Source organism: Marinobacter sp. AC-23, from assembly GCF_001858325.1.
In the GTDB taxonomy this organism is placed as follows: Bacteria; Pseudomonadota; Gammaproteobacteria; order Pseudomonadales; family Oleiphilaceae; genus Marinobacter.
In genome coordinates this window covers 1-57503 of sequence record NZ_MBPP01000023.1, presented here as the reverse complement: position 1 = coordinate 57503, position 57503 = coordinate 1, and the positions used below count along the sequence as shown (strand labels likewise).

Here is a 57503-nt window from a genome sequence, read left to right as displayed (position 1 = left end):
GGCCCAGCAATGTACCCATACCACCAACAAGCGTCATCAGAATGACCTCGCCAGACATATGCCAGTGCGCATCGTTCAGAGAGGCCAGCTGGAAAACCACTGATTTCATCGAACCAGCAAGGCCTGCAAGCGCAGCGGATATCACAAACGCCAGTATCTTGTAACGATCCACTTTATAACCAAGAGATACAGCACGGGGTTCGTTCTGTTTAATAGCCTTCAACACATGGCCGTATGGGCTGCTGACAATCCGCTGAACCAGCAGGTAGCAGCCAAGGAATACCGCCAGCACGAAGTAATACATGTTCAGGTTGTCTTCAAGGTTGATCAGCCCGAACAGTTCCCCTCTGGGTACGCCGTGCATACCATCCTCACCGCCGGTAAAGGATGCTTGAACGAAGAAGAAGAAAACCAGCTGAGCCAGGGCGAGGGTCACCATGGCAAAGTAAATACCTTGCCGGCGAATGGACAGAAGAGCAAAGCCCAGCCCAAGCACCGTAGCCACCAGTGTTCCCGCAATTATGCCCATTTCCGTTGTGAGACCGCTGAAGTTGCTGAGCAAGTATCCCGTGGTGTATCCGCCCGAGGCCAGGAAAGCCGCATGACCGAAGGACAGCAAGCCGGTGAAACCGAACAGCAGGTTAAAGGCGACCGCAAACAATGCGAAGCACAGTATTTTCATCAAAAATACCGGATACATTACGAACGGCGCCAGCAGCAGTAGTACCAGTAACACACCGTTCAGGATCCATTTCCTGCGATTCTCGGTTTTTTGCTGACTGAGAATCGACTTTTGAATGTCGGAATGAATATCGGTCTGACTCATGATTACGCCTCCTTGCCGAACAGGCCACTGGGTCGGACCATCAGCACGACGACCATAACCAGGAAAATCACAGCAGACGATGCGGGCGGGTAAAAGGTTTTGGTTAGCCCTTCAACAACGCCCATGAGGATGCCAGTGATAATGGCCCCACCGATGGAACCAAGCCCACCGATAACCACCACAGCAAACACGACAATCAGGATATGGGAGCCCATCACGGGGGTTACCGAGTAAATGGGCGCAGCTAGCACACCCGCAAACGCAGCTAGCATGACACCAAACCCGTAAGTAAGGCTGACCAGTAGAGGTACGTTGATACCAAACCCCTGCATAAGCTGGGAATCCTCAGTGCCTGCTCGCAAGTAGGCACCAAGTTTGGTTTTCTCAATCATGAACCAGGTACCGAAGCACACGATAAGAGCTGCCACAATCACCCAGGCTCGATAGAAAGGCAGGAACATAAACCCAAGGTTTACACCGCCTTTAAACACATCTGGCATTGAATAACGAAGGCCAGACACACCATAAATATTGGTGAGAATGCCCTGCATGATGAGCGCGACGCCGAAGGTCAGAAGGAGGCTGTAAATATGATCCTGCCCGGCGATACGGCGAAGCAGAAAATACTCAATAAGCACCCCGACGGTGCCAACCAGCACCGGTGCCAGGAAAAGCGCCACCCAGTAATTGACGCCCAGGGTGTCAAACAGGATAACAGTGCCCATAGCACCGAGCATGTACATAGCACCATGGGCGAAATTTATAATTTTAAGAAGACCGAAAATAACAGCCAGCCCGAGGCTCAAAAGCGCGTAAAAGGCACCATTGATGACCCCAATCAGAAGCTGACCATAGAGCACCGCCATGGGCACGCCGAATATCATGGACATGTTGCTAACTCCAAAAGCAGCACAAACGTTGAACCAGTTTTTATTTTACGTAGTGCTTCAAACTCTCCGGCAAACGCCGGAGAGTTTCTTGGCCTACGTTCTATTTGCTGCTAACGAGCTTGCAGCTGCTATCCGCGAGTGGGCGGAAGGCTTCATCGGCTGGAATGGTACGGACAATTTTGTACAGGTCCCACTCACCGCTCGACTCTTCAGGCGTTTTCACCTCTGCCAGATACATGTCGTGTACCATGCGGCCGTCTTCCCGAATGCGGCCATTAGTGGCGAACATATCGTTGATAGGTGTATCCATCATCTGCTTGCGTACAATTTGCGAATCATCAGAACCGGTTTTCTCAATCGCATTCAGATACTGAATCGTGCTTGAATAAATGCCTGCGTGAACCATGGTTGGCCTGGCACCGGTTTCTTCCATAAAGCGGTCAGACCAGGCACGGGCCTCGTCGTTCATATCCCAATACCAGCCCGTGGTCAGTTGAAGACCCTGAGCGACTTCGGTTCCAAGTGCGTGCACATCAGTCAGAAACACCACGAGACCCGCAATGGTCTGACCAGCCTGAGTTACACCAAATTCTGCGGCGGTGGTAATTGCGTTCGTAGTATCTGCGCCGGCGTTTGCCAGCGCGATAACATCGGCACCAGAAGCCTGCGCCTGCAAAATGAACGAAGAAAAATCAGGGGTTGGGAATGGGTGACGAATACTGCCTATCACCTCTCCGCCGTTTTTCTCAACCACTGCGGTTACATCCTTTTCCATCGAGTGGCCAAAGGCGTAGTCGGCTGTCAGGATATACCAGGTTTTGCCACCCTCTTTAACGATCGCCCCGGCGGTGCCGTTGGCCAGTGGGTAGGTGTCATAAGCGTAGTGAATGTGGTTCGGGGTGCAGTGCTCATTGGTAATACTGGATGCCGCAGAGCCGTTAACCAAGCCAAGCTTGTTGTTCTCTTCTAGGACTTTGGTGGTCGCAATGGTTACAGAGGATGCAACAAGACCCGCCACCATATCGACGTTGTCGTTTTCTACCCAGCGGCGCACAGTGCTGGAAGCTACATCTGGCTGTTACGGTCGTCGGCTGTGACGATTTCGATTTTGGAACCATTAACTTTGCCGCCAAAATCAGCAACGGCCATTTCAAGGGCCTTGAGACCGTTCGGGCCAGACAAGTCGCGGTATGTACCGGACATATCCGCCAAATAGCCGATTTTCACGGTATTGTTGCTAATTTCTGCTTGGGCACCGCCTACCATCATGGCTGATGCAACGGCTGTGGTCAGAAGCTTTTTCATGATTGTCATTATTATTTCTCCGCGACTGTTTTCGTTGGTTCAGGTTTTTGTTGCTATTATTTTGCTTTCATACGTACGCATTCGGGTTCAGACACCCAAATAGCCATCCAACACCGACTGCTTTGCATGCAGTTCACTGGCGCTGACTTCCTCCACAATCTGGCCGTGCTCAACCACGTAATGCCGATCGGCCAATGGCGCTGCAAAGTGGAAGTTCTGCTCGACCAGGATAATGGTAAGCCCTTTCTTTTTAAGTGCCAGGAGAACCTCCCCCAGTTTCTCTACAATAACCGGCGCTAGGCCTTCGGTTATTTCGTCTAGCAAAAGCATGTTGGCACCGGTGCGCAGTATGCGCGCCAGTGCCAACATCTGTTGTTCTCCGCCCGAGAGCTTGGTGCCCTGACTAAAACGGCGCTCATAGAGATTGGGAAACATGGAGTAAATTTCTTCCAGGCTCATACCCCCGCTACGCACCACTGGCGGCAACGTAAGGTTTTCCTGAACGCTGAGTGACGCAAAAATGCCCCGATGCTCGGGGCAATACCCAACACCCAACCTTGCAATGTTGTGGGGGGCACAAGACATGGTCTCTTCACCGTTTATCATGATGGAGCCGGTACGCCGACCCACCATGTTCATAATCGCCTTGAGCGTGGTACTTCGCCCGGCGCCGTTGCGGCCGAGCAGTGTGACGAGTTCGCCCCGGTTAACGATCAGTTCAATACCGTGCAGAACATGAGATTCGCCATAAAACGCATGCAACCCCGATATGCGCAGCTGCTCGTATTCCTTTCCCGCGTTCTGGCTCATTGGGTAGCCTCCACATCGGCTTCTGTTCCCCGCTCACCACTTGAACCGGTGCCCATGTACACCTCGCGAACACGGGGGTCGGCAGAAACTGCCTCATAATCACCCTCTGTAAGCACAGAGCCCTGCGCCAGAACCGTTATCCGGTCGCACAGCTTGGAGACTACGCTCAGGTTGTGTTCAACCATTAGAACCGTCCGCCCCTCAGCCGCCTTACGCACAAGCTCGACTACGCGATCAACATCTTCTGTACCCATACCCTGAGTCGGCTCATCAAGCAGCAGAACTTCAGGTTTCATGGCCAGCGTAGTGGCCAGCTCAAGCGCGCGTTTGCGGCCATAAGCCAGCTCAACAGTGGTGGTGTTCGCAAACTCAGTCAGGCCAACAGACTCCAGAAGCTCCATGGCGCGCTCGTTTAGCCTGTTCAAAGACATACCGGACTTCCAGAAGCTGAAAGAGTTGCCCTCAAAGCTTTGCAATGCAACACGGATGTTTTCCAGCGCCGTCATATGGGGAAATACAGCGGAGATCTGAAACGAGCGAACAATGCCTTTACGGGCAATGGCCGCTGACTTCAGAGGCGTAATGTCTTCACCCTTAAAGAGGATTTTTCCGCGTGTGGGAATGAGAAACTTGGTAAGCAGGTTAAACACTGTGGTTTTGCCCGCACCATTAGGGCCGATCAGAGCGTGAATGTGGCCTTTCTGAATCTTCAGGTTCACGTCATCGACCGCAACAAAGCCCTTGAACTCTTTAACAAGGTTTTGGGTCTCCAGTACGTATTGGTCACTCATGGGCCAATCTACCTTTTGTTATTGTTGTACGTTTTACTTGCTTACAGGTTAGATTGACGTTTACGTAGGCGTCAATCTAATTCTCATGTTTATTTTGGTGGAATCGAGTAGGTCATCGTTGAGTGGGCAACGGGCTCTTCTGCGCCTTCGGAGTAGACAAACACTTCCCCCACCCCCATGGTGCGCCCCACTTTGAGCATGGTCGCCCTCGCCCATATTGGAGTGTGAGCGGCTGGTTTGCGCAAAAAGTTTATGTTCAGGTTGGTGGTAACCGCCAGAGGCACCAGCCCAATTCTGCTGAGTAGCGCCGCATACAGCGTTACATCTGCCAACCCCATCATCACCGGGCCGGATACCGTTCCGCCTGGCCTGAGATGCCCATCATCGACATCCAGGCTCATTTCGGCCCAACCATCACCAAGCTTCCTCAGGCTACCGTATGCGGCACCCTGGGGAAACTGCTCCTGCAGAAACCTGTCCAACTCCTCAAACGTTATCTTCATGAAGCTGGCTCTTCTTGTGCCCGGTTACGCAGCACAAAGCGTTGAATTTTACCGCTAGGGGTTTTCGGCAACTCCTCCACAAATTCAATTTCGCGCGGAAATGCATGTGTGGAGAGGCGCCGGCGAACCAACTCCTGCAGCTCTTCTCGCAGGGCTTGATCGCTTGCCGGCTGCTGGTCTCCCTTGATGACCACGTAGGCCTTAATAATGGAGCCACGTTTCTCATCGGGTTTTGCTACCACGCCAGATTCCGCAACCGCCGCGTGTTCCAGCAGCGTGCTTTCCACATCCGCGGGGCCAACCCGATAACCGGCCGTGGAGATAATGTCGTCATCACGACCACTGAATGAGTAGCTACCATCGCCGTGGCAAATCGCCATATCACCGGTGAGATAGTAACCGTTCACGAAGGGATCTTTTTCGCCCCAGGTGTAGCCATCAAAGTGAAACAACGGGGACGCCTTCACATCCACAGCAATTTGCCCTACTTCGCCCTCGCCCACTTCTTCATTTTTCTCGTTCAAGGCAACCACTCTGTGGCCAGGAGATGAGTACCCCATCGAGCCCTGCCGCTCAGGATGCTCAAGCGCGTTGAAGTTGCAGCAAGTCATGCCGGTTTCGGTTTGACCATAGTGATCTGTAACCGGGCAGTAATGGCGGTTCTTGATCCAGCTAACAACTTCCGGGTTCAGTGGCTCGCCTGCGCTGCTGGCAACACGCAGGCCAAGGTTCTCTCCTGCAGGCAGAACATGGTCGTTGGCTTTCAGCAAGCGATAAGCAGTGGGCGCAGCGGCAAGGTTTGTGATTTTGTACTTACGAATCATGTCGTAGGTGGATTCCGGGGTAAACGCGCCCGGATTAAAGTGGGTGGCGTGCCCCATCAGGAGTGGGCCAACCACTGCATAATAAAGACCATACGCCCAGCCGGATCGGCAACGTTCCAAAACACATCGTCATCGCGCAGATCAATGGCGTACTTCATGTAAACATAGAAGCCCATCAGCGCACGCGCAGGCACGGCCACGCCTTTGGACTTGCCCACGGTGCCGGAGGTAAACATCTGCAGGAACGGATCGTCGCCCTTGATCATCACCGGCTCAAAGCTTGGCTCCTGCGCTTCAAGCGTACTCCGGAAATCAGGAATATCAGCGCCATTTTTTTCTGCATCAATGCTTTTTGCATCAATACAAAGTGCCGGCGCGCAATTCTTTACGTCGTTGAGTTTGGGGTAGTTTGTGGGGTCGGTGACCACCAGCTTGGTTCCCGCTCGCTCAAGGCGATATTCAATAGCGCCAGAACCGAATGCCGTAAACAACGGCTGGTAGACCGCGCCAGCGCGCAGTGTGCCTGCAATCACCATCAGCAACTCAGGCCCTCTTGGTAGCAGAGCAGCTACTCGATCGCCTTTGCCTATGCCTTGCGAAGCCAGGTAGTTGGCAAAACGAGCGGACTGCTCCTTCAGTTCAGCAAAAGTAAGTACTCCGTCGCCGCCATCTTTTTCGTAATAAAGAGCGACTCGCTTTGGGTCCGCCGCCCACTTGTCACAAATTTCATGGCAGACGTTCAGCCCGTTCTCCAGACTTCCATCCAAAATGTCCGCCTCCAGAGCGGCGGGATCGAAGTTATTATAGACAGCTGCGTGTTCCGGAAGGCTCATGATCAACTCCTGCTATTTTTATCTTTAAATGCATGGATGAAGATTTAACACAGCCTTCACTTTACGTAAAGGTAAACTTTAGGTGTATAAGCGCCACCATTAAAGTTGGCTACTGAGAATATGACGAAGCCCATTGCAGTCCACCAGCGAGTCCTCGCAATTCACCACAATATCCGAACGAGCTACGACATAGCTCTTCCCGGTTATGGTGTTTTTCACAACCTGATAACCACTCTCCTGCTCTACGGCGGAAAACTCACCAATAAAACTTGTTTCCCGAAGCGACACAGTTTCAAGCCGATCTCCTGGGCGAATAAGCCTTCATGGTTCATCAGAGCCAGCCGTGCCGAAGTGCCTGTCCCGGTAGTGCTCCGGCAGATAACTCCAGGGTGTACGTAGGTGGCGGAGCGGGAACGGTAATACCCGTCAGCCACCAGGCGTACCGGCCCCATAAAATGCAGAAATGGCAGCGGCCCCACATCGCCCAAAGTGTAGTGAGAAAAGCCCTGCTCAGCCTGAATCGCCTCGACAATGGCGTGGGCCGCAAGCGCCAGCTTACGTTCTTCATCCAAAGTGAGATCAAACCCCAGAGACTCCGCATCCACCATTGCGTAGAATCCGCCGCTGTAGGCCACGCTGTAGGTTACGGTGCCGAGCGACGGCACATCGATAGTTGCCCGATGGGTATGGATGTAGCTTGGCAGGCCTTCGCAGGTGATTGCTTCAACGACGCCATTTTCAACCATTGCTTCGATGCGGACCAACCCAGCAGGAGACTCCAACAGGAAGCTCTGCTTACCCTCCTTCTTGGGCACTATTCCAGCCTCAAGCACGGCAGTCGCCGTGCAGATGGTGTTAGAGCCGGAGTAAATCGGATACCCCATCACTTCCATGATGATGTACCCGGCCGCCGCACGAGGATCAGAAGGAGGAACCAGTAAATCAACGGACATCTCAGGGATGCCGTAAGGCTCTTCCAACAACAATTTTCTCAAGCCATCGGCGTTATCGCGCAGATACTCCATTTGCGCTCGCACACTGTCGCCCGGTAGGGGACTAATACCGCCCGTCACAATGCGGCTGACATCGCCGCCGGCGTGGGTATCCATAAGCTGAATGATCAGTTCCTGGCTCATGCGCTACTCTCCAAAGACCAAAGCTTGCCGTGCTCATCCCATTGCGAATCCGGAACAATAACAATCTTGCCAAGATAATTGCTGCCGCGATTCATGAAATAGCGCTCCGCCTGATGTAATTGCGAGAGCCGGAATGCGCCATGAAGTACCGGCTTAAGCTGCCCACCACGAATCCACTCTACAAGCTGCTCTGCCTCCTCCCGAGTGCCGTGAGAGACGCCAAAAATTTGCACCTGATACAGGTAGATGCGTGTCCAAAGGATTTCACTGACGTTTCCGCCGCTGGCACCGGCAATACTCAGTCGTGGATAGGTCTTACGGGCGTTCATGTCGAAAATCATGGCGTCGATAAAGCGGTCGGTCATATCGCCGCCCACCAAGTCCATCACCGCATCCAGGGGTTTGCCACCGGTTTGGGCCTTAACGCGTTCCACAAAGCTGTCCATATCGGAACGATCGAGCACCGATTCTGCACCCAGCTTTGTGAGGGCTGCGGCTTTATCCGATGTACTCAATGCGAAAGGTATGGCACCCATAATCCGACAAAGCTGAATCAGCGCAGTTCCAACACCGCCGCTTGCGCCGGTAACAAGAACACGCTCCCCGGCTGTTACATGGGCCGACGTAAGCATGTGCATGGCTGTTTGGTATGAACACATTCCCATTGCGGCGAGCTGTGCATCGGCCAGTTCGTCATTTTGTACACAATGGAACTGATCTGAAGGAACGACCACGTATTCAGCGTAACCGCCGTCTGCGCCATGGCCGTAGTAATCCGGGGTTAGATTGATGTCCCGGCGGTTATGCCCGTAGATATTGAAATCTAACAAGCCGCGATCGCCAATACGGCCAGGGTCCACGCCAGTGCCCACAGCCACAACACGGCCAGCAATGTCGGCACCCTGAATGCGGGGAAAAATAAGCGTGGGCTTGCCCCCCATCTGAAACGAGGTGGTTTCGCCCTTTTTAGTGGGATACAACCCTTCCCGGGCTTTGCGATCGGTATTGTTTTTGGCGGTAGCGGTTACCTTAACCAGCACCTCGCCCGGCGCCGGAGATGGCGTGGGCACGTCTTTATACTCAAGCTTTTCAACATCGCCATGGCCAATAAGAACCATGGCTTTCATAGTGTTCGGGGTCATGAATAAAGGATCCTCCCTGCCTGCGAAACAAAACCTATCCACTCAGGATAGGTGACATTCACGCAGGTGTCAGGGAGCGATGCGGGTATCCATTTTTTAAGGACGCCCCATTAACGGGCAATTACCTTGTAAATGGGTCGCAGCTTGGGAATCTGCTTCAACACCACCTGAATAACGGTCATAAGCGGCACCGCAAGCAACACGCCCACCGGCCCCCACAGCCAACCCCAGAAAAAGATCGAAACAAAAATAATCACCGGATTAATCGCCATACGAAAACCGTGTATCCATGGCTCGATGAAGAAACCCACCATGGTTGTCAGTGCCAGATAACCGACCGGCGCAATGGCCATCATCCACAAAGTATCCAAGCTCACTGCCGAGACGACCGCCAGCATCAAGATGGTGAGAATAACACCCAGATAAGGAATGAAGCGCGCCAGACCAGCCACCAGCCCCCATACTGCCGGATCAGGCAAGCCGACAGCCCAAGCCATCAGGCCGGTAGCTACCCCAACAGATGTATTGCTGATACCAAGAACCCCGAGATACTGTGCAATCTGATGCTGAGAATCCCGGGTAATACGCAACACGGTTCTTCGATGAGTTCTAGCAACTGCCGTACAAAGTTAAGCACCAGCCTGTCGCCGCTAACCAGCAGGAAGTACGTGAGAGCCATAGCAAGCGCAAGACCCGCAATACCATCACGGGCTTTGTTCATAAGCTGAGCACGCCAGGAATCGGTCTGCAGAACCACGGTTGTTGGCTCAGAGGCCTTCTTTTTATCGCTGGTGTCAGAGAACTCGCTTACAGAATCCTCCACTTTTTTAGCAGACTCTGTAACCTTGCTAATTTGGCGTTTCAGCTCACTTTCCCCGACCAGCAGGCGAGAAACCCCCTCAGGAGCCTTACCCGCCCACTCGAGCGCAGGCGTGGCAACCGCTAGAGACACACCAGCAATAGCCCCAAGAACCAGCAACACCAGAATCAGAGAACTGACCACCCTGGGCATACGCAACCCACTGCACATGCGAGAAACCAGAGGCGACAGCAACAAACTTGTCAGCAGCGCCAGCACCATTGGCAAGATGATCTGATGGGCAAGATACAAGGTGTACAGCACACCCAGAATAAAGAGGCCATAAATGGGCGTAGAAAGGTCTGCGAGAGTTTTGCCGGATCGGGGACTGATGTGTTCACTCGAATACTCTTCGTCTTCCATAGGAAATTCCTAGCCTGACAGCCGGGCCGCGACTAATAGATGCTGCACGGATAATTTGGTATGCCACCCAAGGTTTTGACTGGCGCACTGCGCCGGACAGTCTACCCCTAGTAAGGCTTTACCACATTATAGAACGACTTGGGCCGGGAGGAAGACAGCGAACCAGAACATACTCAAATATCGCATTCATTCTGGACCCGCGTACGAAACTCCTTACGGATACGATCGTTTTCTTCATCGTTAACGAAAACGCGTTCGCCTTCATTGTTCAGCCGGTAGAGGCCCGACACATTCTTCAGATGTTTCAGACGCGCCACCAACCGATTGAGTCGGCCTCTGTAACATTGCGCTTGCGAACCAAAAAAACCGAGACTGCGGAACCCCGAGACACCACCCTGGCGATGGCATTCATACTGATGGAGCCCGACTAGAAGGCGTGGAAGCGCATAAAGAGATTCCAGCTTCTGGTACTGATCGTTAACAACGTCGAGTTCCCGGATGGAGAGGCGATAGAGGATCAATCAAACAGGAACGCTGTTTCATGCTCATGCGCTCGATTTGACTATAGCTCGCTTCTGAATAAAAAACTGAGGCACTGCCAGTGGTTTGCTTGACTCAGGATCTGAGTACACGGTGGTGAAGCGTTGACCCGTCAACTTCGGAATCGCATGGATAGCTGCAGCCATTAATGGAGGGGGGAGCGCCCTGCGAGACACTTTAAGACAGCACCTCGTTTTTGTACCAGCGAGAAACCCACAAGCCGCTGGGATATTAATTAGAATCGACTGGTCCGAGCCTCGACGAGCGTAATTGATGAACGATCCCGGCCAGCCTGAGGGGATGGAACTACGGTACCTCAGTCGAGCAACTCTCGAGCGATGACCATGCGCTGTATTTCACTCGTACCCTCCACAATCTCCAGTACCTTGGCCTCGCCTAACAAACCCGAGACGGGGTACTCGTCGAAGATCCCGTAGGCTCCGTGGACCTGAATGGCCTTGAGAGCTGCCTCTACTGCCAATTCACTAGTGAACAACTTGGTCATCGAGGTTTCGTTGCGAAACGGTCGGCCGGCGTCTACAAGGCATGCGGAGTGCCGTACCATGAGCTCAGCTGCGTGAATTTTGGTCAGGATGTCTGCTAGTGGAAAAGCCAGCCCTGGTGCTTAAGGATGCTGGCGCCAAAAAGCTCGCGGTCACGGCCGTAGGATTTCGCAAGGTCGATGGCACGCCTCGCCAACCCCAATCCTGTGGCACCCACTAAAATACGGCCGATACTCAGCACACTCAGGACTTGCTTCAAACCATCGCCCCGATTACCGATCATGTTTCGGGCCGGTATCCGGACGTCGTCCAGGTAAAGCTCTACCGAGTCGGCGAAACGCCAACCGATCTTGTTAGACGGCTTACCGACGCTAAAGCCTGGAGTGCCCACCGGTACCACGAAACTGGACAGGCCTTTGGGCCCCAGCTCGGGATCGGTTATCGCGACGACTGTCGAAAAACCGTGCAGCGCAGTTCCCGCATTGGTCGAAAACATTTTGGTGCCGGAAATGATAAAGTCATCACCGTCCTGCACTGCTCGCGTCTTGATATTAGCGACGTCCGAGCCACCATGAGCTTCGGTAACGCCGAAGGACGCAATCATTTTGCCGCCCTCGCAAAGTGGGCGAAGCCACTCCTGCTTGAGTTCATCGGAGCCGTAGCTGGCCAGCAGCGAAGCCGGCGCGCTGTTACACAGAAAGATAGCAGCAAAGGATGGCTCAGTGCGGGCCAGTATTTCAGCCACCAGGCTGCACCACGTACGCCTAGGCCTGCACCTGAGAAGTCCGGGTTATAGGCGGTGCGAGATAACCCAGCTCCCCAAAAGCCTCGACCAGCTGCGCCGGAAACTCATGCCGATGCAGGTACTCCGGCATCGCCGGCGCCAATTTCTGTTCGGCGAAGCGCGATACGGCTTCTACCAACATCATCTCATCATCATTCAGATCCAAAAGCATGAAACTTCTCCAGAAAAAACTGCCTGGCCATGATGGCCAGGCAGGATTGTAACGACTTATCCCCGAGGGATGTCTCGGAAGAGCTCAGAGTCCATGATGGTCAACGGATCGCGAATCCTCACCGGCGCAAATTCCATCTGACCCAAAACGTCTTTCTCAAGATCTATCCCTGGCGCGATTTCCTCAAGCACCAAGCCTTCAGGTGTAACGGAGAACACAGCCCGCTCAGTGATCAGCAGCGCATTCTGCCCTCGACCGACTCCGTCTTGGAGCCGATAGGTGACGTGCTCGGCTAAATTCACAAACTTTTTCACCTTTCCCTCCCGCACGATGTTCAAGCCTTGCTCCTTCGAATAGCTCAGATCGAGACCTCCAGTTGTAAAAGTACCGGTAAACACCAAGCGCTTGGCATTTTGGGCTATGTCGATAAAACCACCGGCGCCCGGATTCGCCTTGCCGAAGCGGCTAACGTTCACGGTACCGCTGGAGTCGAACTGGGCGAACGCAAGCGCGGCGAACTCACACAAACCTCCATCGATCAGGTCAAACTGACTGACGCCATCTATGACGGCGCGCGGGTTGACGTTGCAGGAAAACTGCCAGCCATTCATTACCACGCCACCGAAGGAGCCATGCTCGGTGGTAAACCAGTAGTCATCGATATTATCTTCAGTCAGCATGCCGTCTTCGGCCATTACTAGCGGTACGTCCGAGGAAGCCCCGAAACCGAAGATGGTCAATTCATGCTGACGAACTTCACGGGAAGCGCGACGTGCTATGATTTTAGCGGGGGTCATAGGCAGCTTCTTCAGCTGCTCCAGCGGCTTCTGCTCTATACCTAAATAAGTTGCGTCAAGCGGCACCTCGCTAACCATCATCTGGTTGGGAGCGACCACGATTTTATCAACCAGCGCGGCCGGCACAGTAACAGTTATTGCGCGCCTCGAGCCGCGCGGAACAATGCGTTTAACTTGGGCGATAACCTTGCCTCCGCACGCCTTGACGGCCAAAGCCAAAGCCAAAGTAGACGAAGTCATCGGATCCTCCTCGAAGGAGAGGTTTCCAAGGTCATCGGAAGTAGTGGCCCGAAGGATCGCCACATCTAGCTTCCAAGTCGGGTAAAACAGCATGTCTTCACCAGCAAATTCTACTCGCTTTACCAGCTCGTCCGTTGCTAGTTCGGTCATCTTACCGCCGGTCTGTTCCGGATCGATGTATGTACCCAGGCCGATGCGGGTCAGATAACCTGGGCTCCTGCGGGCCACCTCCCGTAACCAGTGCATGCTGGCTCCGATCGGCCAGCTATACGCCTCAACCAGATTATTTTGGATCAGGCGCATTAATTCAGGCCTGGCACCGGTCTTGGGGTTGGTTGGATTGATGTAGGAACCTGACACCACTCGCTTCATCATCCCTTCCCGAGCGACATGATCCATACCACGAATTTCAACTGAATCCCCGAGCCCGCACGGAAAGTAGAACGTCAAGTTTTTGGGCGCAGCGGTCTTCTCAAAGCGTTCACCGAGCGCTTTCAGGACTTCATCGGGTGTGAACCAGCCAATCACACCAACGCTGGAGACAACATCACCGTCCTCGACGATCGAGACGGCCTCTTGAGCAGTACAGATCTTATTCATAGCTTTACTCCGAACTTGGACAGAGTCGCCTTCGCGGTGTCGTACTGGCAGTTATCAATAAAAATACGATTGGCCATTGCGTCAGTGACCTCGGCCTTACCATTGATAAGCTGGCTGAAGAACTGCTTTGTAGAGGCCACGGCTGGCGTTGGGAGAGATGCGATACGCGCCGCCAACTCTTGGGCCTGAGCCACAGCCTCACCGTTGGCGGCGAGATAGTCGGCTACACCCAGACGCTGCGCATCTTCACCGCTCAGAACTTCGTGACCCCAGGTCAGGCGGCGGGCCGTCACGGCCCCGACCCGCGAAACCAGTGCTTGTAGACCCCAAGGCGGCAGCCAGCCGTTGGGCACCTCGGCCAGATTCCAGCGCGCCTCTGCGGCGGTCACGACCAGGTCGCAAGAACAGGCGAGGATGAAGCCCCCACCAAACGCCGCACCTTCCACCGCTGCGACCACCGGCGTACTCAACAGCCCGATACGACGCGCTACGGCAGCGGTCCCGGCCTCGTGATGAGCCATTTCCTCCAAGTTCATCTTGCCAAGCTCTTTCAGGTCAGAGCCGGCACAAAAGCTCGGAGCCGCACCCGTCAGCACCACGGCACCAATGGTCTGGTCTTGATCCAGTTCAGATAAGGCGCGATCCAGCTCCTCGACCATCACAGTATTCAGGGCGTTGCGGCGCTCAGCACGATCTAGCGTGATAGTCGCAACGCGTTTGTTTTTATCTAATCTAATCATGGGAATTTTCTCTTGTTGCTATGTTGGTAGTGCGTTCAGTCGAGCTGTGCGCCGTCCCGGTTGACGGCGGCTCGTACCGCCAGCGGATCGACGAGGCGCGGTGCAATCCGCTCCAGAACTGCGATGCTCGCTGCGTGGCCAATTGCGTGGCCGTATGAGAAGCATTGCGCGGTGACCCGAGCAGACGCCATGGCGTCAGATTCAGCAGACAGGCAACGCCCGGCGGTAAGCAGAGATTCACCCTTTACAGGGACAAAGCATTCGTAAGGAATCTCATAGTAGTCGTTAAACAGCCACTCAAGCTTGGGCTTCTCGCCGCTGTGCATTTCGATCGGCCAAGCCGACCGCGCAATACCGCTCTGCGACTTGCGGCCCGTAACCACGTCCTCGTTCTTGAGTGTGGTCACGCCCTGCACCTGGCGAGTTTGACGCACTCCGACCTGAACACCGGTATCGTTGACGAACGCGTTTTCGCAGCCGGTTAGCTGGTCGCGGTAGAAGCGAACGTACTCCTCCACCTGCTTGCGCCCTGCAATCTCCGCTTCGGTGAAATCGGCGGAGTTGATGGGGTTCAATTCACGGCCGTCTCGGCCGATAACGCGGGTGCTATTGCACAACAGTTCGTTAGGGCGCGTGGTCGGGAACAGGAAAATTTTGGATCGCGGTAAAACATATTTGCCCGAGGCGTTACTTTGCCGGATAGCCTCTGATACATCAGCGCCAAGTACGCTGTCTTCGCCATAACGGTTCAGAAAACGCTTTACGTCCACGCCCAGGATCCGAAAGATCATCGTCGGGTTCTGGACCACGCCATTGACGCCCATGAACGTATCCAGCCCCGACATAGCCGCAAGGTCGCCGTCACCGCTGGCATCGATCGTGACCTCGGCAGTCACCCGCAACTTGCCTTGCTTGTTGTACGCGACGACCCCTGCAATGCGCTCTCCGCCCTCCATCAGCACATCGGTAACCGTCGTGTGATAAACGATGTGCACTCCCGCCTCCTCCAACATATCGTCAGCCACGCCCTTCCATTTCAGAGGGTCATGCACCAGCGTGAAGGTCTTGCCGTACCGCACAGGGGAAGTCAGCCCACCTTTCGCGTTCATCCGCTTGATGAACTCGTCGACAAAGCCGAATACCAGCTTTTTCGGCGGGGCGGTGTCGCTTTCGTGTGCCTCGAACAATCCGCAGATTGTACCCGAGAGCCCAGCTACGGCGCCGCCGCCGCAAAACCCGTAGCGCTCCAGTAAGGTTACCTTCAGACCGCGGCGTGCGGCGGTCACTGCAGCCGCCATTCCAGCAGCACCTCCGCCGACGACCAGCAGGTCGGCATGAATGTCGGTTATCGGACGTCTATCAAGCATTGTCTGCTCCTAAAAAAGTTAAAGGCGAGAAGCCGCTATTTCATGAGGCTCGGCAGCCACAGTGAAATTTCGGGAAAGAAGAGGACCAGCGTCAAACCTATGAGCTGCAGCCCGATGAAGGGTATGACGCCCTTGAAAATGTCACTCAGACTAATGCCTTCAGGCGCCACCGCCTTCAAGTAGAACGCTGCTGGGCCGAACGGCGGAGTGAGATAGGAAACTTGCATATTCATCGTGAACAGGATGCCGAACCAGATCGGATCCATGCCGAGACTCTCAACCACTGGCACGAAGATGGGCATGGTGAGGAGCACAATGCCAATCCAGTCGATAAAACAACCCAGAACCATGAGAATCAACATCATCAACATGATGGTCACTATGGGTGGTACCGGAAGGCCGGTAATCAGGTCCTGCAGAAACGTAGTTCCGCCTGCCATGGTGTAAACCGCCACCAGAGCCGACGCGCCGAAGAAGATCCAAGTGAGCATGGCCACGGTACTGCCAGTCTTCTTGACCGACTCATAGACGGCATCCCAAGTTAACTCCCTATTTACCAGTGCGATAAATAGCGCGCCCAAAACACCGATGGCAGCTGTTTCGGTAGGCGTAGCGATGCCCAGGTAGAGGGATCCAAGCACAGCCATTATGAGGGCGCTCGGCAAAATCAAAGCGCGCGCCAGCCCGAACTTCTCCCTAAGCGACATATCGCGTTCTTCCACTGGCGCAAGTGGACCTAGTTCAGGATTGCGGTAGCAGAGGATCAATACATAGATGGCATAAAGCGAGACCAGCAAAAGTCCGGGCATTACTGCAGCGAGAAACAAATCCCCGATGGACACCTGTGCCACCAAGCCGTAGATAATCAGCACGATGCTAGGCGGCAAAAGTGTCCCGAGCGAGCCCCCCGCACAAATCACACCTAACGCCAACTTCTTGTCGTATAGACGGCCTAGCATTGCAGGCAAGCAGATCAAGCCCAGCACCACGATCTCAGCGCCAATCACGCCGACCATGGCAGCCATAATTGTGGACGCAGCCAGTGTACCGATAGCGAGCCCGCCACGCAGGCGGCCTGACCAGATATGCAAAGCTCGAAACAGACGTTCAATAACCCCTGCCTTCTCCAGAATACAGCCCATCAGCACGAACAACGGCACTGCAATAAGCGCATAGTTGTTCATCAGGGTAAAGATTCGACTAGGAATGAAGTACAATGTGTCGGGGCCGAACAACCACAAAGTCAAGGCCACCGCTGTCATACCGGTAGCGAAAGCCAGCGGTATGCCCGTGACCAGCAACAGCAACAACAGTCCGATCGTAACGAGGCTGACTATTTCACCACTCATGACGAATTTCCTTAACCGTGTTAGTTAGACTGACCAATGTCTGCAGCGCCATTAACCCGGCACCGATAGGTATGGCGGCTTTCATGAAGGTGGGAGCGAGCGAGTTCCAGCCCGCGCCACTACGTTCGCCTATCATTACTGCCGGGTACGCCTGTTCATAGCCGTAATAGGCGACAATAAGGAGAAAGCTGAGCATGAGCAGATAGGCAAGGACATCCATGCACAGCCGTACTCGAGCCGGCAGGATGTTGTAGATCACGTCAATACGGACATGGCCGTTATTCTTTATCGCGTGAGCGCCAGCAAGAACGTAGTGAATGCCAGCTAGGGCAATTATCAATTCCAGGGCCCACAACGCTGGGGAGTTCAGGAAATAACGGCAAATTACATCGAAAATCGTAACGCCGAAGACAATGAGATAAACAAGGCTGGAATAATCGCCGAGTTTCTGGTTGAAGGCACTAATGAGGTGCATATCGTCCCTACTGGATTGAAGATGCGTTGATCGGCCGAAAGGCATCGGTGCGTAATCGACCGATGCCGCCGCTTCAGTGCGATTGGTTAAATCCGCTTAATCGATTAGCCCCTTCGAGCGTAGGAATTCGATCTGCCCCGCCACAGCACGACCGGCGAGATCGTTTTTTTCACCGTACGTGCGCCAGATATCAACAGCTGCTTTACGAAAGGTCTGACGGTCTTTATCGCTCCAGTCGACCAGTTCGACACCTTCGGCTTGCAGGCGCTTGGCTGCTTGAATATCCTCTTTTTCCAGTGCTTCGATCATATCGAGGCTGAATGCCCGCACAGCATCAACTAATACTTTCTGGTTCTCCTTACTCAAGCTGTTCCACGTTTTCAACGGGATTGACACATCACCTGCAGGCATAGAGTGAATTCCCGGGTAGATGGCATACTTGGCCTTATCATGAAAGCCGAGCTCGGCGTTCATCGCCAGAGTGCCCCAGTCGGTAGCTTCTATTGTTCCCCCGTCCATCGCGCTGAAGACCTCGGAGCCAGGCAAGTTGACTGGCACCGCGCCGAAATGGGCAAACAACTCCGAGGCCATGCCTTGGGGCAAACGTATTTTCAGACCTTCGAGATCTTTTACGCCCGCGACGCGGCGGTTTGTCGGAATAGACTCGACGCCCCACCATGCAACGCCAATGGGATGTAGTCCGAAGGGCTCGTAGGCCTCTGCTAATAATTCAAGGCCGCCGTAATCGTAAAAATACTCCATGGCTTGGCGTGGATCCTCGTAGCCCGCATTCAAATCGCCAAGAACCGCAAAAGCTGGGTTACGGCCGGTCCAATAGACGGTCGCTGGGTGCTGACCCTGCAATATCCCCCGACTTACAGCATCAAGCGTCTCGGTAACGCCAACCACTGCGCCAGCTGGTAATGGGATGATATTAATCTGGCCGTCGGTTTTCTTCTTGACGTTCTTTGCAAAGCGTTCAAATGCTTCCTGGTTAGCCGTGCCCGGCTGCCAAAGAGTCTGGATACGCCAGGTTTGGCTGTCTTGGGCAGTCGCGGTCGATACTGAAAGGATGCCAGCAACTATTATCGCGGACGTCGTCGAAAGAAACTTCTTTAGAGCACGCATGCGTAATCTCCATTATTGTTTTAGCCGAACGGGTAATCCGCTCGACACAGTCTCGCCGCCTTCCGCGTGTTCTCTGCCCGCGCTTTATTTTAGTGGGCAGCCGAATGACTCCGAGATCTTGTAATGCCATCTGATATATCAGACATCATCACGTTTGCACACCTAGGTACGCGCTGTCAATGATTATCGTAACGCACGTACTTAATAGACTCCCGCGCCGCTGCAAAGAGATTATCAGTGATTTCTCCGGACCTTGTTGCGCATAAATCAACTACTGATATATCATACACGCCGGCCCAGCAGCACATTCTTGAGCCGATAAAAGGAATGGGGATATGAAAAAAAAGGGTAGCAAAAGGACTAGCGCAAACTCGAGCAAGGCGATACGTCCGATGAAGGAAATCGCTTATGACCAATTAGAACACCTAATCGTGCATGACCGCCTTCCTGCCGGCAGCATGGTGTTCGAGGTCGACCTTGCTGAGCAGCTAGGGATGGGGCGCACACCTGTGAGAGAGGCCCTTCAACGGCTGGCACGCGACGGACTTGTGGTTATTCACCCGCGTCGAGGCGTCATGGTGACGGAGATGAGCATAGCCCGACAGCTTGAATTGTTGGAAGTTCGTCGGCCACTCGAGCAACTGATCGCTACCTCTGCAGCGCGCCGTGCTAATGCTGAAGAGCGAAACCAGATGCTGGCGAATGCCAAATTTTCGGAAGGGACCGCTGCAGCTGGGGATGGCGACGCATTCTTTGAGGCAACGCGCAGCAATCACCTACTACTGGAGCAAGCTGCGCACAACGAGGTAGTGCAGAACGTGATGGGACTTCTGCACGGTAGTTCCAGGCGTTATTGGTATGCCCACTACCGCCAGTTCGGCGATCTTGAGCGTGCCGCTTCCGCACACGCCAATCTTCTGCGCAGCATTGCTCTCGGTACAGAGGCCGAAGCTAGTGAGAATGCCAACGTACTGGTCACGTACCTGGAAGAGTTCACTCGGGCTACTGTCGGTGCACATGAGTTACGGGACCGCTGTTTAGTGGCCAGTTAAAACGGTTCATCACACCTCACCGGGGTGACACTACCTTTATCTTCAGGAGAGAGTAGTCGTTATTCCGATCATAGGCTATCGAATTGATGACCTTGATCTTATTATTCACCCCCTTGAGTACGCTAGCATTCATCCGATAAGCAGCGCAGTCACCTTATTCTAACCCTGTCAGTTCGCGCCTAAAAACTGCAATAAACGGGGAAAGCATGGGGCTCGAGTTTTCGGGAGGCTGCCAGTTCCGCCGCAGCTCCCATGGCAATCTGGCGCTCCTCGCGGATATTGAATATCTCACCCTGTCCGTCACACGACGGCTGAATATTGTGAAAATACTCCCAATGGACCCGTACGGCGATCGTGAATGGCAAACACGCTGCGAGGCCCCATAAGCCGCCTCAGATCCTCGCCCGTCGGATCCTGTGGCACTCTGCCGATAGCAATGCCACCTCTTCTTCGGTTAACTGCTGCATGATGGCCCATGAAACATCGATTGAGGACCAGTAATCTCACTGGTGACAAACAAAACTACCGCTTTGAATTTATTGATCTTCTGCTCGTCGACGGATGCTCCCTTTAGCCTCAAGAGGGTAAACACTGGAAACCCTGATTCCTCACCCGGATCAAGATAAAATGTACTCGTCACTGCCAGCGGCTCTTCAACCATGGAGTGGCTTGCGAGAGCATTCAGCGCATCACCAATAAAAGCCTCAAAATTGTGCTGATTATGATTTGTTGAACCTTCTCTTCTGATTTGTAAAAAATTCCCCACTACAGCAATTCTGGGACGTGTTGATGATGTCAGGATGCCTGACCGCTCCATTAAACTCGGTACGTTTTTTCCCTACTACCTGTGGAGTGTTGATATCGAGCTCCATATAGACTCCTTCAAGATAAGCATCTAAATTGTATGATTTATTATGCTGACTAATTTCCAGAATGCACACGCAGTCGCCATTAAAGACTGGGCCAGACATAGCCGTAGCGGGCCAAAAGCCGACAGGTCAAAATATCAATAGTTGACCTAGCTTCAGCCAATCCGAGCATCGGGTTTAGCTAGTTTCCGTCCATAAACAGCTTGTTTTCAAGGAGACTCGCCCAGCCAGGTGGGTCAAATTGTTTATCTCTGCCAACCTGATGCCGGCGGTATCGCAGTTTGCAGGCCTGCGTCATCCTTTTGACCGCAATTCGGCCTTTTTCGGGCACAGGCCATCCTCGGCAAGAGCGCCGATAAGGCTTTGTGTAAATGCGCCTGGATAACTCGGGGTTGAGCCGTTATCGGGCGGCGAGCAGTCGTGAGAACACGGCCAGGTTGTGTGCGACCACTGCCGACCACACGTACGACTTCAAGTGCTCCAGCCCCTTCCAGATGCACCGCGACAGACCGTAGGCCCGCTTCAGGCAGGAGATGCCTGCTTCGATCCCCGCCCGGAAGTTGCGCAGCTTGTGATACATTTAGTCGCTCTTCACCATGTGCTCAACCTTCAGGCCCTTCTTTTTGTGGAAGGCTACATCTTTCACGCCTTTGGCTTGCTGCACGTTGTCTTTGCTGGTGTAACCGCCGTCTGCGGCCATTTTCCAGGGAGCACGACCAGAGATCTCGATTTGCCGCTCCAGCAGGGGCATAAAGCGTTCGCTATCGGCCGGGTTACCTTCCTCGATGACGGCATCAAGAATCAGCCCGCTACGACCGCTTGCCAAGTTCAGCTTGTGCCCGTACTAGATGTCACGGCTGCCCTTGATAATGATGTCGGTGTGCTCTTCGAACAGACTGAAGATCTTCTCTGCGGCAGGCACCTGTTCGCCTTTGATCACCCGTCGTTGCGCTTGGTCGATTACCCCTTCAACCAAGCGCCGGTAGTGCGTTACCTGCGCCTCCCAGGTGATGAAGGCGGTCCCATCCACCTCCCGTCGGTTGAGTGTGAACCAGGCCTTGTCCAGGTCATCGAGACCCTTGCGAGTGACTTTGATCAGATCCCGATACCAACGGATCTTCTTGTCTTTGCCCCGGGAATACTGGATCTGATAGGCCCGCTTCTTGGCCACCCGCCGGTGGTTACGCCAAGCCAGTCGCGTCTCCCCAGCCAGTTCTTGCGCTTATTTCATCAGTCGCACCTGAGTAACAACCGCATCCCACAGCAGAGTGCTGTCCGTCGGCGCGTGAACCGGTGTCTCCGTGACGGTGCTATCGACCCGTACCTAGCGTCCGCGCTCGATCTTTTGCGTTTGCGCATCCTGTAACATCAACCGATTGATCCGCTCCCAGCTTGCCTCACGAAGGACGCTTATCCCACTCTGCAGCGCCGACTTCTTCGGCTTTAATCTCAGAGGCAGCCGCGCAACGGCTTGAAAGGAATGAGAGTCCTCCAGATAAAAGGCCAGGGCCTCATAGCTGAGTTGACGGTGCTGTTTCAGGATCGCGAAGCGCACTATCGACTCGACGGACAACCCTTCACGGCCGGTCTCCTTCACGCCTGCCCGGCACAGTTCCGGGGTAATCCAATCCAGAATCTCGGGATGCCCAGCCAGCCAGTCGGACATCGCTTCGAGTTCGCGCCCGATCTCGTGCTCTGCTTAAAGATCGAATATACTGCTCTGGGCGGTGCGGTGCGGTTTTGACGCATTGTTACCTCCTCGGATTTCGGTTTGTTCTTTTGTTTCAATCGCTTGTGACAAAGAATACCATTTTCCGCTGGGGGTTTCCTTCCTGAGCACCTCATTTTCTTATTTAATATCAGTGCTTTATGTTTATGAATGGGAACTAGCTATAGGAATCAAGAACATTTGCTCGCACCAAAAATGACGAGCAAACGGATTTACAAGGGAGTTCTCACAAAAAGAAATCACTGAAATCAGGGAAGGTAAAACCGGGTCGGCGGGCATCGCCAGTAGAATGGAGTGACGAAAACTAGAGAGCTCAACGTCTTTCATAAAGTACTACAATTTAAGGCAGCCACTCGTGCCGTAACAGACACAAGACCGCCATCTGACACATACTCACTGTGCAATGTTAGTTCGCCAGCTACCAAATGGCGCTCTGTACGTAGATAAGTATTTAATCAACCCAGTGGACAGTTTTTAGGCTCTACGCTCAGTATACTGTTCAGTCGCTTCGTGACAATGTCTGGCACAGGCTCTTTATCGGAAGGCCATGCATCTATGTCATGCTCCGATGCGGCTCCTGCAATGCCAGCGATGCTTTGCTTCTTCAACCCAAATTTCCGCTGATAATCAAGGAAACGGTTTAAATTCGTGACACCACGTTTAACTTAGTGAGCTCCATCAGCAAAACTGCCCCTGCTCAATTTGAGCAAGCACTTGGGATACCCAGCGACGACCCTCGTATATATCGAGCAGACTGACAGGCTCAACATCCCCCAAGGCAGGCACGGTGTTTTTCAGCCAGCGCATGGCAAGCTCCCTTGATTCCCAAACACCTTCACATAGCATTAACAGCCGAACAACATTCAGGATAATCTCGGAGGCGCGCTGATCCATAGCTTCTTTATTAGTGCGTTCCCGGAGCTTCCGCTTCGTAATGATTGACCAAGCCTTTGGCCGGTGCTCTGACGAGTCCGCCCGTTTCGGGCTTGAGCTGTTCCGGCGGCTCAATCTGCAGCCACTGATCGTGACACCCCCTTCAGAAAACCCACAGTATCGAACCCTACGTCTCCCATGTGGGATTCGCATATAACCCGGACGGACGAGAATCCCTACGGCGCAACCCTACCATTGAAGCTACCGGCAGGAGCGTGCGGCAAAAGAGAGCATACAGGTGCAATGAGCCACTCCAACTGGGCCCAGCTGTCTGACATCCGCCTGCGGCTGAAAAAGCGCTGGCTCAATGGTCGGTTGCTGCGAGCCTGCCGTCCGCCCGAGGCTCTCTTTCCCCTGCGCCGCCCTCTAAAAAACAGGCCACGGCCAACTGATGGAACAGTTTGACGCCGCCCGAAACTGGATCAAGTACCCGCAAGCCGCCGAAAACCAGAATTTGGAACTGGAACTGGAATGGCAGACAGTCAATAACCGTCAGTTGGGCCGCAATTCGCTGCCGGTGGCTGTCATGCTCCTCACCCTTGACGCTGCGCTCCGGCAGATTGGCCAGCTAAACGCAGCTCGCCACAACCAGTTACTGGCCAGTGAGATCACCCCGCGGTTTCCCGAACTTGCCGACTGGTGTCAGCAAAAAGCCACTGACGGTTCTTGCCCAGCAGCAAGAAGGGCCGACGCTGATATCAATCCTCGCAGGGATGGCGGAGAATCCCAGGCCGGATATCCATATCCGCCAGCTGGTAATCCCCGGCGTGCATACCAAGTTTATCTAGCGTAACCGGGGCCAGTTGAGTGAATTGCTCGACCGAATTTTGCCGGAACACGTCATTGATGCCAGCACCAGCCGCGCCCGCCAGTTCGAGCAACATTACGGCTTTCTACGCCGTCCCGCGCGATTGCGCCTGCGGTTTCTAGACCAAGCACACGATATTGCCGGTTTAAGAGACATTGAAGTACTCGTAAACCAGTTCCAGACACTATCCTTGCCAGTCGACACGGTTTACGTCGTGGAAAATGACGTCCCGCCTTGGCGTTTCCAGACATGCCGTCGGCCACTGTGGTCTTCGGGCTGGGCTATGGCATCGGCAAGCAACTGGCCAACGCGAGCTGGCTAAAGGAAAAAAACGTGCTGTACTGGGGCGATATCGACACCCATGGCTTCCGGATTCTCAACTAGCTTCGCGAAACTCTCCCCCACAGCCGAATCCTACTCATGGACGCTGCAACTCTGCGGGCTCATAAACCTCTCTGGTGCACCGAGCCCTCCCCACAGCAGCGAATTAACGAACCTGGCAGAACACTCAATCCTAGAATATTTCCAGATTGGTTTAACCGTGAGCTGAGGGACGCACTCATGTGCTGCGCATTCGAACATAAGCGGACATCGTCAGGACTAGTACCGGCTCGGCGTGCTGGTTGATCAATTCTCCAAAACAGTCAACCCGCGCACGGCCTCGATCAGGCTGGAGTTCGATATTCTTGACTACCGTGGAACCGGTGAGGATGTCACCGGGACGAACTGGCTTGCGGAACTGCAGGTCACTGATCCCAGCTCCGCCGATCACGTCCCAGTGCTGGACGAAACTGTCCACTGTTAGGCGCTGGTAAATGGCTAGGGTCTGGACGCCGCTAGCGATAAGACCACCGAAGTATCCTTCGGTGGTGGCACGCTCCTCGTCGACGTGGAAGAACAACGGGTCCCATTGACATGCAAACTTCACTATGTCGTCCGTGCTGATCGTGTAGCTGCAGAGTTCGATACGGTCACCGGGGCTCAAATCCTCGCCGCACGTCGTGTGGGCTGGGTGGCCTGATTTCATGGGGCTCATCATTCACCTATGCAATGGTTACCCTGTCGTGGTCAACTAATTTCGGAGAGTATTTTAAGGTTTTCCACAGCCGCACAAGGCAAAATGCCATTATTGAACGAAGAGGCCGTTGCCAACTATAATAGTCTATTAAATAGCCACCGACATCTTTTGTAGCATCCGGTAGATTGCAGACCATAGCCGTTTTCAACTTGGCTTGATACTCCCGAACGGCCTTTCCATCCTTGAGTATCCCGGCAATTTCTTCTGCAGCTCATGCTCTGATCCATACGATAGATCCAAAGCCGCTGACGAAATTTACGACTACCATACTGACTGCCTTGATCTGAGTGGGATGTGTCCTAAGAGCGGTGCCTACGTTGTTTCCATACATGATTTAAGGTTTTTTCGATCAGATCCGCATCTATTGCCCAGACAACTGCTCAGTGTCGATAGCACTGCACCACTGGCGATAACCGTAGTAAGAGTTCAAAAACTTTACAGGCCATCTCAACCAACCCCCCGCTTACTCAATTGGTCTATCAGCGCGTACGATTCAACTCGTCCTACTGTAATGGTCAACAAACCTCGCGTGATTTCAGGGTCGTAAAACCGAGAAATCACCTCATCACTTGTGACTAACCGAGCCTTAAGCAATCCGCGCAAGTGTTTCATAACCTGTTCAAAATCGCAGTTGGCCGGCACCACGATGGCGCCCCGGTATTTCCATTAGTCGAAACATTACCGGGCCAACGTGCTATTGATGCCAGCTTCAACCAGCCATGGAGATATTTCTGACAGCTCAGCGAGTACAGTTCTCCGGTATAACGCATCACACTCAGGAGACTCTTCTTCCCGATATATGAACCGGGACAAGTTGTTCACTTTTGCACCATCAATGAGAAGAAACGTCTTCCCTGCACCAGAAAACCCCGCCTGATTGCCCATCAAATCGCACCTTGGGATTCTGGTGAGCAGACCTGACATATCCCCTTACCCTGATTAGCTGCATTTTTTAGTGCGCGAATCTGATCTGGCTTGGCGATTGGTCGCTGAGGCGACTCTGGTAACTGTTCGGGCGCAGAGCTAACAATGCCGGCCTTCTCCACAAGCCCTGGCATTTCCGGCACGCCAACCTTCTGTCCACTCCCCTTGCCCGCAGCGCCACCGGCGTTCAATTTGATCGTCACGCCACTCATGGATACGCCACTAGGATCAATCTTCACGAAGCTTCCGCCGGCTTTCAGGGTGATTTCGGCGCCGGCTTCGATGACGACTTTTTGTCCGGCCTTGATGTGCAGTTCGGTGCCGGAATCGCTGAGCCATGCAGTGCCGGCTTTCAGATGTAATGTGCCGGTAACGTTGAAGCTGCGGTCTTTACCTGTCTGTTCGCGTTTGTCACCGTCGGTGGTTTGGTACGTGTCGCCTTTTACGTGGCTGAAGCGTTCATTCTCAACGGTCAGGTGGCTGTCGTTCTTGATGACTTCGGTGCGGTTGTTTTCGGTGAGCAGGTCCAGGTCTTTCTGGGCGTGGATGTATACCTGTTGCTTGTCTGCTTCATCCTCAAAGCGCAGTTCGTTGCTGCCCTCGCCTTTGTGCGTCTGGGTTTTCAGGGTGATGCGGGTTTTGTGTTCGGGTAGCGCGTAAGGCGGTGTGTTGGTGGCGTGATAGGTTCGGCCTGTAATGATGGGCTGATCCGGGTCACCGTCCAGGAAGGAGACGATCACTTCATTGCCGATTCTCGGCAGGGCCATAAAGCCATATTGGCCGCCAGCCCAGCCTTGACTGACTCTTAGCCAGGCGCTGCTGTGTTCGTCGTTCTTGCTGTATCTGTCCCAGGGAAACCGGACTTTTACTCGACCAAATTCGTCACAGTGAATTTCTTCACCTTCGGGGCCGGTGACAATGGCTATCTGGGGGCCGTCCATCAGAGGGCGATGATCGCACAGGGGGCGCCAAGTTTTATCGGCAGGGATGGCACTGAACGTGTTGTGGTAAGTGGTCGGGCCAGAACCGCCCTCTTCTTCCAATGCCTGGGATTGCTTGCCAGTATGGGTAACGGCGGTAAGCAACCAGTCCCGGTTCAGGTTAGCGTTGTCGTGCTCCGTCAGTTCGGCTTTGGCACCACAGGTGAAGTCCGCACGGTTGCTTTCGCCGTTGGCAGTGCTGGCGTCGTTTCTGAGGGCATCCAGCCTTGCTTCGGTAAACGGCTGGCCGCTGGCATCGGCTTTGAAACGGCTGGGTAGTCGAAGTGCTGATAATCTTGGCGCTGGCTCGCGCTGGCTGCGCTGCGTTCGTGCATCAGGGCGTAGGCCGGGTTTTTGAAGGTGTAGTCCTTGGTGGCCACGGAGGCAGCACGCACCCGCTCTTCGTAGCGAAAGCGGAACACGGCCGGTTGCTTGGTGCTGCCGCCGGCTTTGCCGTTGTATTCGGCGGCCTCTAACCTTGGTGCATCGCCATGATGGTCGGCAAGAATCAGGCCGGGCTGTTCGCTTCCATCTACGCTGCCGTGCTGAAAACGGTAGTGCCAGCCTTCCTCGGCGGCCAGCCGTTCAATAAATGCCAGATCGCTTTCTCGGTGCTGTACGCAGTATTCCCGTTCCTGGGGCGCACGTTTGAGATCAAACACCGAATTCACAATGCCCCGCTCTTCCAGCAACGTGCGCACAATGGTGTCTGTGGTTTGAGTCTGGAAGATGCGGCTGTTGTGCATCAGCCCTAAGCGCCACAAAGGCGGCTGAACAACCACTTCATAGCGGGTGCGGCGGTGGCCAGAATCTGCCCGGGCAAATTCATATACCACGCCGGTAAAGCGGCGAAGGGGTATGTCATCCTGCCAGACCACCAGATCTACTGGCTGCTCCAAAACCTCCGCAGCATCAATGTCTGGGTCGGTGCTAGCCAGTTCAAGGCGGCCATGAAAAAGCTCGGATAGCCGTTCGGTCAGCGTAAAGCCAACAACGGAAAATAAATCAGAGGGGAGTTCGCCAACATGGGCGGTAAACTGCAGTCCGCTTGCCTGAGGCATATCTTCAATCCTTGAAGGTATGGTTCTGTATGAGTCTGGGCAGGGATTCTGTCGCAAAAACGACGGTTAATCAAACTCTCCCTACGTCAAATGAGCATCAGGCACCAATGGAGCCTCCGCTTTCGCCCGAAAAGGTCGCGTCCACCACTCAGACACCAGCACGCCGAATAAAGTCACCCCGCCGCCGATGAAGTGATGCTGCCCCAGAGTTTCACTCAGCATTACGGAGGCAATAAGTGCCGTTAAAATAGGTACGAGGTTAAAAAACACGGTGGTCCGGCTAGGCCCGAGGTGTTTGATGCCGGTCATCCAGGCCAGCGGCGCGCCAATAGAGGCAAACACGCATGCAAACAGCACCAGCGGCAGGTTATCGCTGTTCAGCCCGGCCTGGGGCGACACAGCAAACAATGGAAACACCACCACCACGGCCACCAGAACCTGCGCATACAGTAACTGCATTGCAGGTAAAGGAATCTGCCATTTCTTTAGTAGGGTGCTGTAAATAGCGTAGGCCGCAACCGCCACCAACATCATGGCATCGCCACCGTTAATCCCTTGCTGAGCAAGTGCGGTCAAATCCCCCGAGGTGATAACAATCAATACGCCCAAAAACGAAAAAATTGAGCCGACCACAGCACCTGCGGTCAGGCGGTGCCCCAATGCCAGTATGGCCAGAATCAGTGACATCACCGGCATGAGTGCCAATACGATGCCCATATTGGTGGCGGTGGTTTTCGGCGCGGCAAAGTAGGCAAGGCTCTGGTAAATCGCCATACCCAGTACGCCCAGCACAAAAATCTTCCCCATGTGAGCCTTGATAACCGGCCAGGAGCGCAACGTTGGGCGCAGTAACACGGGGGTGAGCAATACCGCAGCAAAGACCCAGCGGTAAAACCCGATTTCTGCGGGGAAAATCACGCCTACAGTCAGTTTGTTAACTACGGTATTTCCCGCCCAAAATATAACTGCCAGCAGCGGAAACGCGTAATACATGATCACAAACCCCGAATAACAGTTGAAAAAGCAAACTCGCCCATCGCTATAAACGGAGGGGCAGTTTATCAAAAAACCGGCTTCTAATTTGGCACACAACTGACACCGTATTTTTCAGCACAGACAAAACAGCTTGTTCTTACTACCCCACACTGGAACAATCGGGACCATACTTACCTTTTATATGGCCTATCATGAAACTATTAGTTCGCAACCTTGCACGTACAACAACAGAACAAGAAATCCAGGAGCTTTTTTCTGCTCACGGCACGGTCACTGAGTGCACCCTGGTTTTAGATAAAGAAACTGGAAAATCGAAAGGATTCGGCTTCGTGGAAATGCCACACGCGAAGGAAGCCAAGTTGGCCAAGGCTCACCTGAACGATTCCCGAGTGGGCAAAAACAAAATACGGGTAAAAGTAGCCCAAGATAAGGAAGAGCAGCCAGATACGAACAGCTGAAACCTTACACTATCGGCTCATTGGCGGCGCGTTCTTCTATACACTCGTAGCCGCCCATTTCAAACTCCCGGCAAATGAACGGTCGCTTCTCGTAAATTGAGCAGGACATGGTGGTGCGATCCAGTGCTGCGCACCAGCCATCCTCCAACCGCGCCATGGTTAAACCGCCCCATTCGTCCTCTTCAATAAACCGCTCGGGCACGCCCGTTTCGCTGATCAGCATCACTTCCAGGCGGCAACAGCAGGCTTCGCAGTTTGAACAGCTCACACTGGGATCAGGCACAGATACCACTTCAATCATCGTTGGCTTCTGCATAGGTTTCAGACGCGCCTTTCAGAAGGAATAATATGGAGCCACATCAATCTAACGTAGCAACCGGCAACGACGGGTTACTTCCCCAGTCCGCCCAGGAACCATCATAAAGCACATTTTTCTGGTGGCCTGCAATGACTGCCGCCATCAATATAATACACGCGGTTATGCCGGAGCCGCAGGAAAAAACCGTTTGTTGATTTTCATGGGGCACAAGGCGTGAGAAAGTTACTCCCTCGGCATCCAGCTCTTTCAAAAGATAGCTTGAGTCACACACGCTATCCGGCTGCAGTACGCCCCTGATGTCTCCTAACTCGTTGGGCTTGGCCATGCTTGACACCGCCTCTCTTTGTTCTGCCAGCCACTTGGGTAAGCCACCATCGAGAACAAAGGTGCTTTCGTGCCGCGCTTTTTCCGTGAACTGTTCTTCGGTTGGGAAGGCATGAACCATTGCGTAGTAACAAGAGGAAAGTTCAGTAAATTACCCCCGAGTAATCTTGGGCGGGCCGCCAAAAATTCGGTCTGACATGCCTTTCTACCTTGTTTCGTTTCATCAAATTTTTGTGGGACACTCTTGAAACAACCAAAAGTAAACGCCCGCTATTTCGCAAGTGCCAGATTCTGGCATGTGTTGTCTGCTAATGCCATGATCGGGGTTTTGCGTGGCTGGCTAAAGTAAGAAATCTTTCACGATTCATTACACAACAAATTCAAAGGGGTTTTTATGGGGCTGGCTATTGCGTTACACGTGTTATCCGCCGTTATCTGGGTTGGCGGTATGTTTTTCGCCTATATGGCGATGCGCCCAGCTGTGATTGAAGTTATTGAAACCAAGCAGCGCGGGGCGCTTTGGTATCAAACGCTCACTCGATTCTTCCGTTGGGTGTGGCTGGCAATCGCGCTCTTGTTGATCACCGGATACTGGATGATCTTCAAGGGGTTTGGCGGAATGGCCAGTGCTGGCTGGCACATTCACGCCATGCAGATGGGTGGCCTGATCATGATGCTGATATTTTTCCACCTTTACTTTGTCCCGTTTCGCCGCTTGAAGCGGGCCGTTGCAGCGCACGACCCACAAGACGGCGGGCACCAGGTTGGCAAGATTCGCCGGCTCGTCGGCATCAACCTGATCCTGGGGCTAGTCGTGGTCGCTATTGGTTCTGCCGGGCGTTACCTCTGAGCAAAACCAGCTAGGTTTCAACAGTACCTCAAGCCTGGCGGCTCGTGCAGCGTGCAGCTTTTTGTAGCTGTCAATCAAGCGCAGATGCTTGTCCAAGCCCTCCAGCTGCATGTTGGTTGGGGTAAGGCCGTAAAAGCGCACACTGCCATCCACCGAGCCGACCACAGCGTCCATGGTTTCTTCCCCAAATATACGCCTGAGGTTAAACAGGTAGTCGTCCAGCTCAAGTTCGTCATCCAGAGTGACTTCCAACACTGCGCTCATTGCCTGGTAGAACAAGCCCCGTTCCACGGTGTTGTCGTTGAACTGCAGGAACATTTCTACTCGTTCAAGGGCTTCTTCATACTGCTGTAGCGCCAGGTTGATCAGCAGTTTTAACTCAAGAATAGTGAGCTGGCCCCACACCGTATTTTCATCGAACTCGATACCGATCAAGGTAATGATGTCTGTGTAGTCATCGATCTGGCTTTCTTCCAGGTGCTCTACCAAAGCAGCCAACTGCTCATCGTTCAAGGTATGGAGATTGAGTATGTCTTCGCGGTAGTCCAGGGCGCGATTGGTGTTGTCCCAGATCAGATCTTCCACCTGGTAAACCTCGGAATAGCCAGGTACCAGCATGCGGCAAACAGGGGCACCCAGTTCGTCGTAAATTGCGGTGTACACTTCGTGGCCCATGTCTTCGATGATGCCAAACAGGCAGGCTGCCTCTTCTTCATTGGTGCCCGAGAAGTCCCATTCGTGAAACTCCACATCGGCCTTGGCACTGAAAAAGTGCCAGGAAACCACGCCACTGGAGTCGATAAAGTGTTCTACATAGTTGTTGGGCTCGGTGATCGCGAGACTATTGAACGTGGGGGGAAGGAAGTCGTTCAAGCCCTCAAAACTGCGGCCCTGCATCAACTCGGTGAGGCTGCGTTCCAGTGCCACCTCCAGGGTTGGGTGCGCGCCAAATGAGGCAAACACGCCGCCGGTTTTCGGGTTCATCAGGGTCACACAGGCCACAGGGAACTGGCCGCCAAGAGACGCATCTTTCACCAGTATGGGGAAACCCTGAGCTTCCAATGCGCGCACGCCTTCCAGAATGGAAGGGTACTTTTCCAGCACATGCAGGGGTACGTCTGGCAGGGTAATTTCTTCCTGAATGATTTGCTTTTTGACCGCCCGTTCAAGGATTTCTGACAGACACTGCACCTGCGCCTCGGACAGTGTGTTGCCCGCACTCATGCCGTTGCTCAGGAACAGATTCTCAATAAGGTTGGTGGGGAAAAACACAGCCTCACCGTCTGAATGACGCACGAAAGGCAGAGCACAAATGCCGCGCTTGACGTTACCTGAGTTGGTATCAATCAGATTGGAACCGCGCAGTTCACCTTCGGGGTTATAAATGGCCAGGCAGTGGTCATCCAGAATGCCTGGCGGCAGTTCGTCATCAGGCCCCGGCTTGAACCACTGCTCCCTCGGGTAATGCACAAACTCGCTGTTGGCGATTTCCTCACCAAAAAACTGATCGTTGTAGAAGAAGTTGCAGCTCAAGCGCTCAACAAACTCACCCAAGGCCGAACACAGAGCGCTTTCCTTGGTGGACCCTTTGCCGTTAGTGAAACACATAGGCGAGGCCGCATCGCGCATGTGCAGTGACCAAACGTGGGGAACAATGTTGCGCCAGGATGCAATTTCAATCTTCATGCCCAGGTCCGCCAGAATAGCGGTCATGTTGGCGATGGTTTGCTCCAGGGCAGATCTTTACCTTCAATGTAGGTGTCGGCCTCTCCCTCTGGCTTGGTCATCAACAGAGCCTGAGCATCGCCATCCAGGTTATCGACGATTTCGATCTGGAAATCCGGGCCGGTTTGCACAACTTTTTTGACCGTACAGCGGTCGATGGACCGCACAATACCCTGGCGGTGTTTCTCGGACAGATCATCTGGCAGTTCAACCTGAATCTTGAAAATCTGTTTGTAGCGGTTTTCAGGATCAACAATGTTGTTCTGGGACAGACGGATGTTATCGGTTGGAATATCCCTCGCTACGCAGTACACCTTCACGAAATAGGCGGCGCAAAGGGCCGATGACGCCAGAAAATAGTCAAAAGGGCCGGGTGCCGAGCCGTCGCCCTTGTAGCGAATAGGCTGGTCGGCAATCACCGAGAAGTCATCAAACTTGGCTTCAACTCGGAGGTTGTCGAGATAATTGACGTTGATTTCCATTGCGAGGGTACCCGGTTTATAGATTTCGGCGCGCTTTGGCCATGCAGGGCCGCCATTATAGACTTAACACTAGGCTACTCATACCTCACGTTGTTCACTGCTACCTTCTGGCTGCGCCTACTCCGCTGGGCGATTAACCACAGGGCGAAAGAATCGCACTACGCGCAACAACTTTTGTTTAGGAACGATCACCAGCAGGTTGCCGGCAAGCACCAGTGACACGCCCGCTACCGCCTCGGCCGTCCAGTGATAGTTTTCGAACACAGTCGATAGCGCGAGCGCCACGATCGGGAAGAGCACCATGCAGTAGGCTGCGCGCTCAGGCCCAATGCGCCCGAGTAACGTGAGAAAACTCCCAAACCCGAGAACGGACCCGATTAGGGCCAAATAAACCAGTGAACCTGTGTAAGTCCAGGTAGCCTCGAAAACAAAAGGGCTTCCCCGGCCCCAGGCAATAATAGCCAGCGCCAGCGCGCCATAGGCCATGCCATAAGCGTTGCTTTGCATAATGGGCAGTTTGGATGCCTGGTTGCGGGCAGAAAGCATGTTACCGAACGAGGTAATAAAGGTTCCAACCAGGCTCAGGATGATGGCGCGCAAGGTGGTTCCGTCTGCATCCAGAGCGCGAACTTCCGGCAGGAACACCAGGCAGATACCCACCAACCCAAAAGCGGCACCGGCAATAACGGCACGCGGCACACGGTTACCAAAAAACAGAGCGCCATTAATGATGTTCATCACAATGATGGTGGAGAACACCACCGCGATCAGCCCGCTGGTGATGTCAGCCGCAGCCTGATAAACCAGCATGTAGTTGAAGCCGAACAGCATCAGCCCCTGGGCCATCATCCAGAAGTGCTGGCGAAAGCCGAATCTCATATTCCGCTTGGTCAAATGGCACCAAAGCATCAGTACCAGCGCAGCCAATCCAAAACGGTAAGCAATGGACACATCGCCAGGCACCTCACCCAACTGCAGAGGTATCGCGATAAACGTCGATCCCCAGATTAATACCGTCGATAGATAGAGGACAAAAGTATTCGTAAGCATAGGTAGAGGCCTGCAACCGTGATCAACAACCGGCTACGTTTTACCCGCTACCGATCCCACAATAAGGGAATTCATTCTCCTCCTTATAGTTACCTTGCTCAACAGTTTGTGCTGACATACAGAGATACAAAGGGCGGGAGCAGATCCGTTCGGGGAGGGATTCCGGGGCACGCAGGACCGTGCCCCGGCAGGTTTCACTCAGGCTTGTAAAGACGCTGAATGCTGGAGAAATCCAGCGTTCCATTGCCCTGACCTGCGTGAAGCTCAAACAGGTTGCGGGCAAGAGAGCCCATAGGAATGGCTGCATGATTCTTCACAGCGTTATCGAAAGCCAAACCAAGATCCTTGTTCATCAGGTCAACCAGGAATCCCCCTTCGTAGCCCCGTGATGCAGGTGCCGCTTCCATCACCCCAGGCCAGGGGTTGTACACATTCAACGCCCAGTTGCCGCCAGAGCTCTGTTTCATCACTTCAGACAGAACTGCCGGATCCAGCCCGTTTTTCACACCCAGGGCCAGAGCTTCGCTAGTGCCGGCCATCAGGATGGCTAACAGCATGTTGTTACAGATTTTGGCAACCTGACCCGCACCGTGCTCGCCGGCATGGAATATGTTTTTGCCCATGGCTTCCAGAATCGGCTTTGCTTTACTGAAGTTCTCTTCAGCACCGCCGCAGATGAAAGTCAGCGTACCGGCTTTGGCTCCACCCACACCGCCGGAAACCGGGGCATCGAGGAATGGAATATTCTTGGCTTCTGCCTGCTCGGCTACACCGCGCGCCGTTTCCGGCGAGATAGTGGACGAATCAATGACCAGAGTGCCCTTGGGCAGGACCGCCAGCAAGCCATCTTCACCCAGGTACACAGCTTCAACATGCTTGCCTGCCGGCAGCATGGTAATCACACACTCAGCACCCTTGGCAGCCTCGTGAGCTGTGTCGGCGGTCTTTGCGCCTTCGGAAACCAGTGCCGCGACTGCGTCTTTTGACAGATCAAACACAGTTACGTCGTGCCCGGCTTTTACAAGGTTGCTGGCCATAGGGCCACCCATGTTGCCCAGACCAATAAAGGTAATTGTCGCCATAATCATCCCCTTGTTTTTGTATTCGGTTGAGTAAGCCGCCCACTTGGGCGGCCTGTTTGGCTAATCTTTGAAAAAGCTGTCAATCCACTCACTGTCCATTTCTGCCAGCGATGCGTAGCGCCAACGTGGTTGCTTGTCCTTATCAATCAGCAGCGCACGCACACCTTCGGCAAACTCGCCTTTACTCAGGCAGTTCTGTGAGAGCGTAAGCTCTTTAGCGAGAACCTCACTGAGGCTGTCCAACCGGCAGTTGCGCAAGTGCTGCCAGCACAGTGCCAACGACGTTGGTGATGCGGCCGCCAGCGGTCGGGTTGCCTTGGCAAGCCAACCCTCTGTGCTTGATAGCTCTGTCATCTGCGCAACCATATCCGTCAGGCTGTCGGCATCCGTTACCCGATTGATCGCATCGAAATGAGCCCGCACTGGAGATTCCGGCAACGCATCTGCGCTTTGATTCTCGTGCTGCCTGAGCACACTGCCCACCACGGCGAAGGCATCTTCTCCTTGCCAGTTGTGCGCGGTCAGGTCCGCGACCACCGCAGCTTTCAGTTCGTGCTTGATAAAGCGATCGGCAAGCCCCACGAACAATGCATCGGCTGCGTTCATACGGGCACCTGTAAGCCCCAGAAACAGCCCTGTGCGCCCCGGAGCTCGGTTCAGAAACCAGCCAGCGGCCACATCCGGGTAAAGCCCGATACTGCTCTCGGGCATGGCCAGCATGGATGCTTCGGTGACCACCCGATGAGAGGCGCCGACTATAATGCCAACGCCACCACCCATAGCAAGGCCGTGGCCCCAACACACCACCGGTTTTGGAAACGAGTGAATCAGATAATCCATCTCGTATTCTTCAGTAAAAAAGGCTACACCTTCGCTTACACCGCTTTCGCTCTGTGGCTCGGTCATGCTCCGGTATAGCGCTACAATGTCACCGCCAGCACAAAAGGCCTTGTCGCCTTCGGCCTCGATCCAGACGGCACGAACACGGTCATCCTCAGCCCAGCTTTTTAGCTGTGGGGTCAGCATCCGAATCATCTCAAGGGAGAGTGTGTTGAGTGCCTTGGGCGAATTCAGCCGGGCCACCGCAATCAGTGCACCGTCAGCGGTTTTCCACTCTTCAAAAACAATCGGTTGATGGCTCATATCTAATCCTTAAACCGGTATGTCTGCGGGTTTCAGCGGTTTTTCCATTCCGGTTTACGTTTTTCCAGGAAGGCATTCACACCTTCTTTCTGGTCTTCGGTTGAAAACAGCTCAACAAACAGCTCTCGCTCCATGCGCCAGCTATCTGTGTGGCTGCGACCATCACGGGAACTCATCACCAGGGTTTTGCAGCGGGCGACCGAAGACGGGCTTTGCTTGCACGCCATTTCAGCCAACTCCAGGGCTTTTTCCAGGCCCTTGCCACTGGCAACTACTTCTTCAACCAAGCCAATCTGCAATGCTTTATCAGCCTTGACCCGCTCGCCACATAGAATCATGCGCTTGGCCCAGCCCTCACCCACAACCCACGGCAGGTTCTGGGTGCCGCCAGCACAAGGCAGCAAGCCTACCGTCGCTTCTGGCAGCGCCATCTGGGCATGCTCTTCCGCAATGCGAATATCACAGGCAAGCGCACATTCAAGGCCGCCACCCATGGCATAACCATTCACGGCAGCAATGGATACGCCACGGAAGGCCGTCAATGCAGCAAAAGCTTCACCAAAGAGCTGAGCCATTTCGTTGGCCCGGGCCTTATCACCATCGGCAAAAGTTTTGAGATCTGCCCCGGCGGAGAAGAATTTCTCGCCCTGCCCGGTCAGAACCAGCGCAAAAACGTCCTTGTCTTCATTGAGCTCACGAACGATTTTTGTCAGTACAGGCAGGGAGTCCGCTGTCCAGGTGTTGGCCGGCGGGTTATTAATGGTCAGTATCGCAATGTGTCCGCGTTTTTCGAGCTGAATCAGATCGCTCATCATCCTTCTCCTGTTATTTTTGCGATTTATTGAATGGCCTCAGCCACACCGTTATCCAGCAGGCGACGGGCAATAATCAGGCGCATGATTTCGTTGGTACCTTCCAGGATCTGGTGCACACGCAGGTCACGCAAATAGCGCTCCAGAGGGTATTCCCGGATATAACCGTAGCCACCGTGCAGCTGCAGTGCATCATTCACTACATCAAAGCAGGCATCGGTTGCGAAACGTTTGGCCATGGCACAATGCAACGTGGCTTCTGTATCGCCGCTATCGAGTTTGAACGCACCCAGGCGAACCATCTGCCGGGCTGCCACCAGGTTGGTCGCCATATCCGCCAGTTTGAACTGCAAAGCCTGGAAGGCAGCCAAAGGTTTGCCGAACTGCTCCCGCTCATGCATGTAATTGCGAGCTCTGAGCAATGCGGCTTGCGCCCCACCCAAAGAGCAGGTGGCAATATTGAGTCGGCCACCATCAAGGCCTTTCATGGCAATGGCGAATCCGTCACCCTCTTCGCCTACCCGACTGGTTACGGGAACACGAACGTTTTCCAGGTTGATCGTGCGGGTGGGTTGACTGTGCCAGCCCATTTTCTCTTCGTTCTTGCCGTAGGAAATGCCCTCGGCATCCGCCGGGATCACGAAGGTGGAAATACCTTTTGAGCCAGAGTCCGGCGCTCCGGTACGGGCCATCAGCACAAGAATATCGGTATCGCCGGCGCCGGAGATAAACACCTTGCTGCCGTTGATTACGTAGCTGTCGCCATCACGAACCGCCTTGGTTCGCAGGCTGGCCGCATCGGACCCCGCACCTGGCTCTGTCAGGCAGTAAGACGCAAGCCATTCGCCACTGGCCAGTTTTGGCACAATTTCCTGTTTAAGGTCGTCGGGCGCAAAGCTCGCGACCATCCAGGTCGCCATGTTGTGTATGGTGATGAATGCCGCCGTTGAGGGGCAGGCAGCTGCAAGCTCCTCCACGATGACAGACGTATCCAGCCTCGAAAGGCCCATGCCACCCAGTGCTTCCGGGGTATATATCCCCATAAAGCCCATTTCGCCGGCTTCTTTCAGTGTGTCTACCGGAAAGATGTGCTCGTTGTCCCATTTGGCCGCATGGGGCGCCATGGATTTTTCAGCAAAGGTGCGGGCTGCTTCGCGAAACGCCAGCTGATCTTCGGTCAGGTTAAAGTCCATTGTTTCTCTCCAGAAATAATGACTGCCCAGAAAAACGACTCTCCAGATCAAAGAGTCTTGGGTCACGCAGGCTAAACAAGGGGCCGGAAACAAATTCCGGCCCAAAGACACCCACCGTCAACGCAATTAACGTAACTGGATAGAGAAGTTCGCTTCCGATGTCGCCTCACTGGAGAACCAGCGCGACGTAACCGTTTTGGTCTCGCTATAGAAACGCACGGCCTGCTTGCCGTAAGCGTGCTGGTCGCCGTAGAAGGAACCCTTCCAACCGGTGAACGAGAAGAACGGCAGGGGCACAGGAATGGGGATATTCACACCCACCTGGCCCACTTCGATTTCGTGCTGGAACTTGCGCGCAGCGCCACCAGAACCGGTAAAGATGGATACGCCGTTACCATAAGGGCTGTTATTGATCAGCGTAATGGCATCTTCCAGGCTCTCTTCTTCCATACAGGCAAGCACAGGGCCGAACACTTCCTCGTTATAGATGTCCATTTCGGTGGTCACTCCCGAAAACAAGGTGGGACCAATCCAGTTTCCATCAGGCAGGCCATCTACGGTGCAGCCACGACCGTCCAGGAGCAGGTTCGCGCCTTGGGCTTCGCCGGTGGCGATGAGGGATTCAACACGATCCTTGGCTCTGGGGGAGATTACTGGGCCATAGCTGGCGTCGGAATCGTTCCAGGCACCCGGGCGAACTTTCGCCATGGCTTCTTTCAATTCCGGAATCCAGGCCTGGGCCTCGCCAACAAACACAGCAACGGAAATCGCCATGCAACGCTGGCCCGCGGCGCCTACAGACGCGCCTACCAGCGCATTGATAACCTGCTGTTTATCGGCATCTGGCATGATAACCATGTGGTTCTTGGCACCGGCAAAGCTTTGAACACGCTTCATGTTTTTGGTGCCGGTTTCGTAGATATAACGGCCAACCGGCACGGAGCCCACAAAGGAGATGGCTTTAACCGCGGGATCGGTAAGCAATATATCCACCTGATCCTTGCCGCCGTGTACTACCTGCAACACACCTTTGGGCGCACCCGCTTCTTCAAACAACTCCGCAAGACGCATGGGCGTGAGCGGATCCTGCTCGGAAGGTTTGAGAATGAACGTGTTACCGCAAGCGATCGCCATGGGGAACATCCACAACGGAATCATCGCGGGGAAGTTGAAAGGCGTAATGCCCGTGCACACACCCAGCGGCTGAATCCATGAGTGGGTATCTACCCCACGCGCAACGTTTCCAACGGTCTCGCCCATCATCATGGAGGCCACGTTAGCCGCATGCTCAACCACTTCAATGCCACGCCACACGTCACCCTTGGCATCTTCAAAGGTTTTGCCGGTTTCCTGGGACAGGATTTCTGCGATTTCGTCGTGGTGCTCTTTCAGCAATGCCTGATAACGCAGCATTACACGGGCGCGCTCAGAGACTGGCACCTCCCTCCAGGTTTTGAACACCTCGCCGGCGCTATCTATGGCTTTGCGCATCTCGGCATCTGTGGTGCAGGGAGCCTTAGCGATCACTTCGTTAGTGGCCGGGTTGGTTACGTCAATCCATTCGCTGGTCTGGCTCTGTACAAATTCACCAGCTAGGTACAGTGGAACGTTTTTCATCTCAAAACCCCTGTTTGTTGTTGTGCGGCATGCGAGCCAAAGCACGGTTGCTTTAGCAATGTATGGTACGACCTTAGCACCTTCTCTGGCACTTGGTGATTGACTAAATTTCGTTCGTAATGGACTATATTTCGATTGCCACACAATTAACGGCAGCGATAAACATGACACAAACCTCTCAATGGCCCGTCCCCAAGGATAGCATTCGCTATGTGGTACCAGCCCCATCATTAGGCTTTTGTCTGAGCATCCCCTTACCCGGGATCTCTATCCCAGAGCGTTCGGCCATTACCGCCGAGCCACGGGCCATCACATGCACCGGGAACACCACCGCGACAATCTTTTGATCTACTGCACAGAGGGAAAAGCGTTTCTGAACGTGGAGGGCGAGCCTTACACCATGGAAGCGGGAGATCTTTTATTGTTGCCCGCAGGTGTTAACCACCGCTATACAGCTGACCCAGACAACCCATGGACAATTCACTGGGTGCATTACACCGGCCCAATGGCGGAAGAGTTTCGCAGATACATGGGGTTCAATGACGCCACACCCATCCGCCATCTGGGGCGTCAGCCCAGGTTATTGGTGGATTTTAACGGCCTACTGTCTGTTCGCCAGACAGGCTTCCGCGCCCGCGGCCTGATTCACGCGGCCAATCGTTTACGGCAACTATTAACAGCGGTTCCGATCAGCGTTGATGAAACCAGCAACAAGCGACAAGCGGAGCTGGATTCCATTAATAACTATATGCGAGAACATCTCGATGAGCGCATCACCCTGGAACAACTTGCTGACTTGGCCGGGCTCTCGCCAGCGCACTTTGCCACACGTTACCGAGAACAGACCGGCACCTCTCCAATCCAGCACTTTCTCCATCTAAAAGTAGAAAGGGCCTGCCAAATGCTGGATACAACAAGCCTGAGTTTCACAGAAATCAGCCACCGCCTTGGCTATGACGACGCTTATTATTTTTCGCGGTTATTCAAAAAAACCATGGGCCAGGCACCAAGAGATTATCGACATGCGCCGAGGCACTGACCCGGCACATCAGGCCAGCTTACAGTCTGCCGCGGTCTACAACTTTTGTTGCAGGGATTAAATCGTTAGTCTTCACCAAACGACGACAAACAAGAGCATAACAATGGCTACACATACCTTTGAGATTGACGAGATTTTTAACGTCCCGCGCAGCAAAGTCTTTGCTCTGTTCGCTGACCACAAACGCTTCGGTAAACTTCTTGGTGCGCCCGTAAAGCGAATTAAAAACAGCAACCAGGCAGACCCCAATGGCCTTGGCTCGGTACGCAAACTGGGCATTGGGCCCATTGGCCTGGAAGAAACTGTCACCGGTTTCGAGCCCGACTCGTTGATTGAGTACACCATTACCAGCTTAAGCCCGATTCGAAATCACCTGGGCCGTATACGCTTTGAGGATACGCCTGAAGGACACACTCGCGTGCGCTATCACATCTCCTTTGACGACATTGTGCCGCTTACCGGCAAACTGATCAGCACGGGCTTGGAGCAGGCCATACGTCGTGGAATAAAACAGGTACCCAAGCTGGCATAACCCCGGCTGCCGAGAGAAACAAAACGTTACTTGATGGATATCAGATAATTGACCTGAGGCAATTGGTGTTGTCTGCCAATTTTGTACCCTCCGCGCAACTTACGATAGCCGGCCAACCCAGCCGGCCCTCATTCTGCGGAGATCAAAATGGCAAACGAGCCAATTGTCCTGTTTGATAACGGATACCATAAATGCCTGATGTTCGACTCCCTGGTTACCGGTGAAGGTGTCCAGTCCAACCAATTCCTTGTGGTAGACGGCAAGCACGAAGCGTTGATCGACCCAGGCGGGGACCTTACCTACACACCACTTGCCGTGGCTGCGTCCAAATACATGAACATCAAGGAAATGGATTTTGTATTTGCATCGCACCAGGACCCGGACATCATTGGTGCCATTGATCGCTGGATCGTTCACACCCGCGCAAAAATCGTGACATCCAAGCTGTGGGCCAGGTTCCTGCCTCACTTGGTATCCAGCTACGTCACTAACCAGTTAAGCGGCAGCGTTTACGATCGCATTGTCAGCATTCCAGATGCCGGCGCCAACGTACGATTTGGCGATTCCTACCTGCAGTGCCTGCCCGCCCACTTTATGCACTCAGTCGGCAATTTGCAGTTTTACGATCCGGTTTCAAAAATTCTGTTTTCCGGGGATCTTGGCGCTCCATGGGAGCTGAGGACGACCACTTGCCAGTGCAGGATTTCGACCAACATATCCCTCATATGATGGGATTCCATCGGCGTTACATTGCTTCAAATAAGGTATGCCGGCTTTGGGCCAACATGATCCGGGAAATGGATGTTGAAATGATTGTGCCCCAGCACGGGAAGCGCTTCGAAGGCCCTGCAATGGTCGATCGGTTCCTGAACTGGGTCAGCAGTATAGAGTGCGGTATAGACCTGATGGCACAGGACAATTACCGTGTGCCTGTCGACTACATCTAAATGCCTGCGGGGCAGACCTGCCAAATAGGCCTGTTCCAAACTGATATTCTTGCGTAAAATCCAGCCCTTTCACCAGCAAGTATAAGGCAGCGCAAAAATGGGCAGAGCCTACCAGAACCGCAAACAATCCATGGCCAAAACCGCAGAGGCCAAAACCAAGGTCTACAGCAAGTACGGGCGCGAGATCTATATGAGTGCCAAGTCCGGCGGCACAGACCCGGATGGCAACCTGTCACTGCGCGGCCTTATTGATCGTGCCAAGAAAGATCAGGTGCCTACTCACGTTATCGAAAAAGCCATCGACAAGGCCCGAGGCGGTGCCGGCGAAGACTACTCGCCAGCCCGCTACGAAGGCTACGGCCCCGGCAACTGCATGGTGATCGTAGACTGCCTGACCGATAACCCCAACCGCACCTTCGGCGACGTTCGCCTGGCCTTCACCAAGACCAAAGCCAAGATCGGCACTCCGGGCACGGTAGCCCACATGTTTGACCACAGCGCGATTTTTGTGTTCAAAGGTGAAGAAGAAGCCGCACTTGAAGCGCTAATGGAAGCAGATGTCGACGTTACGGATATCGAAAGCGAAGACGGCCAAATCACAGTCTTCACACCTAACACCGAATACGCCAAAGCCCGCCAGGCACTGATCGATGCCTTCGCCGATATTGACTTCGACGTAGACGATATCCAGTTCCTGCCGAAAACCACCACATCTGTGGAGGGCGATGACGTCCCCCTGTTCGAGAAGTTTCTCGACATGCTGAACGAGCTGGACGACGTGCAGAACATCTTCCATAACGCGGAGCTGCCAGAGCAGTGAGACAAGCCAAGCCATGCGTGGTGATACTTAAAACGGGCAGCACCTACCCGAGCATCAAAGAACAATTCGGTGATTTTGACGAATGGTTCGTGCGCGGGCTGTCGCCTGGGCTCGACATTACCGTGCTCAATACAGAAGCCGGAGAGTTACCCGGAGATCCCACAGACTGGGACGGCATTGTGGTAACCGGCTCGCCCGCCATGGTCAGCGACCGGGAGCCGTGGAGCGAGAACGCTGCAACATGGCTGGCGCAGGCGGTGCACCTGGCTATTCCGGTGCTCGGCGTGTGTTATGGCCACCAGCTCCTGGCACACGCTCTGGGCGGCGAAGTAGGCTATCACTCTGAGGGGCGCGAGAGCGGCACCCGAAGCGTAGAACTGCTCACAAGTGCCCAGGATGATCCGCTGTTTTGCGGTATGCCAGATATCTTTAGCGCACAGCTCACCCATAAGCAGTCGGTACTAAGCCTGCCACCGGGCGCTGTTTTACTTGGCCGCAACGAGTTTGAGCCACATCAGGCATTTCGAGTTGGTAAATGCGCTTGGGGCGTGCAATTCCACCCGGAATTTTCCAGCGCTGTCATGAGAGCCTACTTAGGTGTGCAAGCGCCGGATTTAGAGCTTGAAGGGTTTAACGCACAAACCATGATCGACTCGGTTACCGACGCGCCTGAAGCATCGGGGTTGCTTGAGCGCTTTTCCGCTCTGGTCGCTGAGAATAAGACTGACTGAAACCGCATCGTAAACACTGGATCCTTATGTCACGGAAGATATTGCTCGCACTCATTGTTCTGGTGCTCATCGGCGTGGGCTTGTATCACACATACAAACCTCTGCCTCCCGGGATCAGCCACAATGGCGAACCACACCCCCTGAGTGACGCAGTACTGTTGACGGACGCGACGTATCATCACAACGATGGCTCCGAAACCCGCAACCAGAAAATTTTTGACGAAATACTGCGTCTTATCGGTCAAGCCGAGTCCTTCATTCTGGTCGATATGTTCCTCTTCAACAGCAGCAGCCCAGAAGGCGTGGAACACCGACACCTCTCAGAACAACTTACCCAGGCATTGATTGACCGGAAGGCCGAGCGACCAGAACTGAACATTATTGTTATTTCTGACCCGCTGAACACGCTTTACGGTGGCTCGGTGTCACCTTGGTTTCAGGCGCTGCGCCAAGCGGACATTTCAGTCACTGAAACCAACCTGCAGCCACTTCGCGACAGCAACCCTGCGTGGTCGGCAATTTGGCGGCTCTGTTGCCAGTGGCTCGGCAACAGAGCCGAAGGTGGCTGGCTGCCGAACGCTCTAGGAACGCAACCTGTCACCATTCGCAGCTACCTTGCACTACCCAACTTCAAGGCAAACCATCGTAAAGTTGTGGTAGTGGATGACGCAGGCAAACTACGTGCTCTCGTAACCTCCGCCAACCCACACGATGGCAGCAGCCGACACAGCAATACCGCTGTCAGCTTCACTGGCCCTGCGGTCTTTGATGTTCTGAAAAGCGAGCAAGCGGTTCTGAACATGTCCGACCAGCCCAGCCCTGCGCTGAACAACCTAATCAGTGGGGCAAAATCCCCCACGCCAGCAGACCCACAGGCAGTTGGCCAGATTGCGGTAAAAACAGAATCCGCCATTTTGGATTCCGCGCTTCAGATGATCACCAGCGCGCAGAGTGGAAGTCGGCTGGACCTTGCGTTTTTCTATCTCTCGCACCGGGAGATTGTTGCCTCCCTGCTCAACGCCCATGAACGTGGCGCGAACATACGCGTACTTCTCGACGCCAACAACGAAGCGTTCGGCCATCAAAAAAGTGGCATACCCAACCGACAAGTCGCGCTAGAACTGCACAAAGCTGGCATTCCTGTTCGCTGGTGCAACACCTCTGGCGAGCAGTGCCACAGCAAATCATTGATATTGCGCCCATTGGCAGGCCATACCGAGCTTCTGCTGGGCTCCGCAAACTTCACGCGGCGCAACCTGGACGACCTGAACCTTGAAACCGACGTGTGGATTTCCATACCGCCAAAATCTACGCTAGCTACTAAAGCTGTCAGCTTCTTTGATCAGCAGTGGCAGTCCGGCCCCGAAAGCGATCCTGTTTTGAGCCTGCCCTATGAACACTGGGCCGATAATTCAATGCTGCGTTACTGGCGCTACCGCGTGATGGAAGCCACCGGGTTTTCGACCTTCTGAGCCAGCCCATCACGTGGTTTTGGCCGCAAGCATCTTATCTACCAAAAGTCTTCTTATACTTTTTGCTTATTCCATTCAGTTTGGCTTTTAGCTCTCAACCACCTAAGCTGGCATAAACTAAATGCAACAAAAATAAGGAGACACGCAATGCTCGATAAAGCTGCTCGGCCAATGGTCAGCCTGGTCGATAAATATCTACCAGATCCCTATATTTTCGTTCTGATTTTGTCCCTCGTTGCATTCATCGCCGCCATGGTGTTTGAAGGCCACGGTCCAATGGCAGTGATCGAGATGTGGGGTAATGGTTTCTGGAGCCTCCTCACCTTCTCCATGCAAATGCTGCTGGTTCTGGTTACCGGGTTTATGCTTGCCAGCACGCCGTTCGTCCGGGGAATACTAAACCGGATTGCATCGATAGCCCGCACCCCCGGACAGGCCATTGTATTGGTTACCTTCGTAGCGCTTATTGCGAGCTGGATCAACTGGGGATTTGGCCTGGTGGTAGGCGCACTCTTTGCCAAGGCCCTTGCCCGGCAAGTCAGGGTCCACTATCCACTGCTTATAGCCAGCGCCTACTCTGGCTTTATCGTATGGCACGGTGGTCTCGCCGGCTCCATCCCACTGGTCATCGCCACCGAAGGGCACTTTACCGCCGACATGATTGGCGTTATAGGTACAGGTGAAACCATTTTTGCCTTCTTCAATCTCGCAATTATTGTGGCATTGTTTATTGTTGTGCCTCTGGTCAACCGCATGATGCTACCCAAAGAGGAAGACAGCACCTATGTAGACCCGGCCATACTTGATGACGAGCCTGACACCAGTGTTTCCATACAGCGCCCTGCAGATCATCTCGAAAACAGCAGGATATTAGCCTGGCTGGTTGGCTTCAGTGGCCTGGCTTTTATTTTCCAGTATTTCATGAACGGTGGCGGCCTGAACCTGAACATCGTTAACTTTATGTTTCTGTTCCTGGCAATCATTCTGCACCAAACACCCAAAAGGTTGCTCGACAGCCTGCATGAAGCGGTTAAGGGTGGTTCAGGCATAGTTATTCAGTTCCCTTTCTATGCCGGAATCATGGGGGTAATGACCGCCTCTGGCCTTGCAGCCAGCATTTCCACAGGCTTTGCCTCTATGGCAACTGCACAAAGCCTACCCTTCTGGAGTTTCATCAGTGCCGGGCTGGTGAATATCTTTGTACCCTCCGGTGGTGGTCAGTGGGCCGTACAGGCACCGGTCATGCTGCCAGCGGCGCAGGAGCTTGGCGCAAGCATTCCACGAGTAGCCATGGGCGTGGCCTGGGGCGACGCGTGGACTAACCTTCTGCAACCCTTCTGGGCATTGCCGGTACTGGCAATTGCGGGGCTTAAAGCCAAGGACATTATGGGGTACTGCCTCATGCTCCTGATAATCACCGGCGTGATTATCAGCGTGGGACTTACCTGGTTGTAAGGGGTCGCAAACAGCCGGGGGCAGGTTGCCCCCGGTTTTCATAAAGGCTTATGGAAAATTGCCACATTCTTACATGGCACGGCCATAACCCACCCCAAGCGTTTAGCAATAAGCCCCAGTGTCGCCTCGCGATAGAAAACCACGTGCGTGGGATCCCGCCGGTAATGCCAGTTGTCGAATCGTTCATCACAGGTCTGAAAACACGTCATTATGCCAAGCCACCCACCTGGCTTTAACAAAGCATCCAGCTGATTGAACACCTTTGCCGGCTGATGCAAATGCTCCACCACCTCCGTGCAGGTAATGAAATCGTAAGGATGGCTCAGGGTTGATTGCGATGGATAAAAAAATGGATCATAAAGAGCCATCTCCATTCCCGCCTCTCTCAGCATCGCTGCCAGCGCAGGCCCTGGCCCACAGCCGAAATCCAACCCCAACGCACCTGGCTTAATTCGGTCAAGCATTGGCAAAGTAAGCTTTTCAAGAAAAGCCCGGTAACCCGGATCGTTCGGATCATTGTCATGAAGCCTGTAAACCGCTTGCTCTTCATCCGGATCAAGCCAGCTTGCCTGCGCCATAATGGTTGCTTCGCAGTGCGAACAGCGCAGGTAATTCTGCCCCTTCACTGCGCGAAAGTGAGTCAGCACACCCGGTTCGCAAACGGTGCAAGTTGCACCTTCGCAAACGTTAACGTCTGACGCTTTGCCTAGTACTACCTCTGATTTCTGCAAGCGCTCTCCTGCGACACAAGCTCATCCTGACAAATGTTTCATATGTCATATCCGGCCATGGCGGCCATTTCGTGACGGGCCACCAAAATAACGCCTATCCGACGTGTCTATACTACCCATTAAGGAAAGCCTGCAGTAACGGATTTTCACCAACAACAATAATTGTAAATCATAAAAATGCTACGGGCTAAGCTCACCCCAGGGACAGGAATATGGCTATTTCGAATCGCATGGCGCTTGAGGTGCCCCTCATCTCAGCACGCTACGCGCGCCGTTTTATTGAATTCATGGAGCGCAGAGGCGTAAAACGGGCAGCCCTTCTGAACGATACCGACATCACCGAAGCCCTGTTGGAGGATCCGGATGCAAGTTTTTGCATGCAGCAGATAACCTCTGTGCTTAAAAAAGCCGATTGGCTAATGAACGACGAGCGAGCAGCTTTTCAATTCGGGCAACAGCTGGACTTACCCAGCCATGGCTTGTTGGGCTTTGCGGTGCTCGGCCAGGACAACCCCAGGCAGCTCATCAGTATGATTGTCCAATACCTCCGTGTTGGCCTTCCTTTGATGGACATGGAACTGGATTCAACCGGATCGACATTCCATATCCGCCTTCTCGATACTTGGGGGCTTGGCGAACTGAACCCGTGCGTTACTAAAATGTATATGGGCAGTATTCACCGAGTGTCTGCAGAGGTATGCGGCCACTTCGATATCCAGTTTACCTTCTCTGCAAAACGCGACGCCAGTTCTTGGCAGTCACTGGCCCCGGATTGCGAATTTCACTTTGATGCCCCCCATAATCAAATAACCATGGCGCTAAAAGAACAGCCCAGCCAAAAAGACAACGCCAGCTTAAAATTCTTGCTCGCCCGCAACCGACAAAGCGCAGGAGAAAATACTGGATTAGCCGACAAAACGTTAATGCAGGTCCGGGAAATGATCATGAGCCAACCTGGCAGGCCGTGCACTACCAGCAACATTGCAAGGCGGCTTGATATAAGCACCCGCACACTGCGTCAGCACCTTGCCAGCGAAGGCACGTCGTTTCGTGAAGTAAGAAACGAAATTCGTGAAAACTTTGCCTCCCTCTACCTGATCGATACCAATGTTCCATTGGAATCCATTGCCGAAAAGCTTGGTTTCAGCGACCAGGCAAGCTTTACCAAAGCCTACCGTGCCTGGACTGGCAAGACACCTGGCGATGTCCGCAGGCAGTCGCAAAAACCCCGATAACCGTCTCTTGGAATTGGATTGCCAGGCAATTTGAAGCCGGTCACGGTTTCAACATTCTCTGCACATTATCGCCGCTTTGGACAAAAACCATGCCGAGAACAGCAATGACCCATTGCGGCCTTCAGAGCCTAATGGCTCTGCACACATGCGCTTAAGCGCGTGGCAAGGGGTCTTTGCAAGTCCGATTAAGCAGTCATTGTCGGTGTTGTCTGCGCGCCCTCCTATAACAATGATGCTTTACAGAGGACGAACTCATGAAACTCAGGAATACCAACCCCCGTGGACGCATACTGGCGCCCGCTTTGGCTGCTGCGGCATTAATGTCCGGCGCCGGAAGCGCCCTCGCCAGCCCGGTCTCCACTAATCTACAGTTCACCTGCCCATTCCCATTGATCGGCGATCAGCCTATCAGTGCCGAAATCAGCGCAGACATCCCAACAAACGCAACTGTTGGTACTCCGCTACCCGCGTTCGCTGTATCAGCGATGACGTTAGTAAACGAAGACTCACGCACTGGCCTTAAGTTGGTTGGATCAGAAACCGTTGAAGGCTCAGCGATAAACACCAACCAGATCATCACTGCCAGTCGCACAGTCGAGCAGACAGTTACGCTTACCATTCCCCAAAGCCCTATTCCGGCAGAGTCGGGTGCATTCACTGTTCCGGCCAACGGCCAGGCACCAGAATTCACGTTTACGGATCAGGATATTGGCAATGCAGAAATTCGCGTTGGCGGCCTGACACTGAACCTGGTTGCTCGGACCGCCAACGGTGACATTGCGCCAGCGCCTATTGGCGAAATTACAACAAACTGTACCCTGCTTGCGGGTCAGGATAATTTGCTGCAGACCGTTACGGTGGAAGGCGACGTTGTCGAAACCCCACGCATTGCGGTAAACCGTGACGAAGTAGCCTTTGGTAACGTGCAAGCTGGCACGACCAAAGAGGAAACCGTCACCCTGAGCAATACAGGCAATGCCGCATTGGGCATCAACGGTATTTCGATTGCTGGCGCAAACGCCAGTGCATTTATGCAAAACAACAGCTGTAGCACTATTGCAGCCGGTGAAAGCTGTGACGTAAACGTTACCTACATTCCGGATGGCGAAGGCACACAGAGTGCAACGCTGACCATCAACTCAACCGATGCCGACAACAGCTCTGTTGATGTTGCCCTGAATGGCCGCAGTGTTCTTGCGCCGATTCCCGAGATTGCGGTCACACCTGCTTCTGTGGATCTGGGCCGAGTTCAGCTGGGCCAGAGCAACTCTGCTCAGGTCACCATCTCCAACAACGGCAACGAAACCCTGCTGATCAACAGCATCAACGTTGCTGGCCCTGATGCAAGCGAGTTCCTGCAAACCAATAACTGCACCACGGTTGCACCGGAGCAAACTTGCGCGGTTGAAATCAGCTTCACAGCCGCCGCTGCAGGCATGCGCAACGCACAGCTGCTGATCTCTTCTGACGACCCTGAGAACGCTGAAGTCTCCGTACCGGTAAGTGCAGAAGGCTTTGAAGCAACAAGCAATGAGATCGAGCTGCTGCTGGGCCTGACAGGTTCTACCTACATCAAGTCCTCAGACAGCACTCTGCCATTGACCGGCAGCATCGCTACACTTCTGGAGTTGGCGAGCGGCACCTTTGAAGCAGATCTGAACGTTGAGCCTACTGTTGGCCACTTCTCGATCAAACTGCTGTTCAGCCGCCTGAAAGCGACCGCCAATGTTGAGTTCGAGCAGTCTGAAATCACCACCGGCAGCCTGGTTAACGGCAAGTTAACTGCCAACTCTCACCTGTTCATCAAGGTACCTAAAGTTCAGCTCAAGCTGTTCGGTATCCCCATCCGTGTTGGCGGCGGCGACCAGTGCCAGTCAATCCAGCCTGTGGATATCACTTTGACATCCAACGAAGGCTCTAACTTCTCGCCTTCCACTGGCGGTGACGTGAGCGGCGTGTACGACCTGCCACCTCTTGAGCACTGTGGTCTTCTGACAAGCGTTCTTAACCAGTTCCTGACTGGTTCCGGTAACACCATCGACCTGACGTTGACTCCGGAGCTGTAGGGAAAAGAAGGCTCATTAAATAGGGCCCCATCCAGGCCAGCCGGCATAACACCCGGCTGGCCTACATAACAAAAGCAAAAAAGGAATTATTATGAAAAGCCTGAAGAAATCGGTACTGGTGCTGGCAATTTCAAGCCTGTCGTTCGCGGCAAGCGCAGAGCTTAAACCACTCGAAGACAGCCATATGGGAAATATTACCGGCCAGGCCGGTGTCACCATTGAGCTGGAGACCCAAGTTAATATCGGTGAATTTCTTTACACAGATGAAGGCTCACTGTCCGTGAAAGATATTTTCATTGGCGGCGCCAATCGCACCGACATGTTTGCTGAATTTACCGACCCGACAATCCGGAACTTTCTGTTCGCCGAATCAAGCGACCTGATTGACAACATCAAAGTTGAAATCGATATCGCCGATGACGGCGATGCGTTGATCAACGTATTCCCACTGGTTGCAGCGCCCATCGACTTTGCTGTGAGAACCGGTGAATGGTCATTGCAAGGGCATACGGACTCCACTGTACTGGCCAATAACTTTTCTATGGACGGCGTCGTTACAGAGCTGAAGATCCGCGTGGACACTGCGACGGATGAAATGAACGTGCAAACCTTGTTTGCCATCGACGATCTCGATGTTGACATAGATTTCCTGGCTCTGGGCATTCGTGACATGCGCGTCACAGGCGCTGACTTCGATCCAAACAACCCGATAATCACAAAGCTTGGAGCCAAAGTAGACATGGATATTTACCATGGCGCCAGGGGCAATGGTGATTCCGCACTGGCAATTGATCTGAAAACCTTTGAGGCTGATATGTCTATCGGGCAAGTGCTCGTAGGCGGCACCTCTATTGGCTCAGTTGCTCTGGACAACCTCTCTGTTCAGAACACAGCCATGCGCATCTACGGCCACTAGGGCTAAATAGGCCTCCGGTGGTCCGGAGGCCTCTCCTATCTGAATACTCTCCCCGCTTTTTATGCCACCCAAGGGCGCAGAAAGAAAATCTGGCTGGTATCATGCCAAAACTCTGATACGCAACCGGATAGCCGATGACCAGCAATCACTCCACTCGTCTTAATAAATACATCAGCGAAAGCGGTATGTGTTCACGCCGGGAGGCGGATCGCTACATTGAGCAGGGTAATGTCTTTATCAATGGAAAGCGGGCCAGTGTGGGCGATCAGGTTTTACCTAAAGATACCGTCAGGGTAAACGGTCAAGTGATTGAGCCCGTGCAGAAGAAGATCTGGTGTTTATTGCCTTGAACAAGCCAGTGGGCATCGTCAGCACCACCGATGACGCTGAGAAGCAAAACATTCAACGGTTTGTTGGCCACAGTGCACGCATTTTTCCGATCGGGCGCCTGGACAAGGATTCACAGGGGCTGATATTCATGACCAGCAACGGCGACCTGGTCAATAAAATCTTGAGAGCCGGCAATAATCACGAAAAAGAATACGTAGTAACTGTCGATAAACCCATCACCAAATCTTTTATTCAAGGCATGGCGGGAGGCGTACCCATTCTCGGTACCATGACCAAGAAGTGCAAAGTAGTACAAGAGAGCCGATTTATATTTCGCATCACACTGGTGCAAGGCTGAACCGCCAGATTCGCCGAATGACTGAGCATTTTGGGTTTGAAGTCACCCGACTTGAACGCATTCGTATTATGAATGTTAATTTGAAGGGGCTGGCCGCGGGCCAGTGGCGTGACCTTACAGAAAAGGAGCTCGCAGGCCTGTTCGATGCCATTCGCGATTCATCTTCCGATGGCACACCAGATAAGCCCGCGCCTGCAAAAAAGAAGCCGACCAGCAAACCAAAGCAAGCACCGAGACCGTTTAAACCTGGCCACAGAGCTGGGCCTAAAGCTCCCGGAACCAAGCCTAACGCACCTGGAGTCAGGCCTGCGGCCGGTAAAAACCCCAAACCATCAAAACGTCCCAAAGCCGGAAAGCCGAGGCAGCGCAGCGTTAAACGATAGGCAACGCTGAGCATGCCAGGCCAACGACTACTCCGTAGGCGTTGGCCGCACCAGAATTTCGTTTACATCTACATGGGAAGGCTGAGATACCGCATAAATCACCGCGCGAGCAATGTCATCCGGCATCAGGGCGTGAGCCGGTGGTTTATCAAAAAACGGCGTATCAACCATGCCGGGCTCTATGAGGGTTACCCGCACCCCGGAGCCACGCAACTCCTCCCGCACGCCATAGCCAATCGCAGACACAGCCCACTTGGTCGCGCTGTACATCGAGCCGGGAATCGTAACCCTGCCTGCGGCAGAGCCTGTGAGAAGCAAGTGCCCTTTGCTTTCCCGAAGAGCCGGCAGGCAATGTTGAATCGTCAGGCCAACTCCGTAAATATTAGTAAGGATCATATCTTTCCACACATCCGGATCGGCTTCGCTAAAGCCACCCGGCTCTCCTCCCCGGCCAGCATTGGCAAACACAGAATCAATACGCCCGAAGGCCTTCATAGCCTGTTCAACCATCGCTTTTTGGTCATCACCTTTCTGCACATCACATTCAACGATCAGCACTTCGCGGTCACCACCGAGTTCGGCTTTCAGGGCTTGCAGCTTGTCCGCAGAGCGGGCTGCCAGAACAAGGCGATAACCTTCTTTGGCCGCCGCCCGTGCCGTTGCGGCACCAATACCTGAAGATGCACCGGTTATCAGCATAACGGGATTATCTGCCATAAATTTTACGCTCCGTTTATCAACTAGGTTTCATAGCTTCGCGTTTATCGAAGATTCAGCCAGATCAGTGCCAGTACGGCCATAGCCAGCAAAAACCAGCGCGCATAAGAATCAGGCTTATCACCACTGTTCTCCTCTGCTGGGCTGGTATGCCCGCTCGCCTCATACTCTTTAATCAGCAGTCGGGCCGCATATAGATCTTCATCCGCTACGTGCACATTGCTGAAGCCTGCTGCACCAATCTCACCCATTGCACCCTGTAGGTAAAGCCCACCCACGTGAGTTTCAATGCCGTTGGCTTTTAGTAACCCGGCAACAATATGCGCTTCGGTAATGTCCCTGGCCCGATATGCTATTTGCAAGGCCCTTCTCCTTTTGTGACATTAAAGGAGCCTCTGAACGACTCCTCAAGGGCAGAAATGGCAAAAATCTGCGATGCTTTGTACACAAAGCATAGTGCGCCCCTGCTTTCAGGGCCAATCTTCAAGATACGGATAACTCATGTTCTGGATTATCGCTGTCGTAATTTTACTTGTTGTTGCACTGACGTTGTTGGTGTTTCGCATGGAGGATTTGTCACACCTGGATCGCGAAGAGTATTCCGTGAGAGAAGCAAGCCCCAGTGCAGAGAACCAAAACGTACTGGAGCGATTAAAGGAAATGCGCAGGGCCGGTAAAGGCCTCGTGGAAAGGCGAGGCTACTGGCGTTGCGAAAGCACATGGACAGCCTGAGCGACGGCCTGGACCTGCCGTCAGAATTCCGGCAGAGCAACAGCCCAAAAGGCGAATGGGTCATCGCACCGGGTACAGATGCCCAGCGGCGGATTCTCTATATTCACGGTGGCGCCTGGGCGGCTGGCAGCCCGCGTAGCCATCGATCCATTACGGACCGACTGTCCCGCGCTGCTAATGCTGCCGTTTTTGCCGTCGACTACCGCCTTATGCCGGAGCACCGGTTTATGGACGGCGTGCGTGATTGTCGCAAAGCCTACACCTGGCTGGTAGAAAACGGTCCGGACGGCGCAAGCGAGGCAGCGTTTATTATGGTGGCAGGGGATTCAGCCGGTGGCAGCCATACCCTTGGTCTGCTGGCCTGGGTGCGCGAAAGTGGTCTACGTCAGGCTGACGGCGCCGTGGCATTTTCACCTTCAACCGACCTCACGCTTTCAGCACCCAGCAACCGCAGCAATATCTCTACGGACCCTATGCTGGGACCAATGTTTGGTAGTCTTTCTAAAATTCCCCGGCCGGTAATTTGGTGGGCAACACTGGCGGCGTTCCGTATTTCTCCCACCAGCCCTGTCGCATCGCCGCTCCTGGGCAGCCTCGCTAACCTGCCCCCAATACTGATTCAGGCCAGTGATTCCGAGATGTTACTGGATAACGCCCGACGATACGCCGCCAAGGCAAAAGCCCAAGGCACGCAGGTGGAGCTGCACACTTGGCCAGGCATGGTTCACGTCTGGCAGATTTTCACGCCCATGCTGCCGGAGGCCGAAGAAGCTTTTGCAGATATAGAGTTATTTATCCGCGACCTCGAATCGCGCAAGCGCGAATCAGAAGTGGCTCAAACCTGAACCTTGCCACGCAGGGCTTTGGTTTTTCCTTTCTGAGTTTTGTGATCCACCCTTTTTCGCCGAGCGGACTTTGAAGGCCGGGTAGCGCGGCGCGCCTTTTGTACTTTGACCGCCTCCAGGATCAACTCCTTCAGGCGTTCAAGCGCATCGTCCTTATTCAACTCCAGCGTACGAAATGACTGGGCTTTTATAATGATAACGCCTTCTTTACTTATGCGCCGATCCTGCAGCGCCATAAGTCGCTCCTTATAAAACGGAGGCAGGGCGGAATTTTGAATATCGAAGCGCAGGTGCACGGCCGAGGCCACTTTATTAACGTTCTGGCCACCATTACCCTGGGCCCGAATCTGGGTAATTTCTATTTCCCAGTCAGCAATTTCAACAGCATTGGATAGTTTCAGCATGGTACAAGGATACCAAATCCTGCAAACCGTAACCTGACATCCTCGCAGTTCGATAATACAGTGGGTGCAATGAACAACGGCTCAGGATTTTGCATGGATCAGTTTCTCAGGTACGCCTTCATTATTATTTGCTCGTCTTTTGTGCTGGGTGGCTGCGCCAGCAATCAGAGTTTGCAGTCCAACACTGCGTCCCAGCAATACTCACCTGTTGAGGCCGCCCCCGGCTCCGCCAAGACTGAAAAGCTATGGCAGGCCTTCGAACGCTATCAAGGCACACCTTATCAATACGGTGGCACCACCGCTCGCGGGTTCGACTGCTCTGGTTTTATTACTACCGCGTACCGCGAAGGCCTTGGGCAACAGCTGCCACGTACAACATCGCAAATGCTGCGTTACGGCGATGTGGTGCACCCGCAAGACGTTAAGCCCGGCGATATTGTATTCTTCAGAATTGCGGGTAAAGACCAGCATGCAGGCATTTATATGGGCGACAACCGCTTTATCCACGCGTCCACATCGTCCGGCGTTATCATGTCAAAACTTAACGGCTACTACTGGAAAGACCGATTCTCCAGCGCACGGCGGTTTGACTAGCCCTTATTACGAACACTACAAGCTGCCATTAAGCGCCAGGTGAAGAGCGATGGCCGCCATCATCACACCGATTACGCCGTCGATAATCCGCCATGCCAATGGGCGCGACAGAACAGGTGCCAGTGCCGACCCACTCCAGGCCAACAAACCAAACCATAGAACAGACGCGCTGCTGGCGCCCGCCACAAAGGTTGTTGCGTTTTCCTGCTGTGCGCCCACCGCCGGAATCAACAACAAGGTGTCGAGATACACCTGAGGGTTCAGCAAGGTAACCGCCAGCGTGGTGAACAGAACGCCTTTCAGGCTGCGGCGCGACACTTCACCGGTTTCAAGCGCAGCCCTGCCCCGGCTGGCCCGAACAAATGCTTGAATAGCCAGCCACCCGAGAAAAACCACCCCCAGCCAGCGCAATATTTCCAGCGCCTGAGGCATAGCCATCAGAGCGGCACTGACCCCGAACATACCAAGCGTGAAAAGAGTAATATCTGCAGCCATACAAAAACCCGCTGCCCACCAGTGGTGCTCACGTCGAATCGCCTGGCTCAATATATAGGCATTCTGCGCCCCGATAGCCACGATAATGCCGCCGCAGACAATCAATCCCGTCAGATAACTTTCAAGCACTGTTTTTCACTCCATTTTTGATGCCGCAAGAATAGCCGCTTACCGATATACTTGAAATTCATATCCATAATGGCGTATCAGTTCTTACTGATTGATTACAAATTACTGGA

Annotated in this window: 50 protein-coding genes and 15 pseudogenes (1 of these 65 running past the window's edge); 23 read left to right on the top strand and 42 right to left on the bottom strand. The window is 53.7% G+C overall.

Features of this window, described 5'->3' with window-relative positions:
* From BCA33_RS08525 to BCA33_RS08440, 19 genes and pseudogenes are all read right to left on the bottom strand, one after another.
* On the bottom strand, positions 1–826 hold the 5' portion of the coding sequence (locus tag BCA33_RS08525; RefSeq protein ID WP_071264985.1) for a branched-chain amino acid ABC transporter permease. It extends 170 nt beyond the left edge of the window; only the first 826 of its 996 coding nucleotides appear in the window; its start codon is at positions 824–826; the stop codon falls past the left edge of the window.
* Between the two features lie 2 nt (positions 827–828).
* The gene (locus BCA33_RS08520; RefSeq protein WP_071264983.1) at positions 829–1716 is read right to left on the bottom strand and encodes a branched-chain amino acid ABC transporter permease; all 888 of its coding nucleotides are present in this window, start codon (positions 1714–1716) and stop codon (positions 829–831) included.
* 100 nt (positions 1717–1816) lie between these two features.
* A pseudogene (locus BCA33_RS08515) lies at positions 1817–3030 on the bottom strand (ABC transporter substrate-binding protein).
* Between the two features lie 78 nt (positions 3031–3108).
* On the bottom strand, positions 3109–3831 hold the full coding sequence (locus BCA33_RS08510) for an ABC transporter ATP-binding protein (protein WP_071264981.1): 723 nt from the start codon (positions 3829–3831) through the stop codon (positions 3109–3111).
* Positions 3828–4622, bottom strand: coding sequence for an ABC transporter ATP-binding protein (locus BCA33_RS08505; protein WP_071264979.1), 795 nt, complete (start codon positions 4620–4622; stop codon positions 3828–3830). Before BCA33_RS08505 ends, BCA33_RS08510 begins: the two co-directional genes overlap by 4 nt.
* A gap of 89 nt (positions 4623–4711) precedes the next feature.
* The gene (locus BCA33_RS08500; protein ID WP_071264977.1) at positions 4712–5125 is read right to left on the bottom strand and encodes a PaaI family thioesterase; all 414 of its coding nucleotides are present in this window, start codon (positions 5123–5125) and stop codon (positions 4712–4714) included.
* Positions 5122–6782, bottom strand: a pseudogene (locus BCA33_RS08495) (AMP-binding protein). The gene BCA33_RS08500 and the pseudogene BCA33_RS08495 overlap by 4 nt, the downstream one beginning before the upstream one ends.
* A 56-nt stretch (positions 6783–6838) precedes the next feature.
* Positions 6839–7918: pseudogene (locus BCA33_RS08490) on the bottom strand (proline racemase family protein).
* A complete protein-coding gene (locus BCA33_RS08485) occupies positions 7915–9060 on the bottom strand; it encodes a zinc-binding dehydrogenase (RefSeq protein WP_071264975.1) in 1146 nt (381 codons plus the stop codon). Before BCA33_RS08485 ends, BCA33_RS08490 begins: the two are co-directional and overlap by 4 nt.
* A 110-nt stretch (positions 9061–9170) precedes the next feature.
* A pseudogene (locus tag BCA33_RS08480) lies at positions 9171–10141 on the bottom strand (AI-2E family transporter).
* A 314-nt stretch (positions 10142–10455) separates the two neighbouring features.
* On the bottom strand, positions 10456–10803 hold the full coding sequence (locus BCA33_RS20480) for a hypothetical protein (RefSeq protein WP_071264973.1): 348 nt from the start codon (positions 10801–10803) through the stop codon (positions 10456–10458).
* A gap of 335 nt (positions 10804–11138) precedes the next feature.
* Positions 11139–12070, bottom strand: a pseudogene (locus tag BCA33_RS20765) (acyl-CoA dehydrogenase family protein).
* Between the two features lie 19 nt (positions 12071–12089).
* Entirely contained in the window at positions 12090–12281 is a 192-nt protein-coding gene (locus BCA33_RS20760) for an acyl-CoA dehydrogenase family protein (RefSeq protein ID WP_217632636.1), read from the bottom strand.
* Between the two features lie 56 nt (positions 12282–12337).
* The gene (locus BCA33_RS08465) at positions 12338–13918 is read right to left on the bottom strand and encodes an acyl CoA:acetate/3-ketoacid CoA transferase (protein WP_071264971.1); all 1581 of its coding nucleotides are present in this window, start codon (positions 13916–13918) and stop codon (positions 12338–12340) included.
* Entirely contained in the window at positions 13915–14658 is a 744-nt protein-coding gene (locus tag BCA33_RS08460; RefSeq protein WP_071264969.1) for an enoyl-CoA hydratase/isomerase family protein, read from the bottom strand. Before BCA33_RS08460 ends, BCA33_RS08465 begins: the two co-directional genes overlap by 4 nt.
* Positions 14659–14693: 35 nt before the next feature.
* A complete protein-coding gene (locus BCA33_RS08455; RefSeq protein WP_071264967.1) occupies positions 14694–16025 on the bottom strand; it encodes an FAD-dependent oxidoreductase in 1332 nt (443 codons plus the stop codon).
* A gap of 35 nt (positions 16026–16060) precedes the next feature.
* The gene (locus BCA33_RS08450) at positions 16061–17374 is read right to left on the bottom strand and encodes a TRAP transporter large permease subunit (protein WP_071264965.1); all 1314 of its coding nucleotides are present in this window, start codon (positions 17372–17374) and stop codon (positions 16061–16063) included.
* Complete coding sequence (locus tag BCA33_RS08445) at positions 17364–17849, bottom strand: TRAP transporter small permease subunit (protein ID WP_071264963.1); 486 nt, start codon at positions 17847–17849, stop codon at positions 17364–17366. Before BCA33_RS08445 ends, BCA33_RS08450 begins: the two co-directional genes overlap by 11 nt.
* A 96-nt stretch (positions 17850–17945) precedes the next feature.
* Entirely contained in the window at positions 17946–18977 is a 1032-nt protein-coding gene (locus BCA33_RS08440) for a TRAP transporter substrate-binding protein (protein WP_071264961.1), read from the bottom strand.
* Between the two features lie 392 nt (positions 18978–19369).
* Here BCA33_RS08440 and BCA33_RS08435 point away from each other — a divergent pair, with 392 nt between their 5' ends.
* Complete coding sequence (locus BCA33_RS08435) at positions 19370–20029, top strand: GntR family transcriptional regulator (protein ID WP_175469734.1); 660 nt, start codon at positions 19370–19372, stop codon at positions 20027–20029.
* 16 nt (positions 20030–20045) lie between these two features.
* On the opposite strand, the pseudogene BCA33_RS21605 reads toward BCA33_RS08435, so the two are convergent.
* The 4 genes and pseudogenes from BCA33_RS21605 to BCA33_RS08420 all read right to left on the bottom strand — a co-directional run.
* Positions 20046–20174, bottom strand: a pseudogene (locus tag BCA33_RS21605) (ISL3 family transposase); the annotation flags it as partial.
* 309 nt (positions 20175–20483) lie between these two features.
* Positions 20484–20795: a hypothetical protein gene (locus BCA33_RS08430; RefSeq protein WP_071264957.1), complete on the bottom strand. Its 312-nt coding sequence runs from the start codon at positions 20793–20795 to the stop codon at positions 20484–20486.
* 503 nt (positions 20796–21298) lie between these two features.
* Positions 21299–22585: pseudogene (locus BCA33_RS08425) on the bottom strand (ISNCY family transposase).
* Positions 22586–23305: 720 nt separating this feature from the next.
* On the bottom strand, positions 23306–23521 hold the full coding sequence (locus BCA33_RS08420) for an MbcA/ParS/Xre antitoxin family protein (RefSeq protein ID WP_071264955.1): 216 nt from the start codon (positions 23519–23521) through the stop codon (positions 23306–23308).
* A 430-nt stretch (positions 23522–23951) separates the two neighbouring features.
* On the opposite strand from BCA33_RS08420, the pseudogene BCA33_RS22720 reads away from it, so the two are divergent.
* The 4 genes and pseudogenes from BCA33_RS22720 to BCA33_RS22555 form a co-directional block, all read left to right on the top strand.
* Positions 23952–24200: pseudogene (locus tag BCA33_RS22720) on the top strand (DUF3322 domain-containing protein); the annotation flags it as partial.
* 73 nt (positions 24201–24273) lie between these two features.
* The gene (locus BCA33_RS22715) at positions 24274–24348 is read left to right on the top strand and encodes a DUF3322 domain-containing protein (protein WP_368087234.1); all 75 of its coding nucleotides are present in this window, start codon (positions 24274–24276) and stop codon (positions 24346–24348) included.
* A gap of 15 nt (positions 24349–24363) precedes the next feature.
* A complete protein-coding gene (locus BCA33_RS22710) occupies positions 24364–24690 on the top strand; it encodes a Wadjet anti-phage system protein JetD domain-containing protein (RefSeq protein ID WP_083394681.1) in 327 nt (108 codons plus the stop codon).
* Positions 24603–24995 (top strand): annotated as a pseudogene (locus BCA33_RS22555) (Wadjet anti-phage system protein JetD domain-containing protein). The gene BCA33_RS22710 and the pseudogene BCA33_RS22555 overlap by 88 nt, the downstream one beginning before the upstream one ends.
* On the opposite strand, the gene BCA33_RS08410 reads toward BCA33_RS22555, so the two are convergent.
* The 5 genes and pseudogenes from BCA33_RS08410 to BCA33_RS08395 form a co-directional block, all read right to left on the bottom strand.
* The gene (locus tag BCA33_RS08410; protein ID WP_083394679.1) at positions 24928–25395 is read right to left on the bottom strand and encodes a MaoC/PaaZ C-terminal domain-containing protein; all 468 of its coding nucleotides are present in this window, start codon (positions 25393–25395) and stop codon (positions 24928–24930) included. The pseudogene BCA33_RS22555 and the gene BCA33_RS08410 overlap by 68 nt on opposite strands.
* A 204-nt stretch (positions 25396–25599) precedes the next feature.
* Positions 25600–25736: pseudogene (locus BCA33_RS21595) on the bottom strand (IS3 family transposase); the annotation flags it as partial.
* 157 nt (positions 25737–25893) lie between these two features.
* Positions 25894–26331 (bottom strand): annotated as a pseudogene (locus BCA33_RS19730) (DUF4123 domain-containing protein).
* A 2-nt stretch (positions 26332–26333) separates the two neighbouring features.
* Positions 26334–28352 (bottom strand): annotated as a pseudogene (gene tssI, locus BCA33_RS08400) (type VI secretion system tip protein TssI/VgrG); the annotation flags it as partial.
* Between the two features lie 140 nt (positions 28353–28492).
* A complete protein-coding gene (locus BCA33_RS08395; protein WP_071265185.1) occupies positions 28493–29404 on the bottom strand; it encodes a DMT family transporter in 912 nt (303 codons plus the stop codon).
* Positions 29405–29598: 194 nt separating this feature from the next.
* Here BCA33_RS08395 and BCA33_RS08390 point away from each other — a divergent pair, with 194 nt between their 5' ends.
* Positions 29599–29865, top strand: coding sequence for an RNA recognition motif containing protein (locus BCA33_RS08390; protein WP_071264947.1), 267 nt, complete (start codon positions 29599–29601; stop codon positions 29863–29865).
* A 4-nt stretch (positions 29866–29869) separates the two neighbouring features.
* Here BCA33_RS08390 and BCA33_RS08385 read toward each other — a convergent pair whose 3' ends face one another.
* Together BCA33_RS08385 and BCA33_RS08380 are read right to left on the bottom strand one after the other, a co-directional pair.
* Positions 29870–30166, bottom strand: a complete 297-nt coding sequence (locus BCA33_RS08385) for a YkgJ family cysteine cluster protein (protein WP_083394694.1) — start codon at positions 30164–30166, stop codon at positions 29870–29872.
* Between the two features lie 58 nt (positions 30167–30224).
* The gene (locus tag BCA33_RS08380; RefSeq protein WP_071264943.1) at positions 30225–30629 is read right to left on the bottom strand and encodes a sulfurtransferase; all 405 of its coding nucleotides are present in this window, start codon (positions 30627–30629) and stop codon (positions 30225–30227) included.
* Positions 30630–30902: 273 nt separating this feature from the next.
* Here BCA33_RS08380 and BCA33_RS08375 point away from each other — a divergent pair, with 273 nt between their 5' ends.
* Positions 30903–31358 carry a CopD family protein gene (locus tag BCA33_RS08375; RefSeq protein WP_071264941.1) on the top strand — a complete coding sequence of 152 codons (456 nt, stop codon included), beginning with the start codon at positions 30903–30905 and terminating at the stop codon, positions 31356–31358.
* On the opposite strand, the pseudogene BCA33_RS08370 reads toward BCA33_RS08375, so the two are convergent.
* The 7 genes and pseudogenes from BCA33_RS08370 to BCA33_RS08340 form a co-directional block, all read right to left on the bottom strand.
* Positions 31317–33565, bottom strand: a pseudogene (locus BCA33_RS08370) (OsmC domain/YcaO domain-containing protein). The gene BCA33_RS08375 and the pseudogene BCA33_RS08370 sit on opposite strands and share 42 nt — an antisense overlap.
* Before the next feature lie 117 nt (positions 33566–33682).
* Positions 33683–34615 carry a DMT family transporter gene (locus BCA33_RS08365; RefSeq protein WP_071264939.1) on the bottom strand — a complete coding sequence of 311 codons (933 nt, stop codon included), beginning with the start codon at positions 34613–34615 and terminating at the stop codon, positions 33683–33685.
* Between the two features lie 194 nt (positions 34616–34809).
* Positions 34810–35697, bottom strand: coding sequence for a 3-hydroxyisobutyrate dehydrogenase (gene mmsB / locus BCA33_RS08360; protein ID WP_071264937.1), 888 nt, complete (start codon positions 35695–35697; stop codon positions 34810–34812).
* A 60-nt stretch (positions 35698–35757) separates the two neighbouring features.
* Positions 35758–36840, bottom strand: coding sequence for an enoyl-CoA hydratase/isomerase family protein (locus tag BCA33_RS08355; RefSeq protein ID WP_071264934.1), 1083 nt, complete (start codon positions 36838–36840; stop codon positions 35758–35760).
* Positions 36841–36872: 32 nt separating this feature from the next.
* Positions 36873–37652 carry an enoyl-CoA hydratase gene (locus BCA33_RS08350; protein WP_071264932.1) on the bottom strand — a complete coding sequence of 260 codons (780 nt, stop codon included), beginning with the start codon at positions 37650–37652 and terminating at the stop codon, positions 36873–36875.
* Positions 37653–37678: 26 nt separating this feature from the next.
* Positions 37679–38845 (bottom strand): acyl-CoA dehydrogenase family protein, encoded by a 1167-nt coding sequence (locus tag BCA33_RS08345; RefSeq protein WP_071264930.1) that lies wholly within the window; start codon positions 38843–38845, stop codon positions 37679–37681.
* Positions 38846–38971: 126 nt separating this feature from the next.
* A complete protein-coding gene (locus BCA33_RS08340) occupies positions 38972–40462 on the bottom strand; it encodes a CoA-acylating methylmalonate-semialdehyde dehydrogenase (RefSeq protein WP_071264928.1) in 1491 nt (496 codons plus the stop codon).
* A gap of 164 nt (positions 40463–40626) precedes the next feature.
* Between BCA33_RS08340 and BCA33_RS08335 the strand changes: the two are divergent.
* From BCA33_RS08335 to BCA33_RS08305, 7 genes and pseudogenes are all read left to right on the top strand, one after another.
* Positions 40627–41501: pseudogene (locus tag BCA33_RS08335) on the top strand (AraC family transcriptional regulator).
* A 103-nt stretch (positions 41502–41604) separates the two neighbouring features.
* Positions 41605–42033: an SRPBCC family protein gene (locus tag BCA33_RS08330; RefSeq protein WP_071264926.1), complete on the top strand. Its 429-nt coding sequence runs from the start codon at positions 41605–41607 to the stop codon at positions 42031–42033.
* A gap of 147 nt (positions 42034–42180) precedes the next feature.
* Positions 42181–42980, top strand: a pseudogene (locus tag BCA33_RS08325) (MBL fold metallo-hydrolase).
* A gap of 97 nt (positions 42981–43077) precedes the next feature.
* Positions 43078–43800: a YebC/PmpR family DNA-binding transcriptional regulator gene (locus BCA33_RS08320; protein ID WP_071264924.1), complete on the top strand. Its 723-nt coding sequence runs from the start codon at positions 43078–43080 to the stop codon at positions 43798–43800.
* The gene (locus BCA33_RS08315; RefSeq protein WP_071264922.1) at positions 43797–44531 is read left to right on the top strand and encodes a glutamine amidotransferase; all 735 of its coding nucleotides are present in this window, start codon (positions 43797–43799) and stop codon (positions 44529–44531) included. The genes BCA33_RS08320 and BCA33_RS08315 overlap by 4 nt, the downstream gene beginning before the upstream one ends.
* A 26-nt stretch (positions 44532–44557) precedes the next feature.
* Positions 44558–46003, top strand: a complete 1446-nt coding sequence (locus BCA33_RS08310) for a phospholipase D-like domain-containing protein (protein ID WP_071264920.1) — start codon at positions 44558–44560, stop codon at positions 46001–46003.
* A 147-nt stretch (positions 46004–46150) separates the two neighbouring features.
* A complete protein-coding gene (locus BCA33_RS08305; RefSeq protein WP_071264918.1) occupies positions 46151–47458 on the top strand; it encodes a short-chain fatty acid transporter in 1308 nt (435 codons plus the stop codon).
* 38 nt (positions 47459–47496) lie between these two features.
* Here the strand turns inward: BCA33_RS08305 and BCA33_RS08300 are convergent, their stop codons facing one another.
* Positions 47497–48189: a class I SAM-dependent methyltransferase gene (locus BCA33_RS08300; RefSeq protein WP_368087227.1), complete on the bottom strand. Its 693-nt coding sequence runs from the start codon at positions 48187–48189 to the stop codon at positions 47497–47499.
* 212 nt (positions 48190–48401) lie between these two features.
* On the opposite strand from BCA33_RS08300, the gene BCA33_RS08295 reads away from it, so the two are divergent.
* The 6 genes from BCA33_RS08295 to BCA33_RS21580 all read left to right on the top strand — a co-directional run bounded on the left by BCA33_RS08295 (position 48402) and on the right by BCA33_RS21580 (position 53477).
* On the top strand, positions 48402–49424 hold the full coding sequence (locus tag BCA33_RS08295) for an AraC family transcriptional regulator (protein ID WP_071264916.1): 1023 nt from the start codon (positions 48402–48404) through the stop codon (positions 49422–49424).
* 254 nt (positions 49425–49678) lie between these two features.
* A complete protein-coding gene (locus BCA33_RS08290; RefSeq protein WP_071264914.1) occupies positions 49679–51490 on the top strand; it encodes a choice-of-anchor D domain-containing protein in 1812 nt (603 codons plus the stop codon).
* A gap of 91 nt (positions 51491–51581) precedes the next feature.
* The gene (locus BCA33_RS08285; protein WP_071264912.1) at positions 51582–52406 is read left to right on the top strand and encodes a DUF6160 family protein; all 825 of its coding nucleotides are present in this window, start codon (positions 51582–51584) and stop codon (positions 52404–52406) included.
* A gap of 134 nt (positions 52407–52540) precedes the next feature.
* Complete coding sequence (locus BCA33_RS21590; protein WP_254774273.1) at positions 52541–52756, top strand: S4 domain-containing protein; 216 nt, start codon at positions 52541–52543, stop codon at positions 52754–52756.
* The gene (locus BCA33_RS21585; RefSeq protein ID WP_254774272.1) at positions 52741–53094 is read left to right on the top strand and encodes a pseudouridine synthase; all 354 of its coding nucleotides are present in this window, start codon (positions 52741–52743) and stop codon (positions 53092–53094) included. The genes BCA33_RS21590 and BCA33_RS21585 overlap by 16 nt, the downstream gene beginning before the upstream one ends.
* Positions 53095–53111: 17 nt before the next feature.
* Positions 53112–53477, top strand: a complete 366-nt coding sequence (locus tag BCA33_RS21580) for a hypothetical protein (protein WP_254774271.1) — start codon at positions 53112–53114, stop codon at positions 53475–53477.
* A gap of 27 nt (positions 53478–53504) precedes the next feature.
* Here the strand turns inward: BCA33_RS21580 and BCA33_RS08275 are convergent, their stop codons facing one another.
* Both BCA33_RS08275 and BCA33_RS08270 read right to left on the bottom strand, forming a co-directional pair.
* Positions 53505–54194, bottom strand: coding sequence for an SDR family oxidoreductase (locus tag BCA33_RS08275; RefSeq protein WP_071264910.1), 690 nt, complete (start codon positions 54192–54194; stop codon positions 53505–53507).
* A 44-nt stretch (positions 54195–54238) separates the two neighbouring features.
* Positions 54239–54556: a DUF2007 domain-containing protein gene (locus BCA33_RS08270; protein WP_071264908.1), complete on the bottom strand. Its 318-nt coding sequence runs from the start codon at positions 54554–54556 to the stop codon at positions 54239–54241.
* 139 nt (positions 54557–54695) lie between these two features.
* On the opposite strand from BCA33_RS08270, the gene BCA33_RS22705 reads away from it, so the two are divergent.
* Positions 54696–54926: a hypothetical protein gene (locus tag BCA33_RS22705; protein WP_368087226.1), complete on the top strand. Its 231-nt coding sequence runs from the start codon at positions 54696–54698 to the stop codon at positions 54924–54926.
* A complete protein-coding gene (locus BCA33_RS08265) occupies positions 54914–55771 on the top strand; it encodes an alpha/beta hydrolase (RefSeq protein ID WP_368087225.1) in 858 nt (285 codons plus the stop codon). The genes BCA33_RS22705 and BCA33_RS08265 overlap by 13 nt, the downstream gene beginning before the upstream one ends.
* Here the strand turns inward: BCA33_RS08265 and arfB are convergent.
* Positions 55762–56175: an alternative ribosome rescue aminoacyl-tRNA hydrolase ArfB gene (gene arfB / locus BCA33_RS08260; protein ID WP_071264906.1), complete on the bottom strand. Its 414-nt coding sequence runs from the start codon at positions 56173–56175 to the stop codon at positions 55762–55764. The two genes, BCA33_RS08265 and arfB, sit on opposite strands and share 10 nt — an antisense overlap.
* A 93-nt stretch (positions 56176–56268) precedes the next feature.
* On the opposite strand from arfB, the gene BCA33_RS08255 reads away from it, so the two are divergent.
* Complete coding sequence (locus tag BCA33_RS08255; protein WP_071264902.1) at positions 56269–56769, top strand: C40 family peptidase; 501 nt, start codon at positions 56269–56271, stop codon at positions 56767–56769.
* A 15-nt stretch (positions 56770–56784) separates the two neighbouring features.
* Here the strand turns inward: BCA33_RS08255 and BCA33_RS08250 are convergent, their stop codons facing one another.
* Positions 56785–57393 carry a LysE/ArgO family amino acid transporter gene (locus tag BCA33_RS08250; protein WP_071264900.1) on the bottom strand — a complete coding sequence of 203 codons (609 nt, stop codon included), beginning with the start codon at positions 57391–57393 and terminating at the stop codon, positions 56785–56787.
* Positions 57394–57503: the final 110 nt, after the last annotated feature.

What these genes read in the sequence shown, in the direction of transcription:
- BCA33_RS08355 (WP_071264934.1), bottom strand. Translation starts at nt 36,840, where the DNA reads ATGAGCCATCAACCGATTGTTTTTGAAGAGTGGAAAACCGCTGACGGT.
- BCA33_RS08440 (WP_071264961.1), bottom strand. Translation starts at nt 18,977, where the DNA reads ATGCGTGCTCTAAAGAAGTTTCTTTCGACGACGTCCGCGATAATAGTT.
- BCA33_RS08520 (WP_071264983.1), bottom strand. Translation starts at nt 1,716, where the DNA reads ATGTCCATGATATTCGGCGTGCCCATGGCGGTGCTCTATGGTCAGCTT.
- BCA33_RS08340 (WP_071264928.1), bottom strand. Translation starts at nt 40,462, where the DNA reads ATGAAAAACGTTCCACTGTACCTAGCTGGTGAATTTGTACAGAGCCAG.
- BCA33_RS08450 (WP_071264965.1), bottom strand. Translation starts at nt 17,374, where the DNA reads ATGAGTGGTGAAATAGTCAGCCTCGTTACGATCGGACTGTTGTTGCTG.
- BCA33_RS08350 (WP_071264932.1), bottom strand. Translation starts at nt 37,652, where the DNA reads ATGAGCGATCTGATTCAGCTCGAAAAACGCGGACACATTGCGATACTG.
- BCA33_RS08380 (WP_071264943.1), bottom strand. Translation starts at nt 30,629, where the DNA reads ATGGTTCATGCCTTCCCAACCGAAGAACAGTTCACGGAAAAAGCGCGG.
- BCA33_RS08330 (WP_071264926.1), top strand. Translation starts at nt 41,605, where the DNA reads ATGGCTACACATACCTTTGAGATTGACGAGATTTTTAACGTCCCGCGC.
- BCA33_RS08485 (WP_071264975.1), bottom strand. Translation starts at nt 9,060, where the DNA reads ATGACCCCGAACACTATGAAAGCCATGGTTCTTATTGGCCATGGCGAT.
- BCA33_RS08420 (WP_071264955.1), bottom strand. Translation starts at nt 23,521, where the DNA reads ATGGATCAGCGCGCCTCCGAGATTATCCTGAATGTTGTTCGGCTGTTA.
- BCA33_RS08435 (WP_175469734.1), top strand. Translation starts at nt 19,370, where the DNA reads ATGAAGGAAATCGCTTATGACCAATTAGAACACCTAATCGTGCATGAC.
- mmsB (WP_071264937.1), bottom strand. Translation starts at nt 35,697, where the DNA reads ATGGCGACAATTACCTTTATTGGTCTGGGCAACATGGGTGGCCCTATG.
- BCA33_RS08395 (WP_071265185.1), bottom strand. Translation starts at nt 29,404, where the DNA reads ATGTATTACGCGTTTCCGCTGCTGGCAGTTATATTTTGGGCGGGAAAT.
- BCA33_RS08290 (WP_071264914.1), top strand. Translation starts at nt 49,679, where the DNA reads ATGAAACTCAGGAATACCAACCCCCGTGGACGCATACTGGCGCCCGCT.
- BCA33_RS08500 (WP_071264977.1), bottom strand. Translation starts at nt 5,125, where the DNA reads ATGAAGATAACGTTTGAGGAGTTGGACAGGTTTCTGCAGGAGCAGTTT.
- BCA33_RS22705 (WP_368087226.1), top strand. Translation starts at nt 54,696, where the DNA reads ATGTTCTGGATTATCGCTGTCGTAATTTTACTTGTTGTTGCACTGACG.
- BCA33_RS08265 (WP_368087225.1), top strand. Translation starts at nt 54,914, where the DNA reads ATGGACAGCCTGAGCGACGGCCTGGACCTGCCGTCAGAATTCCGGCAG.
- BCA33_RS08305 (WP_071264918.1), top strand. Translation starts at nt 46,151, where the DNA reads ATGCTCGATAAAGCTGCTCGGCCAATGGTCAGCCTGGTCGATAAATAT.
- BCA33_RS08375 (WP_071264941.1), top strand. Translation starts at nt 30,903, where the DNA reads ATGGGGCTGGCTATTGCGTTACACGTGTTATCCGCCGTTATCTGGGTT.
- BCA33_RS08365 (WP_071264939.1), bottom strand. Translation starts at nt 34,615, where the DNA reads ATGCTTACGAATACTTTTGTCCTCTATCTATCGACGGTATTAATCTGG.
- BCA33_RS08310 (WP_071264920.1), top strand. Translation starts at nt 44,558, where the DNA reads ATGTCACGGAAGATATTGCTCGCACTCATTGTTCTGGTGCTCATCGGC.
- BCA33_RS08345 (WP_071264930.1), bottom strand. Translation starts at nt 38,845, where the DNA reads ATGGACTTTAACCTGACCGAAGATCAGCTGGCGTTTCGCGAAGCAGCC.
- arfB (WP_071264906.1), bottom strand. Translation starts at nt 56,175, where the DNA reads ATGCTGAAACTATCCAATGCTGTTGAAATTGCTGACTGGGAAATAGAA.
- BCA33_RS08445 (WP_071264963.1), bottom strand. Translation starts at nt 17,849, where the DNA reads ATGCACCTCATTAGTGCCTTCAACCAGAAACTCGGCGATTATTCCAGC.
- BCA33_RS08390 (WP_071264947.1), top strand. Translation starts at nt 29,599, where the DNA reads ATGAAACTATTAGTTCGCAACCTTGCACGTACAACAACAGAACAAGAA.
- BCA33_RS08455 (WP_071264967.1), bottom strand. Translation starts at nt 16,025, where the DNA reads ATGCTTGATAGACGTCCGATAACCGACATTCATGCCGACCTGCTGGTC.
- BCA33_RS21590 (WP_254774273.1), top strand. Translation starts at nt 52,541, where the DNA reads ATGACCAGCAATCACTCCACTCGTCTTAATAAATACATCAGCGAAAGC.
- BCA33_RS20760 (WP_217632636.1), bottom strand. Translation starts at nt 12,281, where the DNA reads ATGCTTTTGGATCTGAATGATGATGAGATGATGTTGGTAGAAGCCGTA.
- BCA33_RS08320 (WP_071264924.1), top strand. Translation starts at nt 43,078, where the DNA reads ATGGGCAGAGCCTACCAGAACCGCAAACAATCCATGGCCAAAACCGCA.
- BCA33_RS08465 (WP_071264971.1), bottom strand. Translation starts at nt 13,918, where the DNA reads ATGAATAAGATCTGTACTGCTCAAGAGGCCGTCTCGATCGTCGAGGAC.
- BCA33_RS08505 (WP_071264979.1), bottom strand. Translation starts at nt 4,622, where the DNA reads ATGAGTGACCAATACGTACTGGAGACCCAAAACCTTGTTAAAGAGTTC.
- BCA33_RS08410 (WP_083394679.1), bottom strand. Translation starts at nt 25,395, where the DNA reads ATGAAATCAGGCCACCCAGCCCACACGACGTGCGGCGAGGATTTGAGC.
- BCA33_RS08510 (WP_071264981.1), bottom strand. Translation starts at nt 3,831, where the DNA reads ATGAGCCAGAACGCGGGAAAGGAATACGAGCAGCTGCGCATATCGGGG.
- BCA33_RS08385 (WP_083394694.1), bottom strand. Translation starts at nt 30,166, where the DNA reads ATGATTGAAGTGGTATCTGTGCCTGATCCCAGTGTGAGCTGTTCAAAC.
- BCA33_RS21580 (WP_254774271.1), top strand. Translation starts at nt 53,112, where the DNA reads ATGACTGAGCATTTTGGGTTTGAAGTCACCCGACTTGAACGCATTCGT.
- BCA33_RS08295 (WP_071264916.1), top strand. Translation starts at nt 48,402, where the DNA reads ATGGCTATTTCGAATCGCATGGCGCTTGAGGTGCCCCTCATCTCAGCA.
- BCA33_RS08285 (WP_071264912.1), top strand. Translation starts at nt 51,582, where the DNA reads ATGAAAAGCCTGAAGAAATCGGTACTGGTGCTGGCAATTTCAAGCCTG.
- BCA33_RS08255 (WP_071264902.1), top strand. Translation starts at nt 56,269, where the DNA reads ATGGATCAGTTTCTCAGGTACGCCTTCATTATTATTTGCTCGTCTTTT.
- BCA33_RS08275 (WP_071264910.1), bottom strand. Translation starts at nt 54,194, where the DNA reads ATGGCAGATAATCCCGTTATGCTGATAACCGGTGCATCTTCAGGTATT.
- BCA33_RS08460 (WP_071264969.1), bottom strand. Translation starts at nt 14,658, where the DNA reads ATGATTAGATTAGATAAAAACAAACGCGTTGCGACTATCACGCTAGAT.